The sequence below is a fragment of the Corallococcus sp. CA049B genome, assembly GCF_003611685.1.
Classification (GTDB): Bacteria; Myxococcota; Myxococcia; order Myxococcales; family Myxococcaceae; genus Corallococcus; species Corallococcus coralloides.
In genome coordinates this window covers 1-57671 of sequence record NZ_RAWC01000001.1, presented here as the reverse complement: position 1 = coordinate 57671, position 57671 = coordinate 1, and the positions used below count along the sequence as shown (strand labels likewise).

Annotated in this window: 40 protein-coding genes and 2 pseudogenes (1 of these 42 running past the window's edge); 21 read left to right on the top strand and 21 right to left on the bottom strand. The window is 70.5% G+C overall.

What is annotated here, in order from left to right:
* Positions 1-1466 carry the 3' portion of an ATP-binding protein gene (locus tag D7W82_RS00205; protein WP_233587201.1) on the top strand. It extends 769 nt beyond the left edge of the window, so the window shows 1466 of its 2235 coding nt (coding positions 770-2235); the start codon falls outside the window, past its left edge; its stop codon occupies positions 1464-1466.
* Here D7W82_RS00205 and D7W82_RS00200 read toward each other — a convergent pair.
* On the bottom strand, positions 1463-2911 hold the full coding sequence (locus D7W82_RS00200) for a POT family MFS transporter (RefSeq protein WP_120616356.1): 1449 nt from the start codon (positions 2909-2911) through the stop codon (positions 1463-1465). The two genes, D7W82_RS00205 and D7W82_RS00200, sit on opposite strands and share 4 nt — an antisense overlap.
* 22 nt (positions 2912-2933) lie before the next feature.
* On the bottom strand, positions 2934-5807 hold the full coding sequence (uvrA, locus tag D7W82_RS00195) for an excinuclease ABC subunit UvrA (protein ID WP_120616355.1): 2874 nt from the start codon (positions 5805-5807) through the stop codon (positions 2934-2936).
* 420 nt (positions 5808-6227) lie between these two features.
* Here uvrA and D7W82_RS00190 point away from each other — a divergent pair, with 420 nt between their 5' ends.
* Together D7W82_RS00190 and D7W82_RS00185 are read left to right on the top strand one after the other, a co-directional pair.
* Complete coding sequence (locus D7W82_RS00190) at positions 6228-9170, top strand: choice-of-anchor D domain-containing protein (RefSeq protein WP_120616354.1); 2943 nt, start codon at positions 6228-6230, stop codon at positions 9168-9170.
* Positions 9171-9254: 84 nt separating this feature from the next.
* Positions 9255-10178, top strand: a complete 924-nt coding sequence (locus D7W82_RS00185) for a metallophosphoesterase (protein ID WP_120616353.1) — start codon at positions 9255-9257, stop codon at positions 10176-10178.
* Here D7W82_RS00185 and D7W82_RS00180 read toward each other — a convergent pair.
* The 6 genes and pseudogenes from D7W82_RS00180 to D7W82_RS00160 all read right to left on the bottom strand — a co-directional run bounded on the left by D7W82_RS00180 (position 10168) and on the right by D7W82_RS00160 (position 13830).
* On the bottom strand, positions 10168-11331 hold the full coding sequence (locus D7W82_RS00180; RefSeq protein WP_233587200.1) for a hybrid sensor histidine kinase/response regulator: 1164 nt from the start codon (positions 11329-11331) through the stop codon (positions 10168-10170). The two genes, D7W82_RS00185 and D7W82_RS00180, sit on opposite strands and share 11 nt — an antisense overlap.
* Positions 11315-11572, bottom strand: coding sequence for a chemotaxis protein CheB (locus D7W82_RS42115; protein WP_255417076.1), 258 nt, complete (start codon positions 11570-11572; stop codon positions 11315-11317). The genes D7W82_RS00180 and D7W82_RS42115 overlap by 17 nt, the downstream gene beginning before the upstream one ends.
* Positions 11573-11687: 115 nt before the next feature.
* A pseudogene (locus D7W82_RS42110) lies at positions 11688-12434 on the bottom strand (chemotaxis protein CheB); the annotation flags it as partial.
* Positions 12392-12751, bottom strand: a pseudogene (locus D7W82_RS42105) (CheR family methyltransferase); the annotation flags it as partial. The pseudogenes D7W82_RS42110 and D7W82_RS42105, both read right to left, overlap by 43 nt.
* Positions 12752-12759: 8 nt before the next feature.
* Complete coding sequence (locus D7W82_RS00165) at positions 12760-13269, bottom strand: response regulator (RefSeq protein WP_233587199.1); 510 nt, start codon at positions 13267-13269, stop codon at positions 12760-12762.
* A gap of 165 nt (positions 13270-13434) precedes the next feature.
* Positions 13435-13830, bottom strand: a complete 396-nt coding sequence (locus tag D7W82_RS00160) for a CHASE3 domain-containing protein (RefSeq protein WP_120616352.1) — start codon at positions 13828-13830, stop codon at positions 13435-13437.
* Positions 13831-15334: 1504 nt separating this feature from the next.
* Between D7W82_RS00160 and D7W82_RS00155 the strand changes: the two genes are divergently transcribed.
* Complete coding sequence (locus tag D7W82_RS00155) at positions 15335-16705, top strand: FadR/GntR family transcriptional regulator (protein ID WP_233587198.1); 1371 nt, start codon at positions 15335-15337, stop codon at positions 16703-16705.
* Positions 16706-16788: 83 nt separating this feature from the next.
* On the opposite strand, the gene D7W82_RS00150 is transcribed toward D7W82_RS00155, so the two are convergent.
* Complete coding sequence (locus D7W82_RS00150; protein WP_120616351.1) at positions 16789-17682, bottom strand: phosphatase PAP2 family protein; 894 nt, start codon at positions 17680-17682, stop codon at positions 16789-16791.
* 56 nt (positions 17683-17738) lie between these two features.
* Positions 17739-18647 (bottom strand): LysR family transcriptional regulator, encoded by a 909-nt coding sequence (locus tag D7W82_RS00145; protein ID WP_158617544.1) that lies wholly within the window; start codon positions 18645-18647, stop codon positions 17739-17741.
* Between the two features lie 447 nt (positions 18648-19094).
* Here D7W82_RS00145 and D7W82_RS00140 point away from each other — a divergent pair, with 447 nt between their 5' ends.
* The 6 genes from D7W82_RS00140 (at position 19095) to D7W82_RS00115 (ending at position 30450) form a co-directional block, all read left to right on the top strand.
* The gene (locus tag D7W82_RS00140) at positions 19095-19991 is read left to right on the top strand and encodes an alpha/beta fold hydrolase (protein ID WP_158617543.1); all 897 of its coding nucleotides are present in this window, start codon (positions 19095-19097) and stop codon (positions 19989-19991) included.
* Between the two features lie 773 nt (positions 19992-20764).
* Positions 20765-24010, top strand: a complete 3246-nt coding sequence (locus tag D7W82_RS00135) for a PD-(D/E)XK nuclease family protein (RefSeq protein WP_120616349.1) — start codon at positions 20765-20767, stop codon at positions 24008-24010.
* Positions 24007-27675 (top strand): UvrD-helicase domain-containing protein, encoded by a 3669-nt coding sequence (locus D7W82_RS00130; protein WP_120616348.1) that lies wholly within the window; start codon positions 24007-24009, stop codon positions 27673-27675. Before D7W82_RS00135 ends, D7W82_RS00130 begins: the two co-directional genes overlap by 4 nt.
* 12 nt (positions 27676-27687) lie before the next feature.
* Positions 27688-28998 carry an adenylosuccinate synthase gene (locus D7W82_RS00125; RefSeq protein WP_120616347.1) on the top strand — a complete coding sequence of 437 codons (1311 nt, stop codon included), beginning with the start codon at positions 27688-27690 and terminating at the stop codon, positions 28996-28998.
* 56 nt (positions 28999-29054) lie between these two features.
* Positions 29055-29945: a lipopolysaccharide assembly protein LapB gene (locus D7W82_RS00120; RefSeq protein WP_120616346.1), complete on the top strand. Its 891-nt coding sequence runs from the start codon at positions 29055-29057 to the stop codon at positions 29943-29945.
* A 64-nt stretch (positions 29946-30009) separates the two neighbouring features.
* Positions 30010-30450 carry a PH domain-containing protein gene (locus tag D7W82_RS00115; protein ID WP_120616345.1) on the top strand — a complete coding sequence of 147 codons (441 nt, stop codon included), beginning with the start codon at positions 30010-30012 and terminating at the stop codon, positions 30448-30450.
* A 14-nt stretch (positions 30451-30464) separates the two neighbouring features.
* On the opposite strand, the gene D7W82_RS00110 is transcribed toward D7W82_RS00115, so the two are convergent.
* Positions 30465-31301 carry an FHA domain-containing protein gene (locus tag D7W82_RS00110; RefSeq protein ID WP_120616417.1) on the bottom strand — a complete coding sequence of 279 codons (837 nt, stop codon included), beginning with the start codon at positions 31299-31301 and terminating at the stop codon, positions 30465-30467.
* A 128-nt stretch (positions 31302-31429) separates the two neighbouring features.
* On the bottom strand, positions 31430-32065 hold the full coding sequence (locus D7W82_RS00105) for an outer membrane beta-barrel protein (protein ID WP_014398210.1): 636 nt from the start codon (positions 32063-32065) through the stop codon (positions 31430-31432).
* Positions 32066-32251: 186 nt separating this feature from the next.
* Here D7W82_RS00105 and D7W82_RS00100 point away from each other — a divergent pair, with 186 nt between their 5' ends.
* Positions 32252-33457 (top strand): carbohydrate-binding family 9-like protein, encoded by a 1206-nt coding sequence (locus tag D7W82_RS00100; protein ID WP_120616344.1) that lies wholly within the window; start codon positions 32252-32254, stop codon positions 33455-33457.
* A gap of 9 nt (positions 33458-33466) precedes the next feature.
* Here D7W82_RS00100 and D7W82_RS00095 read toward each other — a convergent pair whose 3' ends face one another.
* Together D7W82_RS00095 and D7W82_RS00090 are read right to left on the bottom strand one after the other, a co-directional pair.
* On the bottom strand, positions 33467-33727 hold the full coding sequence (locus D7W82_RS00095; protein ID WP_014398208.1) for a hypothetical protein: 261 nt from the start codon (positions 33725-33727) through the stop codon (positions 33467-33469).
* Positions 33727-36186 (bottom strand): DNA internalization-related competence protein ComEC/Rec2, encoded by a 2460-nt coding sequence (locus D7W82_RS00090; protein WP_120616343.1) that lies wholly within the window; start codon positions 36184-36186, stop codon positions 33727-33729. Before D7W82_RS00090 ends, D7W82_RS00095 begins: the two co-directional genes overlap by 1 nt.
* Before the next feature lie 191 nt (positions 36187-36377).
* On the opposite strand from D7W82_RS00090, the gene D7W82_RS00085 reads away from it, so the two are divergent.
* Positions 36378-36872, top strand: coding sequence for a CarD family transcriptional regulator (locus D7W82_RS00085; protein ID WP_014398206.1), 495 nt, complete (start codon positions 36378-36380; stop codon positions 36870-36872).
* Positions 36873-37494: 622 nt separating this feature from the next.
* On the opposite strand, the gene D7W82_RS00080 is transcribed toward D7W82_RS00085, so the two are convergent.
* Positions 37495-39006 carry an FHA domain-containing protein gene (locus D7W82_RS00080; RefSeq protein WP_120616342.1) on the bottom strand — a complete coding sequence of 504 codons (1512 nt, stop codon included), beginning with the start codon at positions 39004-39006 and terminating at the stop codon, positions 37495-37497.
* A gap of 128 nt (positions 39007-39134) precedes the next feature.
* Here D7W82_RS00080 and cysS point away from each other — a divergent pair, with 128 nt between their 5' ends.
* From cysS to D7W82_RS00045, 7 genes are all read left to right on the top strand, one after another.
* Positions 39135-40604 (top strand): cysteine--tRNA ligase, encoded by a 1470-nt coding sequence (gene cysS, locus D7W82_RS00075; RefSeq protein ID WP_120616341.1) that lies wholly within the window; start codon positions 39135-39137, stop codon positions 40602-40604.
* Positions 40605-40649: 45 nt separating this feature from the next.
* Positions 40650-42326 (top strand): M28 family metallopeptidase, encoded by a 1677-nt coding sequence (locus D7W82_RS00070; RefSeq protein ID WP_120616340.1) that lies wholly within the window; start codon positions 40650-40652, stop codon positions 42324-42326.
* A gap of 79 nt (positions 42327-42405) precedes the next feature.
* Positions 42406-44571 (top strand): excinuclease ABC subunit UvrB, encoded by a 2166-nt coding sequence (uvrB, locus tag D7W82_RS00065; protein ID WP_199727650.1) that lies wholly within the window; start codon positions 42406-42408, stop codon positions 44569-44571.
* A gap of 11 nt (positions 44572-44582) precedes the next feature.
* Complete coding sequence (gene uvrC, locus D7W82_RS00060; RefSeq protein ID WP_120616338.1) at positions 44583-46523, top strand: excinuclease ABC subunit UvrC; 1941 nt, start codon at positions 44583-44585, stop codon at positions 46521-46523.
* A gap of 138 nt (positions 46524-46661) precedes the next feature.
* Positions 46662-47180 (top strand): DUF507 family protein, encoded by a 519-nt coding sequence (locus D7W82_RS00055; protein WP_014398200.1) that lies wholly within the window; start codon positions 46662-46664, stop codon positions 47178-47180.
* A gap of 60 nt (positions 47181-47240) precedes the next feature.
* Positions 47241-48653, top strand: a complete 1413-nt coding sequence (locus tag D7W82_RS00050; protein ID WP_120616337.1) for a hypothetical protein — start codon at positions 47241-47243, stop codon at positions 48651-48653.
* Positions 48654-48868: 215 nt separating this feature from the next.
* Positions 48869-49219, top strand: coding sequence for a hypothetical protein (locus D7W82_RS00045; protein ID WP_120616336.1), 351 nt, complete (start codon positions 48869-48871; stop codon positions 49217-49219).
* Between the two features lie 176 nt (positions 49220-49395).
* Here D7W82_RS00045 and D7W82_RS00040 read toward each other — a convergent pair whose 3' ends face one another.
* The 3 genes from D7W82_RS00040 to D7W82_RS00030 are packed head-to-tail and all read right to left on the bottom strand — an operon-like array spanning position 49396 to position 52933.
* On the bottom strand, positions 49396-50376 hold the full coding sequence (locus D7W82_RS00040; protein ID WP_120616335.1) for a DUF3108 domain-containing protein: 981 nt from the start codon (positions 50374-50376) through the stop codon (positions 49396-49398).
* Between the two features lie 25 nt (positions 50377-50401).
* Positions 50402-52087 carry a DUF4091 domain-containing protein gene (locus D7W82_RS00035; RefSeq protein ID WP_120616334.1) on the bottom strand — a complete coding sequence of 562 codons (1686 nt, stop codon included), beginning with the start codon at positions 52085-52087 and terminating at the stop codon, positions 50402-50404.
* 36 nt (positions 52088-52123) lie between these two features.
* Positions 52124-52933, bottom strand: coding sequence for a DUF3108 domain-containing protein (locus D7W82_RS00030; RefSeq protein WP_120616333.1), 810 nt, complete (start codon positions 52931-52933; stop codon positions 52124-52126).
* Between the two features lie 292 nt (positions 52934-53225).
* Between D7W82_RS00030 and D7W82_RS00025 the strand changes: the two genes are divergently transcribed.
* Positions 53226-53444 carry a hypothetical protein gene (locus D7W82_RS00025; protein ID WP_120616332.1) on the top strand — a complete coding sequence of 73 codons (219 nt, stop codon included), beginning with the start codon at positions 53226-53228 and terminating at the stop codon, positions 53442-53444.
* Positions 53445-53452: 8 nt separating this feature from the next.
* Here D7W82_RS00025 and D7W82_RS00020 read toward each other — a convergent pair whose 3' ends face one another.
* Both D7W82_RS00020 and D7W82_RS00015 read right to left on the bottom strand, forming a co-directional pair.
* Positions 53453-54121 carry a YggS family pyridoxal phosphate-dependent enzyme gene (locus tag D7W82_RS00020; RefSeq protein WP_120616331.1) on the bottom strand — a complete coding sequence of 223 codons (669 nt, stop codon included), beginning with the start codon at positions 54119-54121 and terminating at the stop codon, positions 53453-53455.
* Positions 54118-54711 carry a nucleoside triphosphate pyrophosphatase gene (locus D7W82_RS00015; protein ID WP_120616330.1) on the bottom strand — a complete coding sequence of 198 codons (594 nt, stop codon included), beginning with the start codon at positions 54709-54711 and terminating at the stop codon, positions 54118-54120. The genes D7W82_RS00020 and D7W82_RS00015 overlap by 4 nt, the downstream gene beginning before the upstream one ends.
* Before the next feature lie 64 nt (positions 54712-54775).
* On the opposite strand from D7W82_RS00015, the gene D7W82_RS00010 reads away from it, so the two are divergent.
* On the top strand, positions 54776-55876 hold the full coding sequence (locus D7W82_RS00010; protein ID WP_120616329.1) for a sensor domain-containing diguanylate cyclase: 1101 nt from the start codon (positions 54776-54778) through the stop codon (positions 55874-55876).
* On the opposite strand, the gene D7W82_RS00005 is transcribed toward D7W82_RS00010, so the two are convergent.
* Positions 55877-57454 carry a peptidylprolyl isomerase gene (locus D7W82_RS00005; protein ID WP_120616328.1) on the bottom strand — a complete coding sequence of 526 codons (1578 nt, stop codon included), beginning with the start codon at positions 57452-57454 and terminating at the stop codon, positions 55877-55879.
* Positions 57455-57671 lie beyond the last annotated feature (217 nt).

Below are 57671 nucleotides of genomic sequence, written 5' to 3'. Positions count from 1 at the left end.
AGCATCACTGGCTCACGCGCAAGGGCGAGCGCCGCCTCATCTCCTGGTCCAGCAACGTCCTGCGAGGTGAGTCCGGAGCGATTGAGTACGTCATCGGCACCGGCATCGACATCACCGAGCACCGCCGGACCGAGCAGGAGCGGGATCAGACCTTCCAGCGTGAGCAGCAGGCGCGCGCCCGCGCGGAGGAGCAGGAGGGGCGCTCCGCGCTCCTGGCGGAGGCGTCCGGGCTGCTCACCGGCTCGCTCGCCCCGGAGGACGCGCTGCGCAGCGTGGCCGCGCTGACCGTCCAGCGGTTCGCCGACTGGTGCGCGGTGGACCTGCTGGACGGGGGGTATCCCTTCCAGCGCATCACCGAGGCCCGCTCCCAGGCGCTGCGCGCCACCGTGCCCGCGCGGATGCACTGCGCGCTGCCCGACCTGGATGCCGAGCACGGCCCGGGGAGGGTGCTCCGCGTGGGCGAGCCGGAGTTCTGCCCGGAGGGGTGCGCGTCCATGTCACTGGGGTGCGTGCGGGACGGGCAGGGCCTGTCCGAGGTCGTCGAGTTCCAGTCCTGGATCTCGGTGCCGCTGCTCGCGCGGGAGCACGCGCTCGGCGCGCTCACGCTCGCTCGCATGGAAGGAGGGGGCCGGTATGGCCCGGCGGACTTCGCGCTCGCGCAGGAGCTGGCCCGCCGCGCGGCGATGGCCCTGGACAACGCCCGCCTCTATCAGCAGGCCCAGCTGGCGATCGGCCTCCGGGATGAGTTCCTCTCCATTGCCTCCCATGAGCTGAAGACGCCGGTCACGTCCCTCCAGTTGTCGGTGCAGGGCTTGACGCGCCTGGCCCGGGCAGGCGCGCTCGGAACCGCGCGGGTGGACGCGGTGACCCACTCGCTGGAGGTCATCGAGCGTCAGGCGAAGCGGATGGCGAAGCTCGTCAACACCCTGCTGGACGTCTCACGCATCCAGGCTGGAAGGCTCGAGCTGGAGTTCGAGGAGGTGGACCTGGCCGCGCTGGTCCGGGACGTCGCGGCGCGCTTCGCCCCGGAGCTGGCCACGTCGGGGACGCGGCTCCGGGTCCACGCCGACACGGCGATGCCGGGCGTGTGGGACCGGTCGCGGTTGGATCAGATCGTCACCAACCTGCTCTCCAACGCCATCAAGTACGGCGAAGGACGGCCCATTGAAGTCCGGGTGGAGGGGGACGCCGTGATGGCCCGCCTGGAGGTGCGGGATCAGGGCATTGGCATCCCGGCGGAGCGGCACGCGCGCATCTTCCGCGCCTTCGAGCGCGCGGTGTCGTCGCGCCACTACGGGGGGCTGGGCCTGGGGCTCCACATCGTGAACCAGCTGGTGGAGCGGCTGGGGGGAACGGTCCGGGTGGAAAGCGCGGCGGGGCAGGGGGCCACCTTCACGGTGGAGCTGCCCCGCCGGGGGCCGCATGCGTCTTTCCCGGCGGATACGTCCGTGCAGCTGGGGCCTTAAGCCGGCTTCGGCGCCACCGAGGGGTTGCGGCCGTCCATGGGGGCCTGCGCGTCCGTCTGGTAGTAGTCGCGCACGACGTACCTGCGGGCCACCAGCGCCATGCCCACGGCGGCCGCGGACGCCAGGGCCGCGTAGAAGAAGAACTGGGCGGAGCCCGTGAAGACGTTGAGCGCCGCGGCGATGGCCACCGCCACGTTCGCCAGCGTGTTCGTCACCAGCCACACGCTCTGCACGGTGCCCTTCATCTCGCGGGGCGCCTGCGTGTACGCGAACTCCAGGCCCGTGGTGGACATGAGGATCTCCCCCAGCGTCAGCACGATGTACGGCAGCAGCTGCCAGGCGATGTTCAGCGTCGTGCCGCCCTCCATCACCACCTGGAAGACGCCGGCGATGACGAACGACACCGCGCCGAACACCAGCCCCATGGGCATGCGCCTGAGCGGCGTCAGCTCCCAGCCCAGGCGCTGGAAGGCCGGGTAGATGATGACGGTGAGGAACGGGATCAGCACCATCACCAGCGCCGGGTTGATGAACTGCATCTGGCTGGGCTGGAACACGACGCTGCCCACGTGCGGATCCATGGCGCGCGCCTGCACCACCCAGGTGGACGCCTTCTGGTCGAACAACATCCAGAAGAAGGGGACGAAGGGCAGCATCAGCCCGGCCACCCGGAACACGGCCTTCACGCCCTCCACCGCCTCGGGCGGGTGCGCGGCCTTGGCCTTGTCCAGCCAGTGGGCGCCCTTCGGCGCGTCACCCTTGAGCGCGCTGAACACCACCTTGAGGAACGAATGCGGGTTGGGGCCCGTGGGCGGCACCATCACGTAGTGCTTGCGGCCGGCCCAGAAGATGACCGTCGCCAGGAACATCAGGATGCCCGGCACGCCGAAGGCCACCGCCGGTCCGAACTTCGTCATCAACAGCGGCACGAACAGCGACGCGAAGAACGAACCGAAGTTGATGGTCCAGTAGAAGATGGCGTAGACCTTCTTCACCAGGTGGCGGTTCTTCTCCGTGAACTGGTCACCCACCATCGCGGAGACGCACGGCTTGATGCCGCCCGAGCCAATCGCGATGAGCGTCAGGCCCGTGTAGAAGCCCGCCGCGTTGTCCTCGAAGAGCGCCAGACACGCGTGCCCGCCGCAGTACACGAGGCTCAGCACGAAGATGGTCTGGAACTTCCCGAAGAAGCGGTCCGCCAGGTAACCGCCAATGAGCGGGAAGAAGTACACCCCCGCCATGAACAGGTGGAACAGGCTCTTCGCCTGCGCCTCCCGCAGCCCTGTCTCCGGCACCTGCGTGCGCAAGAGGTAGTCGATGAAGAACACCGTGAGGATGTTCCGCATCCCGTAGAAGCTGAAGCGCTCACAGGCCTCGTTCCCGATGATGTAGGGAATCTGGGGCGGGAAGCGCTGGGAGGTGGGGGCGGTCGAGGTCTCGGCCATGCCCCCACCCTACCGGGGCCCCTCAGGCCGCGTCCACGCGCTTGCCAATGCGGGCCCGGCGCGCCTTGCCCAGCACGTGCTTGAGGTAACGCCCGGTGTGGCTGGCCTCCACCTTGGCCACGTCCTCCGGCGTGCCGGTGGCCAGAATCTGCCCGCCGCCCGAGCCGCCCTCCGGCCCCAGGTCGATGAGCCAGTCCGCGCTCTTGATGACGTCCAGGTTGTGCTCGATGACGAGCACGCTGTTGCCCGCCTCCACCAGCCGGTTGAGCACGGACAAGAGCTTGCGGATGTCCTCGAAGTGCAGGCCCGTCGTCGGCTCGTCCAGGATGTAGAGCGTGCGCCCGGTGGCCACCCGGGCCAGCTCACGGGCGAGCTTGATGCGCTGCGCCTCGCCGCCGGACAGGGTGGGGGAGGGCTGGCCCAGCCGCAGGTAGCCCAGGCCCACGTCGGTGAGCGTGGTGAGCACGCGCATGATGTCCTTGTGCGCGCCGAAGTGGTCCACCGCTTCGCGCACGCTCAAATCCAGCGTCTCCGCGATGTTCTTGCCCTTGTAGCGCACGCGCAGCGTGGCCTCGTTGAAGCGCTTGCCGTTGCAGACCTCGCAGGGGACGTACACGTCCGCCAGGAAGTGCATCTCCACCAGCTTCACGCCGTCGCCCTCGCACGCCTCGCAGCGGCCGCCCTTGATGTTGAAGCTGAAGCGGCCCGGGCCGTAGCCGAAGGTGCGCGCCTCCGGCGTCATCGCGAAGACTTCCCGGATGGCGTCGAAGACCTTGGTGTACGTGGCCGGGTTGCTGCGCGGCGTGCGGCCAATGGGCCGCTGGTCGATGTCGATGACCTTGTCCAGGTGCTCCAGGCCCTTGATGGACTTGTGCTTGCCCATGGGCTCGCGGCTCTCGTAGAGCGCGCGCGCCAGGGCCGGGTACAGGATCTCGTTGATCAGCGTGGACTTGCCCGCGCCGGACACGCCCGTCACCGCCGTGAAGATGCCCAGCGGGATGTCCGCGTCCACGTTCTTCAGGTTGTTCTCCGTCGCGCCCACGATGGAGATTTGGTGCTTGGGGTTCACCGGGCGGCGCGACTCGGGGATCTCAATCTCCTGGCGGCCGGACAGGTACGCGCCGGTGAGGCTCTGGGTGTCCGCCATCACCTGCTTGGGCGTGCCCTGGGACACCACCTGCCCGCCCAGCTCGCCCGCGCCAGGGCCGAAGTCCACCAGGTAGTCCGCCTCCTCCATCGTCTCCTCGTCGTGCTCCACGACGATGACGGAGTTGCCCAAATCCCGCAGGCGCTTGAGCGTGGTGAGCAGCTTGCCGTTGTCACGCTGATGCAGCCCGATGGAGGGCTCATCCAGGATGTAGATGACGCCCGTCAATTCGCTGCCCATCTGCGACGCCAGCCGGATGCGCTGGCTCTCACCGCCGGACAGCGTGGACGCGGTGCGGTCCAGCGTGAGGTAGCCCAGGCCCACGTCCACCAGGAAGGACAGGCGGCTGCGGATCTCCTTGAGCAGCTCCTGGGCGATCTTCTCCTCCTGCGCGGAGAGGCCCATCTGCGTCAGGAACGCCCGCGCCTCCGTGATGGTCATCCGGCTCAGGTCCACCAGCGTGCGCTGGTGCACCTTCACCGCGCGGCTCTCCGGGCGCAGGCGCTCGCCCTTGCAGGACGGGCAGGGCTTGTCGCTGAAGTACTTCTGCAGCTCCGCCTTGCGCGCCTCGGACGTCGTGGTCTTGAAGTTGCGCATGGTGCGGGCGAGCAGGCCCTCCCACTCCATGTCGTACTGGCCGTTGTCGCCCCACTGCACGGTGAAGGACTTGCCCTTCGCGCCGTTCATCAGGACGTCCTTCTCCCGCTTGGTCAGCTTCGCGTACGGGACGTCCAGATCGATCTTGAACGCGGACGCCAGGCTCTCCACGAAGTCCGCTGTCCAGCCCTCGCCGCGGTTCATGCCGCTGGCCCACGGTTCAATCGCGCCGTCACGGATGCTGCGCGTCTGGTCCGGCACCAGCAGGTCCGCGTCCATCTCCGGCCGGGTGCCCAGGCCGTTGCAGTCCGTGCACATGCCCAGCGGGTTGTTGAAGGAGAACGACGCCGGCGTCAGGTCCCCGAAGGACAGGCCGCACGCGGGGCACGCGTTCAACTCGCTCATCACGCGGTCGGACGCGAGCGTTCCCTTCTCATCCGTGATGATGAGCGTGCCCTTGCCCTCGCGCAGCGCGGTCTCCACGGAGTCCGTCAGGCGCGTGCGCAGGTCCGGCTTCAACACCAGCCGGTCGATGATGAGCGCGATGTCGTGCTTGGACTTCTTGTCCAGCTCGATGCGCTCCTCCAACTCGCGCACCTTCCCGTCCACGCGCGCGCGGGAGAAGCCGCGCTTCTGCGCCTCGGTGAGCAGGTCCTTGTGCTCGCCCTTGCGGTTGGTGACGATGGGCGCCAGCACCTGGAGCTTGGTGCCCGCGGGCAGCTTCATGATCTCATCGACGATCTGCTGCGCGCTCTGCTTGCCCACCTTGCGGCCGCAGTTGGGGCAGTGCTGCACACCGATGGAGGCGTAGAGCACGCGCAGGTAGTCGTGCACCTCCGTGACGGTGCCCACCGTGGAGCGCGGGTTGTTGCTGGCCGCCTTCTGCTCGATGGAGATGGTGGGCGACAGGCCTCGCAGCGTGTCGTAGCGGGGCTTCTCCATCTGCCCCAGGAACTGGCGCGCGTAGGAGGACAGGCTCTCCACGTAGCGGCGCTGGCCTTCCGCGTAGAGCGTGTCGAACGCGAGCGAGCTCTTGCCGGAGCCCGACACGCCGGTGAACACCACGAGCTTCTTCTTCGGGATGTCCAGGGAGACGGTCTTGAGGTTGTGCTCCCTGGCACCGCGGATGGAGATGACGTCGGGCTCGGACATGGGGGCGCGCTTTATCACTGAAAGGGTGTTCCGGTGCACGCAAAGGCGCACGTCCGGAGAAGTTCAGCGGAAACACCCCGAAACGCCGCCTGCATCCCCACAGCCAGACGGGCACCCCGGCCGTCCTGCGCGCGCCACTCGTCCCCGCTGGAAGTCGCACGGCCCCCGAGGGTGAGGGGTCGGTGTGGCATCGACCGTTTGTGAAGCTTTTGCAGTCGCTTCCACGAAACGTGGAATCTCCTGCTTTACCCGTTAAATGCCGTTCCCCTGCGTGGGCGCCCGTTTGCCGTGTTGGCGGCGTGACGGCACCTCGTTGGGACGCCCAGGCACCAGGGTTGCACCTTTCCACGCTGACCGGAGCCACGTGCAGTCCTGTGTGGGGGGACTCCGGTGCCGCGTGTAGGAAGGACGGGACTCTGTATGCGTGGACTCCGATGGCTGGTGTTGGCGTTGGTGGTGGCGGCGGCGGCGGCGTGTGAGCGACCCACTTCACAGCAGGCACGTACAGGCTTCGCTGCACGGCCGGAGCTCCTGGAGTTCGGCGCGGCGGCGGTGGGGCGCACCAAGACGATGACGCTGCGGCTGGCGAACCAGGGGCGCGCGTCCTACCGCGTGGAGGGGGCGCGCTCGTCGCTGCCCAACGTCCACGTCCCCGCGTTCGAACCCTTCACGCTGACGGCCGGCGCGGAGCACGAGATTGAAGTGCGCTTCGCTCCCGACGTGGAGGGCGCGGTGCAGGGGCAGCTGGAGCTCTTCACGGACGCGTCCGGCGGCGCGGCGACGCAGGTGCCCGTCAGCGGGCGCGGCGTGAAGGCGCTGGTGGAGGTGCCGGAGTCGACGCTCGACTTCGGCAACGTGAACCTGGGGCTGGTGGAGATGCGCGAGGTGACGGTGCGCAACCCCTCCGACGTGGAGAGCCCGCTGGTGCTGTCGGTGGAGGGCGCGGACGCGGATCAGTTCTCCGCCGGGGCGGGGCTGCCGTCCACGCTGGCGCCGCACGAGACGCGCAAGGTGCCGGTGGCCTTCAGCCCCGTGCGGCTGGGCAACGCGGAGGCGGCGCTGCACGTGGCCATCTGCGACGGCTGCGAGCCCGCGGTGGTGACGCTGACGGGGATGGGCGTGGCCGGCGCGCTGGAGGTGACGCCGCTGCGCGTGGACTTCGGCCGGGTGGCGGTGGGCGCCACCGCCGAGGAGCGCATCACCGTGCGCAACCTGGGCTCCGAGCCGCTCAGCTACAAGGGCGCGTCGCTGCTGGAGGACCCCTCCGGCGTGTTCAAGGTGGTGAGCGCTCCCGCGCTCCCCAACGACGTGCTGGCGCCGGGCGCGGTGGTGGAGCTGCGCGTGGCCTTCACGCCCACGGCGGCCGGCCGGGTGCGAGACGGCCGCGTGGAGGTGTCCGTGCGCAAGCCGAAGACCACTTCGCCCGGCCCCAAGGTGACGCTGACGGGCGAGGGCGGCGCGTCCTGCGTGGAGGTGACGCCCGCGCACCTGGACTTCGGGCCGGTGGCCTTCGGCATGACGGCCACGCGTGAAGTCACCGTGAACAACCGCTGCCGCGAGGAGACCACCGTCACCGGGCTCCACCTCACCACGCAGGCCGGGGGCTACTTCACGCTCGCGCAGCCGCCGTCGAGCCATCCGGTGGCGCCGGGGGGCACGCTGAAGGTGGGCATCACCTTCAGCCCGCGCGCGGGCGTAGGCAGCGCGAGCAGCGGGCAGCTGGCCGTCACCTCCACCCAGCGCGCCTCCACCTCCACGGACGGCGTGACGCTGGCGGGCGAGGGCAGGGCCTTCGCGCCGTGCGAGTACGCGCTGCCGTCGGTGCTGGACTTCGGCCAGGTGCCGGTGGGCTCGGAGGTGGCGCTGGGGGTGACGCTGCGCAACACCGGCTCGGAGGCGTGCTTCCTGTCGGCGCTCCAGTTGGCGAGCGGCTCGGACCCGGCCTTCCGCGCGTCGACGCTGCCCAACAGCGTGCTGGAGCCCGGCAAGAAGATGACGCTCGTCGTGCGCTTCCAGCCGCCGTCCGAAGGGGAGTTCCAGGGGCTCGCCGAAGGGTGGGTGAGCCACCCCACGCGCGGCCACCCGCTGGTGAACCTGGTGGGGCGGGGCGTGCAGGGGTGCTTCTCCGTGCAGCCCACCACGGTGGACTTCGGCGTCAACCGGCTGGTGTGCGGCCCGCGCACCCGCGAGTTCATGGCCTACAACGACTGCCCGGGGGACGTGAAGGTGTCGGGCATGAAGCTGGAGCAGCCGGGGCAGGAGTTCGCGGTGTCCGGCGCGCTGCCGGCCACGATTCCCGCGGGCGGGCGCGTGAAGCTCACCGCGAAGTACTCGCCCGTGGAGGAGGGCGAGGACGCGGCGACGGTGCGCTTCACGCTGAAGGACGGCGGCGTCTACAACGCGGGGCTCGTGGGGCGGGGCCTGGCGAAGACGGACCAGACGGACCGCTTCGTCCAGCAGGCGGAGGCGCGCGTGGACGTGCTCTTCGTCGTGGACAACTCGGGCTCCATGATGGAGGAGCAGCAGAGCCTGGGTGAGAACTTCGCGGCCTTCCTGTCCGCGGCCACCGCCGCGCAGGTGGACTACCGCATCGGCGTCACCACCACCGGCCTGGACCCGTCCCCGGGCGGCTGGTCCGAGTGCCCCGGCGGCGCGCTGGGCGGTGAGAACGGGCGCCTGTTCCCCGTGGACGGCTCCAGCCCGCGCATCATCACGCCGGAGACGCCCAACGCGTCCGGCGTCTTCGCCAACAACACGCACGTGGGGGTGTGCCACTGGAACGAGCAGGGCCTGGACGCGACGTACCGCGCGCTGTCGGATCCGCTGCTCTACAACCTGGACGACCCGCGCACGCCCCAGCCCGGCGACGGCAACGGCGGCTTCCTGCGCGAGGAGGCGAAGCTGGCCATCATCGTGCTGTCGGACGAGGAGGACTTCAGCTCCCAGCCGGTGGCCTTCTACGAGACCTACCTGCTGGCCCTGAAGGGGAACGACCCGTCCAAGGTGAGCTTCAACGCCGTGGTGGGCCCGGAGGACCTGACCACCTGCACCACCTCCAGCAGCTCCGGCAGCCGGTACATGGAGCTGGCCCGGAAGCTCAACGGCGTGGTGGACAGCATCTGCACGCCCAACTGGGCCGCGTCGCTGGAGAAGCTGTCGGAGAGCGCCTTCGGGCCCAACCGCGCCTTCCCCCTGTCGGAGCTGCCGGAGGACCCCGGCGCCATCGCCGTCCGGGTGGACGGGCTGCCGGTGACGGAGGGCTGGTCCTATGACGCGCGAGCAAACGCCGTCGTCTTCGACCGGCTGCGCGCCCCGGCCCCGGGCTCGGTGGTGGAAGTCACCTATCCGCTGGGTTGCCCGTAGCCAGGGCGGCCATTCGTCCGTCACTGGAAAGTGACCGGGGCGGATGACTCGACAGGGCGGGGCGGGGGGCCTTGAGTAAAGGACATGTCGCAGGACTCCCTCCTCGTCGCCGCGCTGGGTGACATCCATGGACGCTTCCACCGGGTGGAGGCGTGGCTGGATGCGCTGGAGCAGGCGCGCGGCCGGAGGGTGGACCTGGTGCTGGCGGTGGGGGACGTGGAGGCCTTCCGCCACGCGGACGACCACCGGCGCAAGGCCGCCAAGCGCGCCATGCCCGCGGAGTTCGCCGAGTACGCGGACGGCATCCGCCGCGTGAAGCGGCCGCTGTACTTCATTGGCGGCAACAACGAGGACTTCGAGGCGCTGCACGACCTGCCCGACGGCGGCGAGCTGGCCCCGGACGTCCACTACCTGGGCCGCGCGGGCCTGCGCACCCTGGGCCCGTTGCGCGTGGCGTACCTGTCCGGCATCCACGCGCCGCGCTTCATCGACCAGCCGCTGAAGCGGCCCACGTCGCTGGATACGGCGAAGCAGGCGGGCTACTTCCGCGCGCCGGAGGTGGAGCAGGTGTCCGCGCTGCGGGACGTGGACCTGCTGCTGGTGCACGAGTGGCCCCGGGGCATCGTGCAGAAGGCCCGCGACGAACGGCTGGCCCCCTCGCGCCCGCTGCCCTCGCCGTGGATTGGCAACCCGGTGACGCGCAAGCTGGTGGACACGGTGCACCCGAAGTGGGTGCTCTGCGGCCACTCGCACAAGCCCTTCGCCGTGGCGCTGGACTCGCACGGGCGCACGCTGTCGCGCGTGGCCTGCCTGGACCAGGCGGCGCGGCCGGACACCGCCGTCTTCTGGCTGGAGTTCGAGGGCCGCGAGGCCCAGCGCGCCGGCTGGGGCGTCTCCGGCGTCGCCACCTGGCAGGCGGGACAGCGCTGGGGGCTGCACACGCTTCCGCCGCTGGACGAGTCGGACGGGCCGGGCAGCGTGCCCGCGGACAACGGCGCTACAGCTTGACGACGTCCACGCCCTTGCGCGGCAGCTCCACGCGGAACTCCGTGTAGGGCCCGGCGCCGGAGAGCACCTCCACGCCGCCCTGATGCGCGTGGATGATCTGCTGGACGATGTAGAGCCCCAGGCCCAGTCCCTCCCCTCGGCCCCGGCGCTGCTGGCCGCCCCGGAACGGGTCGAAGAGGAAGGGCAAGAGGTGGGCGGGGATGACGCCCACGTTGGTGATGGTGAAGCGCAGGGCGTCGTCGCGCGTGCCGTCCACGAGGATGCGCACCGGCTCCACGGCGTCGCCGTGCTGGAGCGCGTTGCCAATGAGGTTGGAGGCCACCTGCGCCAGCCGGTCCGCGTCCCAGTCCCCCACGAGGTCGCCGTCCTGCCGCACCTCGATGCGGTGGCGCGGCCACGCCGCCTGGTGCTCCTGCACCATGCGCTGCACCAGCTGCCCGAAGTCCGTCTCGCCCCGGCGCAGGGGAATCCCGCCGGCCAGCCGCGCGCGCGCCAGGTCCAGCACGTCTTCAATCATCCGGCCCATGCGCTTGCCGGCGGCCATCATCCGCGTGGCCGTCCTCTTCACGGCCTCGTCGTCCGAGCGGCGCTGGAGCAGGTCCGCCGCGGTGAGGATGGCGGAGAGGGGATTTCTCAGGTCGTGGCCCAGCACCGCGGTGAACATCTCGTTGAGGCGCAGGGTCTCCGCGAGCGTGTCCAGTTGCTGCGCCAGTTGCTGCTTCTGGCGGTGCATCTGGAAGAAGACCTCCGCCTTGCCGCGCAGCGCGTGGGCCTCCAGCGGCTTGAAGAGGAAGTCCACCGCGCCGGCCTCGAAGCCCTTGAAGGTGCGCCAGGGGGCGCCCCCGCCCGCGGTGACGAAGATGATGGGCACGTCGCGGGTGCGCTCGGAGCCGCGCATCAGCTCCGCCAGCTCGAAGCCGTCCATCTCCGGCATCTGCACATCCAAGAGCGCGAGCGCGAACTCGTGTTGCAACAGCAACTCCAGTGCCTCCGCGCCAGAGCGGGCGCAGTGCACCTCCACGTCGTCACGCCGCAGCACGGCGGAGAGCGCCAGGAGGTTCTCCTCCAGGTCATCGACGAGCAGGCACTTCACCCGGGAAGCCACGGGCAGGGGCTCCTTGCTGGGGACGGACAGGTCAGATAGCACCGCCATCTCCCCATGCCCGGAAGACGGCGGGCATCTGTTCAAGAGGCAGCACGAAATCCACCGGCCCGGCCGCGAGCGCCGCCTGGGGCATCGCGGGCGAGCGAGCGGTGTTGGGGGCCTGCACCCTCGTGACGCCACCCCGCCGTCTCACCGCCTGGAGCCCCAGTGCCCCGTCCGCGTTGGCGCCGGAAAGGATGACGCCGCCCAGGGGCGCGCCGTAGACGGCCGCGGCGGATTCGAAGAGCACGTCGATGGCGGGGCGGGAGAAGTGGACGGGGGGCGTCCGCGGACAGCGCGAGCAGCGGCCCCTTCGCGTCCCGGTCCACGAGCAGGTGGTGGTTGGGGGGCGCGAAATAGAGGGTCCCCGGCTGGATGGGCTGCTTGTCCCCGGCCTCGTGGACCGGCAGCGTGCACCGGGCGGTGAAGGCCTCCGGCAGCAGGCTGGGGAGCCTTCGCGGCAGGTGCAGGACGACGAGGACCGCGGGCCGGAAGTTCGTGGGCAGCGCGGGCCGCAGGTGGGTCAGGGCATCCACCCCTCCTGTGGACGCACCAATGACGATGGCGTCGACGCGGCCAGCGGGCGGAGCAGTGCGCGGAGTGGGCATGGCGGCGGGTCCTCCCTGGCGCTTCTGGTAGAGCCGGTCCTCGGGGACGACGGGGGTGAACGAGGCCTCACGTGAGGAGAAGCGCAGCGACTCGCGCGCCCCCAGGCCCAGGAACCCCTTGTGACAGAGCGACTCCGCGAACAATCCCAGCGCGCGCTCCTGCGGCTCGCGGTTGAAGTAGATGAGCACATCGCGGCACGACAGGAGCTGCACCTCCGCGAAGACGCTGTCGGTGGCCAGGCTGTGGTCCGAGAAGACGATGTGCCCCTTGAGCGGCCGGTCGAGCACCGCGCCGCCGTACGCGGCGGTGGAGGAGTCCGACAGCGACGTGCGCGCGCCGGACAGCCGGTGGTCCTGGGTGAAGGACGCGATGCGGTCCACCGCGTACACGCAGCCCTCCGCGCGCTGGGGTTGATGTCCGTGGCGTAGATGCGCGTGCGCTCCAGGAGCCCCTCCTCGCGCAGCAGGATGGCGAGCGACCAGGCCTCTTCCCCCGTGCTGCATCCGGCGACCCACACCTTGAGCGACGGATGGGTGCGCAGCACCGGCACCACGTGCTCGCGCAGGTGGCGGAAGCAGGACGGGTCGCGGAACAGCTCGCTCACCTGCACGGAGAGGTAGTCCAGCAGCGAGGGTTCGTGCTGCATTCGGCCCTGGAGCTGGGACAGGGTGGCGCAGTCGAAGTGCCCGGCGGCCTGGGCCAGCCGGCGTTTGCGTGAGGACTCCGCGTAGCCGCGGAAGTCATGGTGGTACTTCGGGTAGAGCGCCTCGAGCAGCAGCCGCAGCTCGATGTCGAACTCCTTCGTCGCCACGTCGAGCATGCGCGGACTCACCCCTTGGGCATCCAGACGCGCAGGAGCGACAGCAGCTTCTCCACGTCGAGCGGCCTGGCGATGGAGTCGTTGGTGCCGGCCTGGAGGCACTTCTCCTGATCATCGCGCATGGCCTTCGCGGTGAGCGCGATGATGGGCAGCTTGCGCCAGGCGTCGTGCTTGCGGATTTCGCGCGTGGCGGTGAGTCCGTCCATCTCCGGCATCATGATGTCCATCCGCACCAGGTCCACCGCGAGCCGCTGCTGGGCCAGGCTCTTCGTCAAGAGGGCCAGGGCCTCCTTGCCGTTGCGGGCGATCTCCACCTTCGCGCCCCGGGGCTCCAGCACGCTGGAGAGGGCGAAGATGTTCCGCACGTCGTCCTCCACCACGAGGATGCGGCGGCCCTCCAGCGTGGACTCGCGGTCGCGCGCGGCCTGGAGCAGGCGCTGGTGCTCCGGAGGCAGGCGCGACTCGACCTGGTGCAGGAACAGCGTCACCTCGTCCAACAGCCGCTCCGGGGAGCGCACGCCCGTGATGATGATGGAGCGTGAGAAGCGGCGCAGCTGCTGCTCCTCATCGGGGCTGAGCGAGTGGCCGGTGTAGACGATGGGCGGTCCTGGCCGCTCAGGTCCGGCAGGTGCAGGTCCATCACCATGCAGTCGAAGGTGTGCTCGCGAAGCCGCTGGAGCGCGTCATGCGCGGTGGCGGCGCACTCCACCTCCACGACCTCCGTCTCCATCAGCGCTGTCGGCGATGAGTCCGCGAAGCTCCGAGAGCTTCTCCGGCAGCGTCTTCTTCGCGAGGGAATAGGGGCTGAGGTAGCTCTCCGCTCCCGTGAGGAGGAAGCCGCGCTGTCCCGTCTCCGCGTCCTTCCCGGTGGACAGCACCTCCTCCAGCTTCGCCGCGACGGTGAGCGTATGCGTCACCATCTCGCCCGTGGCCGCGCGCGTCTTGAGGGTGCGGTAGGAGAGCAGGGCGATGGCGAGCACGGCCAACGCGGCCACGGCGAAGCCGGTGAACGTGGACGGGGGCAGCGCTGGCCCGAAGCGCTCGACACGCGGAGCGTCCTTCACGCGGGGAGGGCGCATGGACGCGGCCCTGTGGCGCACGGAAGGAAACAGACAGGATGAAGCGCACGGAAGGAGCCCGTCCGACGAAGGTGAACGGATTGCCTACCATGTCAGGAGGGTACGCCTCGGGACCCGAGGGGCCGAAGTGTCGCCTTGCGCGCGCCCGGACAAGGGACGCGGTCCAGGAGGGCGCCAGCAGTTCGTCCACCCACGCCGAAACCCGAAGTTACCCAATCGGACAAGCACCTCGCGGAGCGGCCGTGGCCCGCGACGTCATGCATGCGCGAAGCCCAAGGTAGGGCACGTACAGATGAGCCCGTCCGCGCCCGGCTTCCGCGAAACCTGTCCGACAGTCGGACAGGTTCGCGGCGCATGAAGCCCGAAGCCGCGCACCGCACGGAGCGCGGCCGTGGACGGCAACCAGCACGCATGCGCGGGGGCCAAGGCCATTTCGAGCAGGGCTGGCCGCCCGGGCCCGGCTTCCGCAAAACCTGTCCGACAGTCAGACAGCTTCGTATGGCACGAAGTGCCAGGACGTGCATCTCGCGGAGCGCAGTGGTGGACGGCAATCGATTCGCGGAGCGCAGTGGTGGACGGCAATCGATGCGCATGGACATGCGCTGGTGCCAAGGCCGGTTCTCGAGCAGAGGCGTCCGCCCGGGCCCGGTTTCCGCAAAACCTGTCCGACAGTCGGACAGGATTCCCCGCCTGCGGCCCGAGGGCGTCCTGGCCTGGCACCTGAGCGACGTCGTGCGCGCGGCGCCACCCAATCAGGGGCACGAAGAGGGCCACCAGCCCGGGACCGGTCGTCTCAAAACCTGTCCGACCGTTGGACAGGTTTCGCACCGCATGCAGCCGATGACGCGCGCCTCGAGGAATGCAGCGGTGAGCCGCAACGTCGTCCGCGCGGACACCCAATCATGTTTACGAGCAGAAGCGCCCCCGGCCCTGTCTCCGCAAACCTGTCCAGGGGGCGGACACCGGCTCACGCCGCAGGAAGCCGAGGATGCGCGCCGCGCGGAGCTCAACGTCGTGAGCGTGCGGACACCAAGGTGGAGCTACGAGCAGAAGCGCCCTCCCGGGCCGGTCGCTTCAAAACCTGTCCGACAGTCGGACAGGTTCGTACCGAAGGAAGCCGAGGACGAACCCTTCGCGGAACAGAGCGGCGAGCCGCGACGTCGTGCGGACGCGGATACCAAGGCGGGGCCGCGAGCAGAGCCACCCGTCCCGGACCCGATTCCCTCCAAACCTGTCCGACAGTCCGGCAGGTTCCTCTCCGCCTGGGCCCGAGGTCGCGCGGGTCCGGTAGGAGCGAGACGACGTGCGTCCTCGGATCCCAAAGTGGGGCAGCGGGAGAGGAGCCCGCCCGGGACCGGTCGCCTCAAAACCTGTCCGACAGTCGGACAGGTTTTTCGCCGCCTGGGGCCGGAGGGCGACCTCCTGGCTGGCAATGAGAATGGTGGGCTCGCACGTCCATGTCAGACCCCTGTGGTTGGATGGCGATGCTGGGACAAGGGAGGGGATGGGGATGGGACGGGTAGGACTCGTGGCTTATGTGGAAGCGCAAATCGAGCGCGACATCGCGCTGGGGCGACTGCACCCGAGCGGGCAATTCGGCCCCGAAGCGAAGCTGGCGCAGCGCTATAGGGTGAGTCGGGGCACCATCCGCGAGGCGCTGCGACGGCTGGCGGCACGGGGCCTGGTGGTGCAACACCCTGGCCGCAAGACGCGCGCGGTGGCGCTGGATGAGTCGCTGACGCTGGAGAACCTGGGCCTGGCGCTGCATGACGTGCGCTCCCCGAATGCCCGGTGGCTTCTGGAGGGCTCCTTCAGCCTCAAGCGGCAGGTGCTGGTGGAGCTTCTGGTCGACTGCTGCGCGAAGGCCTCGGACCTCGACCTGGACCGGCTGGGAACCATGTGCTTCCAGCTCTGGAACGCGGCGCGCTGGGAGCCGGGGGCAGCCTGCGCCCAGTTGGAATTCGAGTTGCTGCGGCTGGCGGCGCGGGTGGCGGACCGTCCCGGGCACGTGCTCCTCGTTCAGTCCCTGCAGCGGGCCTTCCTGGGAGGCGCCGTCGAACTGCTGCCGCTCCTGGGCGGTGAGGCGCTGCGCCAGTGGGTCTGTTGCGTGATGGAGGCCCTGCCGGAGCGTAATGTGCGGGCGCTTCAGCACGAACTGCCGGAACTGATGAAGGTTTGCGATGAGCTTGTGCTGAATGCCTTCGCACCTGCTCCTCAGGTGCCAGCGTCCCCCGAGGCTCACATCCCCAAAGAGGGTCTCCTCGGTGTGCCCGTGGCAGCCACCGGGCTGGAGGATGCGCCGGAGGTACGCCCTTGGGCCGAGGATCGCGGCACCGACAGCATCGCGTCAGCCACCATGCACGATGATTCGCTGGAGACACTCCACGGCAGGGCGAATCATGGCTTCGGCGCTCCCGTGCCAACCAACGCGTCGGACGAGACGCTGGAGATATGCCCAAGCGTTGATGGGACTGGCCTCTGCTGCCTCGCGCCCACCGCCGAGGACACCGAGCCGCTTGGGATTGCGCCTTGCCTTGATGCTCAGGCCTTCCGTGTGGAACGGGACAGCGAGCAGTCGCTGCCTTCAGCCGCCCCGGGACTTGACCCCTTGGGGGCCGGTGGAAAATGCGCAGGGCTGGACGTGATGGGCGCGGCCTGTGAAAGCCGGTCCGACAGTCAGTCACGTATTGGCGCTTTGCCTCCGGAGGAGGTCTTCAGCAGATCGAGGTTCCACCCACGGGTTTTCGCTGAATCCACCATGGGGCATTTCGCAATGTGGGCGAGGCGCTTCATGGCCCCCTGGGCGTCCCTGGTCCGCTGGCCCGTGTGCTTCTGGCGTTCCATGGCCCACTCCCCAGGCCCACCTGCTTCGTGATTGACCACGGCTCTTCATCCCCGCTGTCGCTCAGAGGCTCTGCACTGCCCAGGAGGCGTTCACGAACTTCTGGTGGGGCGTGGCTAGAAGGCGCCGGACAGGCCCACCATCTGGGTGCTGACCATCGGGTTGAGTGACACCGAGGACGCCCGCGTCGCGGCGGGCTGGGTGTCATCCACGCGGCCGTGCAGGAGCAGGGGCACGGCGACGCCGAACGCGGTGCCCAGCACGGCGCCGGTGAGCACGTCGGAGAGATAGTGCTTGTCGGCGCCCATGCGCAGAAGGCCCACGGAGGCGGCGAGCGGCAGGCCCACGCCCCAGACGATGGCCTGGTGCTTGTATCCGCGCATCGCGGCGACGGTGCCGGCGGACACGGCCAGGGAGAAGGCCAGGTTGGTGTGGCCACTGTAGAAGGACAGGTTGTTGTCGTTGGGGTGCGCGGTGAGGCCCCTTTCCTCCTCCGGGAGGACGTGGACGAAGGGGCGCTCGCGGCCCACGGCGAACTTCACCGCCTGGTTGGCGACGGAGGCGAGGACGGCGCTCTGCACCATGATGGTGGCGTCCTGGGCGAAGAACTCCGTGGAGGCGCCGCTGCTGCGCCCCACCGCGTACTGGGTGCCCATGAGGCCCAGCGGCAGGCCAGCGAACCCGATGATGTTGCTCCAGGTGTCCGCGCGCTTGCGGGACGCTTCCGTGCTGCCCGCGATGCCTCGGCCCCAGCGGTCCAGGCGGTTGAGCCGGTCGGTGCCGTCCGGAGCGCGGTCGCACCAGCGGCACTGCGCCGGGGCCAGGTTGTCCTTGAACACCGACTCGGTGGAGATCCACAGCACTCCCGCGGTGCCGGTGATGATGCCGTCGCGCGTCCAGTTGAAGCGCAGTGCGCGCGGCGCATCGGAGGCGTCCTGCGCGGCAGCGGGGGACAGCGGCGCCAGCAGGAGCAGGCAGAAGGTGGCGAGGGTCCGGTAGGAGGCAGGCATGGGGGGAGGAGCATAAGGGCGCTCCGCCCTTTTCCTGCAATCCGGGTGATGGGCGCTCAGCGCGCCCCGGTCTCGTCCTCTTCGACGAGCCGCGCCAGGAAGTCGCCCAGGGCCTTCACCTTGGGCGGGGTTCGCCGAGCCTGGGGCCACACCAGCCACAGCGCGCCGCGTTCCAGCGAGTGCTCGCGCAGGAAGGGGCGCAGCGTGCCGGCCTCCAGCTCCGGGCGGATCATCAACTCCACGAACTGGGCGATGCCGAAGCCCGCCCGGGCCGCGTGGGTGACGGCCTCGCTGTTGTTGAAGACGAAGGTCTCCGGGATGCGCGGCGCGGGGGCGCACGCGGGCTGACGCAGGGCCCAGGACTCCACGCGGCCGGTGGACACGAAGCGATAGCGGATGCAGTCGTGCTCCTGGAGCGCGTCGAGCGAGCGCGGCGTGCCGTGCGCCTGGAGGTAGGAGGGAGAGGCACAGAGGATGAAGCGCTTGGGACCCAGGCGGCGGCGCATGAGGCGCGAGTCGGTGAGCTCGCCGCAGCGCACCGCCGCGTCCAGCCCGTCCCCGACGATGTCGGCCACGTGGTCGTTGATGTCCAGGTCCAGCTCCAGGTGCGGGTACTCGCGGCGGAAGCGCTGAAGGTTGGGGATGATGAGCCGCAGGGCGAGCATCTCCGGGACGGAGACGCGCACGCGGCCTCGCGGGGTGTGCGCCGAGTGGGCGAGCTCCGACTCCGCGTCGCGAAGCTCGGTGAGGGCGCGCACGCAGCGCTCGTGGAAGCGGGCGCCCTGTTCGGTGAGGTGCATGCGCCGCGTGGTGCGCTGGAAGAGGCGCGTGCCCAGGCGCTCTTCCAGGCGGGCTACGCTCTTGCTCGCGGCAGAAGGGGTGATGGCCAGCGCGCGGGCCGCGGAGGCGAAGCTGCCGGTTTCCGCGACGCGGGCGAAGACGCCGATGGCGGAGAGGCTCTCCATGCGTTCCTCCGGGGATTGGTGATTCGAGACTCCCGTGTCCGGGGTGAAATGGCAGCCAGCGTCATTTCGCGCACGCCTTTTCCGCCGCATGAATGCCGGCGAAAGGAAACACGCGCCATGTCCACGCCACGGAAGGCTCCGCCATTTTCCGCTTCACCTTCGTCCGTCCGCGCTGTGCCGCTCGAGGACCCCGGCCATCGCGAGGCCGACCCTCAGGCTGATTTCGGGGACGCACGTACTCTCGCGCGGGAGCCCGTGGCCCGGCACCTCGTGTTGGCTGACGAGAGGCCAGGTTCCGGGCGCACTCGTATCGCCGTGCGGGAGCCCGTGGCTCAACACCGCGCGTTCGCTGACGGGGAGCCAGAGTCCGGAGGCACTCATTTCGCTGAGCGGGGGACAGGGGCTCAACGCCGCGTGTTGGCTGAGGTCGCTGTCTCCCGTCGCGGAATGCTGAGCGCGGGAGCCGCCATGGTGCTCGCGGGCTGCGCGAGCACCGCCGGCACCGGCCCGCGTGAGACGTCGGACGGAGCGGTCCAGAAGGAACCGGCTGCGTTCACCCAGCACCGGTTTACCTCCGCGGATGGCACGTCGCTGTCGTACTTCCGGCACGGGCAGGGGCCCGTGCTCGTCTGGATCTGCGGCACGCTCAGCACGTGGGACGATTGGCGGCACGTCGCGTCGCGGCTGTCCCCGCGCTTCACGAACTTCGTGCTGGAACGGCGCGGACGCGGCGCCAGCGCTGACGGGGCGGCGTATGCGCTGGAACGCGAGGTCGAGGACGTACTCGCGCTGATGCAGGAGGCAGGGCCCGGGGCCTGCTTGTTCGGACATTCGCTGGGTGGAATCCTCGCGCTGGAGGCGGCGGCGCAACGGCCACCTGCGCGCCTGGTGCTCTACGAGCCGCCGTTCCCCATCTCCCAGCGCATCGCGCGTGAAGCCGTGGAGTTCGTCCGCACGACCTGGAAGCGCGAGGGTCCCGACGCGGCGCTCGTGGCCGCGCAGCACAGGATCTTCCGGGTGCTCACGCCGGAGCAACTCGACGCCTTCCGCCAGACGCCGCAGTGGGTGAAGCAACTCGGCATGATGGAAACCTTCCTACGCGAAGTCAGCGCGGTGGCGGACCTCCCGATAGGTGTGGAGCGCTTCCGCGCCGTGGACACTGCCACCCTTGTGGTCCTGGGCGACCGGAGCCCCCAGGTGCTCCTCGCGGAACCTGCCCATGCCCTGACGAAAGTCCTCCCGCACGCGTCCCTCCGGGTGCTTCCGGGGCAGGGCCATGTGGCCCACGTCTCCGCACCCGCGCTGCTCGCACGGGAGTTGGAGGCCTTCCTCACCGCGCGCTGAATCGCCTGCGGAGCCTCACACCCTGACGTCCATGTCGGCTTGTCGGGCAGGGTCTTCCACGGTAGCGCGGCGCCAACCGCAGCGCTGAAGAAGCTGCCCGACTGTCCGACCAGTTTCGTAGCGCCTTGGTCCCAGCGGCAGTGTCCTGGAACCTGTCCGGCTGTCCGACCGGTTTCGTAGCGCCTTGGTACCAGCGGCGGTGTCCTGGAACCTGTCCAGCTGTCCGACAGGTTCTCGCTGCGCCATGGTTGCAGCCGTGGGGCTCCAGAACTTGTCCGACTGTCCGACAGGTTTTCGCGGTGCCGGGGTGCCCGCGGTGGCGTTCCAGAATCTGTCCGACTGTCCGACAGGTTTTCGCGGTGCCGGGGTGCCCGCGGTGGCGTTCCAGAATCTGTCCGACTGTCCGACAGGTTGTCGCGGTGCCATGACGCCTGCCTCGGTGGGCAAGCCTGGTCCGACTGTCGGACCGGTTTTCACGGCGCCATGACGCCAGCCACGGTCGTGTCCAGCCCGGCTCCGACTGTCCGACAGGCTTCCGCAGCCGCGCGGCGCCAACCGCAGCGCTCCAGAGCCGGTCCGACTGTCGGACAGGTTCTGAGCCCTGGGCGCCTCAGCCTGCCCGGAGCCGACGCGGGTCGGGCGGAAAGGCTCGCGTCCTGGGACTTCCCGGGTTCCGAGGGCGGCAGGCGAGCGGACAACGGGCCAGGGCGTGGGAATGGGCAGAAAGGAGCATGAAAACGGCGCCCCTGGCCGTTCTAGAGTCCTCGCCCCGCATGCCCCGCCCTGGCCGCACACTCCACGTCTTCCCAGATGCCGCGCGCCGCCAGGCTGCCCTGCGGTCGGAGCGGCGTGCGCGGGGCATCTCCGTGGGGAGCCACCTGCTCACGTGGGACGACTTCGTCCACGCGCTGGGTGGAGCGCGCGAGCTCAACCGGCGGCCCTGCCCCGCGATTGCGGCCCGCGCCGTGGTGGCCGGCCTGGGCTCCATGCTGGGTCCCACTCCGTTTGGAGACTACGTGCGCGAGCCCGCCTTCGCCCGTGCCGCCGCGGACGTGCTGCTGGACCTGAAGGCGGGCCGGCTCTCTCCGCGCGAACTCCAGGACGCCGCGGAGGTGCTGCCCCCGGAGCGCCGCACCCGCGCGCGGGTCCTCGCCCGGCTCTATCACCTGTACGAACAGCGGCTGGCGGAGCTGGGGCTCGCGGACCGCGAGGACGTGCTCCGGGGCGCGCGCGAGGCGCTGGCCCGGGGCGCGTGGCCCTCGGGGTGGGACGGGGTGACGGGGCTGGTGCTCCACGGCGTCTACGACGTGCGCCCGTCGAAGCTGGAGCTGCTGATGGGGCTCGCCGCGGCGTGCGAGGCCCGGCGCGTGCCGCTGCGCGTGGAGACGCCGGTGGGCGGCTCGCCGGTGGCCGACGCGGCGCTCGCGGCGCTGTTCCGCGCCTTCGAGAACCGGGGCGAGACCATGCCCCACGTGGACCTCTTCAAGGCGGACGTCACCTTCGAGGGCCGCCCCTTCACGGACCTCGGCCGGCACCTGTTCTCGCCCCGCGCCGCGCGCGACGTGCTGAAGGGCGCGGTGGACGGGCTGTCCGTGTGGAACGCGACGAACGCGCGCGAGGAGGCCCGCGTCGTGGCCCGCGACGTGCGCCGCCTCATCGACTCGGGCAGCGCGCCGGGCGACATCGCCATCGCGTACCGCGACCTGGGCCCGGAGGCGGGCTGGCTCGCGGAGGCCCTGGGCGATCTGGGCGTGCCGGTGCGCCTGCCGTGGGGGGAACCGCTCGCGCTCGCGGGGCCGGTGCGGCTGGCGCTGGAGCTGCCGGTGCTGATGGAGGACGGCTTCCCGGCCGAGCGCGTGGCGGAGCTCGTCTCCAGCCGCTACGTGCCTTCGCTGTCGCGCGGCGGGCCGGATGCGCCCGCGACCCTCTTCGCGCTCGCCGCCGCGCGCGACGACCGCCTGGGCGCCACGCGAGGCAAGGGCGCCTACGACGTGCGCCTGGAAGGGCTCGCGCGCCGGATGGCCGCGCAGGGCGGCAAGCGCAAGGAGGACGCAGGCAAGGTGCTGGCCGTGCGCGCGCTGCGCGACCGCGTGATGCGGCTCATCGACGAATGCCGCCACATCCCCCAGGAGGCCCCCGCCGCGGAGTCAATCGCCGCGTGGTGGAAGGTCGTGGAGCGGCTGGGCCTGCTGGACTCCGCGGGGCCCCTTGAGGCTCGCGAGGCCGGGACCCTGGGCGCGCGCATCGAGGACGCGAGGGCCCGGGACGACGCGGCGCTCGCGGCGTTCCGCCAGCGGATGGAAGCGCTGCTGCGCTCGCTGCGCGCCGTGGGCGGAGGCCCCCGCATCACCCGGCGCGTGCTGGGCCGCTGGTTGGCGGACGCGCTGCGCGACGTGCACCTGCCCGCGCGAGGCCCGTCCGCGGGCGCGGTGGAGGTGCTGGACCTGGCGGAGGTGCCGGGCCGCACCTTCCGGCACCTCTTCGTCGCCGGGCTCACCGAAGGCCGGCTCCCCGGGAGGGATCCGCCGTCGCCGCTCTTGGGAGACGCGGAGCGCGTGGCGCTCAACCAGCACCTGACCCGGGACGTGTTCCGGCTCACCGGTGGCGAGTTCGACGACCGGGCACCCTGGCGCCTCACGGAGGACCGTCTGCTCTTCGCCAGCGCGCTCGCGGCGGCGGAGGGCTCGTTGAGCCTGTCGTTCGCGGTGAAGGCCGCGGGGGGACAGGAGCAGGTGCCCTCCGCGTTCCTGGAGGAGGTGCGCCGGCTCACCGGCCACAAGTGGTCCACTCGCACGCTGCCCCCGGTGCTGCCGCTGGACGAAGTGCTCACGCCGTCCGAGCTGCGGCGCACCGTGGCGCTGGAGGCGCTGGCGGGCCTGACGTTCCCCTCGTTGCGTGTCACGGAGCCGGACCCCGCGGGAAAGCTGCTCAAGGACCGCTTCGGCACGGACGACTGGTTCCGCAGCGCTCGGGAGCTGGCCCACATGGAGGCCGCGCGCCTGCGCTTCTTCGGCCGCGAGGACGAACTGCCCGGAGAGTTCACCGGCGGCGTGCAGGGCCCCCTGCTGGAACAGAAGCTGCGCGACACGTTCCACTTCGGCCTGGAGCGCCCGCTGTCCGCGAGCGCCCTGTCGAAGTTCGGCAACTGCGGCTTCCAGGGCTTCATCGCGTACGGCCTGAAGGTGGCCGAGCCCGTGGTGGCCAACGAGGAGTTCGATGCCCGGGGCCGCGGCACCTTCTGGCACCGCGTGATGGAGGAGGTCTTCCAGGCGCTCAAGGAGAAGAAGCTCCTGGGGCAGGCGCCGGAGGACATCCCCGAGGAGGTGCTGGAGAAGGCGGTCAAGAAGGCCAGCCGGCACTTCGCGGAGCTGTACCACGTAGGCCACCACGAGCTGTGGAAGCTCGCGGGCGAGAAGGCCCAGGCCATGGCCCGGCGCATCCTCGCGGATCCGCGGCACGGCCTGCCTTTTGATCCGCTGGTGCCCGAAGGCTTCGAGCTGCGCTTCGGCCCCGCGGCCGAGGACAAGCGCTGGAGCGACGTGAAGCTGATGGTGGCGGAGGACGCCATCGTCTTCGAGGGACAGATCGACCGGCTGGACACGGCCGGCCCGGAAGTGGGCGTCATCGACTACAAGACGGGCCGCCTGGACAAGCGCACGCTGAAGGAGAACCTGCTGCGCTCGGACTTCCAGCTCCCGCTGTACCTCTACGCCGCGCGCGTAGCGGGCCACGTGGGCGCGAAGAACGCGGCGTGGTTCTCACTGCGCACGGGCGACGCCATCCACCTGTCCTCCGTGCTGCCGGCCGCGGAGCTGGAGGATTTGCTGTCCACCGACCCGGAGGTGCGCCAGCGCGTGGCGGAGGCCGCCGGCCTCAACCTGCCCAACGCGGTGGAGTCGCTGGTGCGCCAGCTGCGCAAGGGCGACTTCCCGGCGCGGCCCAATGACTGCGGCAAGTGCGGCTACCGCGCGGTGTGCCGCATCACCGAGCGCCGCATCTCGGACGAGGGGAGCGGATGAGCGACACCGCGCCCCACATGCTCGCGCTGGAAAAGAACCTGGCCCTGATGGCGGGCGCCGGCGCGGGCAAGACGTACAGCCTGGTGACGATGACGCTGCACCTGTTCGCGGGAGCGCGGCAGGCGGAGCCGCTGCGCCCGTCCCGGCTGTGCATGCTCACGTTCACGGACAAGGCCGCCGCCGAAATGCGCAAGCGCGTCCGCGAGCGCCTGGACGCGCTGGCCCAGGGAGACGTCCCGCTCGACGCGGAGAAGGACCTGCGCGCGTCGCTCGCGAGGCTGGAGCGCCCGTTCCCCACGCAGGACGCGTGGCGCAAGGTGCGCGAGGAGCTGGGCGCCGCGACGGTGGGCACGTTCCACTCGCTCTGCGGTCAGCTCCTGCGCCGCGCGCCGCCCGCGGTGGGCATCGACCCTGCCTTCGAGGTGCTGGACGAGCTGGAGGCCGCGGGCCTGCTGGAGGACGTCACCGAACGCGTGGTGCTGGACGCGCTGGAGGGCGGCGACGCGCGCGTGCGCGAGCTGTGCGCGGAGCTGGGCTTCTCAGGCTCCGGCTTCTCCGACGGGCTCGTGGCCGCGCTGATGGACGTCTACGGCACGCTGCGCGAAGAGGGCCTCAAGGCCGCGGCCGCGCGCGTGGGCGACGGCGTGGCGGACAAGGCGCAGCTCGAAGCCCTCATCGAGGATTGCCGCCGCCTCTGCCTGGACGCCCGCGCCCAGGACACCAAGGGCGAGTGGAGCCATCTGCTGAACGCGTGCGAGCCCGCGTTGAAGGGCATGACGCCGGACACGTTCATGCAGCCGGGCTACTTCCCGACGCTGCGCAACGTGCTGCTGTCGGAGCCGCGCAACCTGGCCAACCTGCGCAAGGGCGCGGGCGCATGCCTGAAGGAGCTGCTCTGGAAGGTGAAGGGCAAGAGCGACGGCTCCGTGCGGAGGCTGGAGGATGCCTACGCCGCGTGGCGCACGGCGCCTTTCGAAGCGACCTTCCGCGACCTGTTGACCCAGGTGGAGGAGCGGCACGACGCGGAGCTGACCCGGCGCAACGTGTTCGACTTCACCTCGTTGCTGGTGAAGGCGCGCGACCTCTTGCGCGACCATCCGGAGTTCCGGCAGCAGGTGCAGGAGCGGCTGGGCGCGCTGCTGGTGGACGAGTTCCAGGACACGAACCGGCTCCAATTGGAGCTGGTGCTGCTCCTGGCGGAGAAGCGCGAAGGCGGCCCGCGCGAGCTGGCGCCGGACGCGGACCTCGTGGCCTCGCTGCCGCTGGAGCCCGCGTTCCTGTGCGCGGTGGGTGACCGCAAGCAGTCCATCTACGAGTTCCGTGGCGCGGACGTGTCCGTGTTCAAGGTCCTCGCGGACAAGATCGAAGCCGAGGGCGGCATGCGCGGCTTCCTCCAGAACAACTACCGCTCGCTGCCCGGGGTCCTGTCCTTCTTCAACCGCGCGTTCGCCGGGCTGCTCGTGGCGATGGAGGAGACGCCCCGTCCCTTCGAGGTCGTCTACGTACCCGAGACGGACGACCTGTCGCCCACGCGCCCGGACCTGGCCGAAGGGCCCGTGGTGGAGCGGCTCACCCTGCCGGAGGCCGACACCGCCCCGGAGCTGCGCGAGTACGAAGCGGACGCGGTGGCCCGCAGGCTGCGGGTGATGCTCGCGCCGGGTGCGCCGCCGGCGGTGATGACGGAGGACAAGAAGGGCCTGCGTCCCGCGCGCGGCGGCGACGTGGCCATGCTCTTCCGGACCTTCACGCACCTGGAGGAGTACCGGCAGGCGTTGATCCGCCACGGCGTGCCGCACCGGGTGCTGCGAGGCCGCGGTTTCTACGGGGCCCAGGAGGTGCGCGACCTGGCCTCGTTGCTGGCGCTGCTCGCGGACGCGGACGACGCGCTGGCGTTCGCCGCGGTGCTGCGCTCGCCGCTGGTGGGCCTGTCGGACGCGTCGCTGTTCCGGCTCGCGGGGGACCTGCCGCTGTCGCTCGGCTCACCCCGGCTGGTGGATGAAGAGGTCCGCGCCGCCATGTCCGCGCGCGAGCAGTCGCGGCTCGCGCGCTTCCTGGAGCTCATCCCCGTGCTGCGGCGCGAGCGGGATCGCCTGGGCGTGCATGCCCTCCTGCAGGCCGCGCTGGACGCGACCGGCTATCGCGAAGCCCTCGCGGGCTCTCCGTACGCGGAGCAGGCGAGCGCGAACGTGGAGAAGCTCCTGTCGCTGGCGGCGCGCCGGGACGAGCGCGGCACGGGAGGCTGCGTGGCCTTCGCGCGCGAGCTGCGCCAGCTGGCGGACTCCGACCCCAACGAGGCCCAGGCGGACCTGCTGGACGAGGGCGACCCTCGCGCCGTGCAGCTGCTCACCATCCACCGCGCCAAGGGCCTGGAGTGGCCGGTGGTCATCGTGCCCGGCATGGGCGGACGGCGCCGCGCCACGTCCGCCCGGGCGTACTTCGAGCGCTCCTTCGGCCTGGCCCTGCGGCCGTGGATGCCGGACTCGCTGGACACCTTCACCTCCGAGCGCTTCGAGGCCGTGCGCGCCGAGCTGAAGGCCCGCGAGGACGCCGAATACCTGCGCCTGCTCTACGTGGCCCTCACGCGCGCCAAGGACCTGCTCGTGCTGTCCGGCGGCGAGGAGAAGCGCGCGGGCACCGACACCTGGTGGCACCGCGTGGACCGCCGGCTGGACGCGGATCCGGACCTGCGCGCGCTCGCCAACGACGTGGACGTGGAGCAGCTGCCACCGCCCGCGGATCCGGAGCCGCCCACGGAGGAGCAGCTCGAACAGGCGCGGATCCGCCTGGAGTCCGCGCTGGAGCGGATGTCCGACGAGGCCTCCGGGCCCGGCGCCGCCGTGTTCACCGACGCCCCGGCGGTCGCCAGCGTGCGCGCGGTCCAGGACTTCCTCACCTGCCCGCGCCGCTACCACCAGCTCCACCGGCTGGGGCTCGCCGCCGGATCCGAGCCATGGGAGTCCCCCGCGCGCGCCGCGCCCCTCTTCGTGGAAGCTGACGGCTGGCTGCCCGTGGAGCGTCCGGACCAGCTCGTCACGCGGCTGCTACGTGAAGTGGACCTGTCGCTCGCGGGACCGGACGTGGAGGCCTCCGAGCGGCGCGCGCACCTGGAGAACCTGCTGCGGAGCGCGGGCCGGGAGCCGGACGAGGACGACCCGGGCGATGTGCTCGCCAGCGTGGAGCGCTTCCTGGACACGATGTTCGCCCGCCAACTCGCGGCGGTGCCCGCGTCCACCATCCACCGGGGCCTGGACTTCGTGCTGGACCTGGACGACAGCGCCAGCGTGGAGGGCGCCGTGGATCTGCTCTGGGAGTCGCCGGATGGAGAGGCCGTGGCGGTGCTCCTGCGCCCGGGCGCTCGCCACCCCCTGGGCCCGGCCGCGTGCGCCCATGAGCTGACGGCCCTGGCCCTGGCGTCAGCGAGGATGGTGCGTGACGGGGTGCCGGTGCGGGTGGGCGTGGCCTTCCTGGGAGACGCCTCCCCGGAGCCGGAGTTCCTCCCGGCCGGATCCGCCGACGCCGGGGCGGTGCGCCGGCTCGCAGAGGGCGTCCGGGCGCTTGTCCAGGCCGAAATGTCGCGGGCATGGCCGGGGTGGGACAAAGCGGCCTGCCAGGCCCTTCACTGCGGCTTCGCGGAACACTGTCACCCGGCCCCTCCCGCGTGCTAAGCGGCGGGCACCATGCCGAACGTCGTCGTCATCGGAGCGCAGTGGGGAGATGAGGGGAAGGGCAAGGTCGTCGACCTTCTCACCGAGCACGCCCAGGTGGTCGTCCGTTTCCAGGGCGGCAACAACGCGGGCCACACGCTGGTGGTGGGTGGGCAGAAGACCGTCCTGCACCTGATTCCGTCCGGCATCCTTCACCCGGGCAAGACGTGTGTCATTGGCAACGGGGTGGTGGTGGATCCCGCCGTCCTCGTCCGGGAGATCGACGCGCTCAAGCCGCGCGGCTTCCTCAAGGATGACGCGCAGCTGCTCATCTCCGACAACGCCCACGTCATCTTCCCGTGGCACAAGCTGCTGGACAGCTTCCGCGAGAAGGCCCGCGGCGGCAGCGCCATCGGCACCACGGGGCGGGGCATCGGTCCGGCCTACGAGGACAAGGTCGCCCGCCGGGGCATCCGCGTGCGCGACCTGCTCCACCCGGAGCGCCTGCGCCGCCGCATCGACGAGCGCCTGCCCGGCGCGCTGGAGGAGCTGAAGGACCTCTGCGCCCATGCGGGCGTGGACGTGCCGACCCTGGAGACGCCGCAGATTTTGGCGGAGTTCTCCGCCCTGGGCGACCGGCTGCGCCCCTACGTGCACGACGTGTCCCTCTTCCTCTCCGAGCAGGTCCGCCGCGGCGCCCGCATCCTCTTCGAGGGCGCGCAGGGCACGCTCTTGGACGTGGACCACGGCACCTATCCGTTCGTCACCAGCTCCAACTGCGTGGCGGGCAACGCCGCAGTGGGCTCGGGCCTGGGCCCCACGGCCATCGACAAGGTGATGGGAATCAGCAAGGCGTACACCACGCGCGTCGGCGGAGGCCCGTTCCCCACGGAGCTCAGCGACGAGCTGGGAGACCGGCTGCGCAAGGTGGGCGACGAGTTCGGCGCCACCACGGGCCGCCCGCGCCGCTGCGGCTGGCTGGACGGCGTGGTGCTGCGCTACGCGGTGCGCGTCAACGGCCTGTGGGGCCTGGCGCTCACCAAGCTGGACGTGCTCAGCGGCATCAAGACGCTCAGCATCTGCAACGCGTACGAGCTGGACGGCCAGCGCGTCACCGAGCTGCCCGGTGACTACGAGGATCTGGCGCGCGTGAAGCCCATCTACGAGTCGCTGCCCGGCTGGGACGAGAAGATCGCCGGCGTGCGCACCTTCGACGAGCTGCCGGAAGCCGCCAAGCGCTACGTGCGCCGCGTGGAAGAGGTCAGCGGCGTGCCCGTGGTGTGCGTCTCCGTGGGCGCCGACCGCGGAGAGACGGTGCTCCTGCAGAACCCCTTCCGCAGCTAGGAAGGACGCAGGCCGCAGTGGTCCTGGCCCGCCGGGGGCCAGGACGGGAGAGGGACATGGTTCGCACGCGCAGGTTCCAGCTCGGGGTCTCGGCGGTGGTGTGGCTCGGCACGTTGGCGGTGCCGGCCTGGGCCCAGCCTCAGGCCTCCGAGGCGAAGCCCGCCGCCCAGGCCGCGCGCGCACCGGGCCCGGCCACCGACACACCGCCTGGCGCGGTGGAGCCGCAGCCCCCGCGCACGTCGCAGGCCGTGCTGGCGGCCACGCGGATCCGCGACGGGGACGCGCTGATGCGCGAGCGCCGCTACCGCGAGGCGGCCTTCGCCTTCCTCGACGCGGAGCACGCGGCCCCGGATCACGTGGAGGCGCGCTTCAAGCTGGGCAACGCGCTGGCGGTGCTCGGCTACTACGCGCGCGCCATCGACGAGTGGGAGGCCGCGTCGCGCCTCACCCAGGACGCCGCCATCCGGCAGAGCGCGCAGGACAACATCACCCGGGCGCGCGTGAAGCAGGGCGAACTCGGAGCGTCGCCGCAGGCCGTGGGGCAGCCGCCCGGCTCGGGTCCCGTGGCGGACACGACGCGGGCCCAGGCGCGCCGCGCCTACGAGCAGGGCGTCCAGCACATCAGCCAGCGCGCCTACGGGCCCGCGCTCCAGACGCTGACGCAGGCCCTGCAGCAGGAGCCGCTCCTGACCGTGGCGTACATCGCGCGGGGCAGCGCCAACATCGGGCTGCGGCGCTACGCGGAGGCCGCGGCGGACTACCAGTTCGCGCTGAAGCTGGAGCCGGACGCGGCCTCGCCGCTGTACGGACTCGCGGAGGCGTACCGCGCGCTGGGCCGCAACCTGGAGGCCCGCGACCTCTACGCGCGCTACGCGCGCTCCACCGCCGCCGACGTGCGCCCCGAGCTGAAAGAGGAGTCCCGGCAGAAGGCCGAGCGCCTGCGCTGACCGTCTGCCAGGAGAGCAGACGGGCATGGTCCGAGGGACTGTCCGGCCCACTATTTTATAGGGCATGGACGGACGCGATCGGACGGTGGAGGGGAAGCAGCCGCACCAAATCTTTCGCCCGCGCAGGGTGCTCGCCGCCGTGATGGCGGCGGCAGGCCTGTTATGGCTGGGCATCTTCGCCTGGCTGTTCCACTTCGACGGCGTGCCGCTGCAGACGTTCCTGTCCGCGGCCTTCTTCGTCGTCTTCTTCGGGGTGTCCGTCACCTACTACGGCCGCACGCGCATCGAAGTGGACTCGCGGGGCATCACCTGCCGGGGCATGGTGCGCACCCGGCGCTTCTCCTTCGCGGACATCCGCAAGCTGGACGTCCTCCCCGGGCCGGTGACGGTCTACGCCATCCGGGGCAGCCAGGGCTTCGTGCACTTCACCAGCTTCTTCCGTCACCACCGGCACCTGGCCCGGCTCCTGGTGGAGCGCGCGGGCCTCTCGCCCCTGCCGGCGTAGGGCGTGCGCTTCTTTCAGCCTGTCGCCGCCACCAGGGAGGTGACGAGCAGCGCACCCAGGGCCAGCGCGACGGCCCCGGCGATGATCCACCCCTCCAGGCGCCGTGGCCCTCCTCCGGGAGGCCGCGGCGTCGCCGCATCCGCGGGCTCATCCACGGTGGCCACGGGCCGGGGCGCGGGGCGCGCCTCCCCTGATGCCTCATCGAACGCCGCCTGGAAGCGGAGCAGCGAGCGCCCCAGCTCCACGACGTCCCCATCCATCAGCGGCGCGGGGGCCTCCAGCCGCACGCCGTTGAGGAACACGCCGTTGGGCGTGCCCAGGTCCTCCAGCAAGAAGCCCGGGTCCTCACGGCGGATCCGCGCGTGCATCCGCGACACGGCCCGGTCGCGCAGCCGCAGGGTCGCGCCGTCGCCCCGGCCGATGTCCGTGTACGCCTCCGCGAGCGCGTGGCAGCGGCCCACGTCCAGTCCGGTGAGGCAGGTGAGGGTGGCGGCGCGGGAGGGCAGGACGCCCGCATCCGTGAGCAGGCCCTTGAGCACCGCGACGGTGCCCACGCCGCGCCCGGGGGCGCTCGGCTCGGCGAGCACGCGCAGGCACATGCCGTCCGGGAGGCCCAGCACCTCGCCGGGCACCACCAGGCGGGACACGCCGGGCAGCACGCGCACCGCGTTCACGGTGAAGCTGCGCACCGCCTCCACCATGAGCCGCCCGGAGTCGATGCGCAGGGTCAACAGGCCTGGAGGAAGGCCCTCCAGGTGGACATGGTCGTCGGGGCCTCCTCCCAGGAGGTGGTGGCCCTCGGTCAGCTCGAACGGGGTGGGGGTGCCCAGGTGCTCGAATTCGAAGCGCATGCGGACGCCCGGCAGCAAGCCTCACGCCTGCCACCGGACGTCGCGTTTTCGCGAGGTTGCCCCCAGGCCCCATCCAGCCCCGGCCCCCCATGTCCGGAGGCCGGGACGGCGGCGGCCATCGCTTCTGTCTAGAAGGTGGCGCCCAGGTTGATGGTGCCCACGTAGCGGCCACCGCTGCTGAACGTCTCGTCGCCGCCCAGGTCCACGTCGGACGGCGGCACGGTGAGCGCGAACTCCTGGTCGAACAGGAAGTTGTAGTTCACGCGCGCGTCCGCGGTGAAGCTGCCGATGTGCAGGCGCAGGCCCGCGCCCACCGGCACGTTGCCCACCGTGTCGTCCTGGAAGCCCAGGGCGGCGGAGCGCACGTTGTAGCGGCTCAGGCCCAGGCCGCCCATGACGTACGGCTGGAGCGGCGTGGCCGTCAGGCCCAGCGTCACCGCCGCCTGCGCGCCGTTGCGCACGATGTCCGGTCCGCTGGTGTCCGTCGCCAGCACGCGGCTGTCGTTGAAGTTGCTGATGGCGCCCGTGTAGCCCAGCTCCAGGCCCAGCACGTTCGTCGGCTTGATGGCCACCGTCACGCCGTAGGCCAGACCTGGATCAATCTGGTCGCGCAGGCCGCTGGTGTAGCCCTCCACACCACCGCCCACGAGGAACGTCAGGCCGCGCATGTCCGCCGACCTGCGCAGCTCCGTCGAAGCCGCCTGTGCGGAACCCGCCGCCAACACCGTCACCACCGCCGCGCCAGCCAACAATCCCTTGCTCATGTGGTCCCCTCCCTGTGTTGGACCGAAAAGTGGGGTGTCCCCTGGTCCATGCCAACCGGGGCCCGGGGGCCCGCTGGCTCGGCCGCCCTCCCTTGCGGACGGGTTGCCCAGGCACGGGAAGCGCTCTTCCGACCCTGAGGAAGAACGCTTCCCGGAAGACGGGGAGGGGTAGACTCCGCGCCTTCGATGCGCCTCCGCTCCCTTGCCCTCGTCCCGTTGCTGTCCTCCGTCCTGTTCGTGGGGGGTGCCTGCCGCGATGAACAGGCGGGCCCCGCCCACCGCACGCCCAAGCTCCCCGCGCCCACGACGTTGCGGACGCTCGACGCGGCCCCGGAGGGGCTCACCTTCCGCAGCGGCGCCACCTTCGCCGGAGGCGCCATCGTCTACCTGGGCGCGCGCGTGACGCCGGAGCAGGCCACGCCCGGGCAGCCGGTGCGCATCTCTCACTACTTCCAGGCCGTGCGCCCGCCGCCCCAGGGCTTCCACTTCTTCGCGCACGTGGTGGATCCGGAGAGCGGCCAGATGCTGGCCAACGCGGATCACGAGTTCCAGGACGGCGCCGCGCCGCTGGAGACCTGGCCCGTGGGCCGGGTGCTGGAGGACGTGCACACCGTCGCCATGCCCGCCACGCCCGCACGGCTCGTGCTGGGCTTCTGGAAGGACGACGAGCGGCTCGCGGTGGATGATCCGCGCATGCAGCTGGGGGGCAACCGCATGCGCGGTCCGCTCCTGGGCGGTGAGCCTCCCGCGCTGCCGGAGTACGCCGTCACGCGCGTGAAGAAGGCGCCGGTGGTCGACGGCGCGCTGGACGACGAGGCCTGGAAGGGCGCGAAGCCGGTGACGCTCATGGGCAGCTTCGACGGCCGGCCCGTGCGGCTGCGCACGCAGGCGCGCCTCGTCTACGACGACGCGAACCTGTACGTGGCCTTCGACGTGGAGGACCCGGACATCTGGGGCACGATGCGCGACCGCGACGACTCCATCTACGAGCAGGAGGTCGTGGAGGTGTTCCTCGACGCCAACGCGGACGGGCGCACGTACAACGAGCTGCAGGTGTCCCCCCACAACGTCATCTTCGACGCGTACTTCCCCGCGCGGCGTCAGGGCATGGACCGCTCCTGGGACTCAGGCATGAAGACGGCGGTGAAGGTGCGCGGCACGCTGGACGACGCGTCCGACCGCGACGAGGGCTGGACGGTGGAGATGGCCATCCCGTTCAACCGGCTCGCGGAGGTGCCGCACATTCCGCCCCAGCCGGGTGAGCGCTGGCGCTTCAACCTCTACCGGTTGGAGCACCACGACCGCCGGCAGGTGGAAGGCCAGTCCTTCTCGCCCCTCTTCATCGGCGACTTCCACGCGCTGCCGCGCTTCGGGTGGCTCGTCTTCCAGTAGGCAGGCGCCTCAAGCGTGGGGCGAGATGTCCCACGGCGCGTCCGCCACGGAGCGCTCCGCCGGGTCGCCCAGGAAGCGCACGAAGCCCCGGGCCTCCAGCGTGTCGACGAGCTCCTCGGCCTCCAGTTCGGAGAACCGGTTCTCCCTCATGTCGAGCAACAGGTCGCGCATGAGGGACTTGCCGCGCAGGTAGCCCACGGGCTCGCCCGGGCCCAGGCGGGCCTTGAGCTGGGTGGTGAGCTGCCGGAGGTCGAGGTCGTCGGAGATCATCACCGCTCAAGCTGGGCCTGCCCCCCACTCCCGGCAACGGGGGGCGGCGAGGAATCCACGCGCGGCAGGAAGGACACCAGCCGGACGTCCTCACCGTCGCTCTCCAGGGTGATGGCCCCGTCCCGGTCGGTGCGCCAGCACTCGGTGCCCAGGGCCCGGTAGCGCGCCTCCACCTCCGGATGGGGGAACCCGTAGCGGTTTCGCCGGCCCACGCAGAACACCGCGTGACGCGGCCGGGTGCGCTCCAGGAGCGGCGCGGTGGACGACGTGCGCGAGCCATGGTGCGGCACCTTCAACACCGTCACCGGGCCCAGGGCCTCCTCGAGCGCGGCCTCGCCTTCCTCCTCCACGTCGCCCGCTAGCAGCACGGTGACGTCGCCATGGCGCACGCGCAGCACCACGCTCCGGTCATTCGCGCCCTCCATCAGCTCCCGGTCCACGGGTGGCCCCAGCACCTCCAGCGTCGCCTCGCCCAGGACGAACGCGGGATGCCCCACCTCCACCTCCTCCACCGTGGCGCCCTTCGCCGCGGAGATGATCCGCCGGGACAGCGGCCCCTCCGCGCTCCCCGCGGACAGCCACAGGCGTTCGGTGGGCACCTGGGCCAGCGTCGACACGAGCCCGAGCGCATGGTCCGGATGCGGATGGGAGAGCACCGCGAGGTCCAGCCGCGACACGCCCTGGGCCTTGAGAAAGGGCAGGACGAACCGCTCCCCGGTATCCGCGCCCTCTGGAACGCCGCCCGCATCCACCAACGCGTGGCAGCCCTGGGAGCGCAGCACCACCGCGTCCCCCTGGCCCACGGAGAGGAAGGTGATCCGCAGCGCGGGCTCCGGAGCGAGCATGGGCAGCAGCAGCGCGCCCAGCACGGCCCCCGGCACGAGCAGGCCCAGCCATCGCCAGCGCCCCGAACCCAGTGCCCAGGCGCCCAGCCCCACCGCGTACGCCCCGCCGAGCCACGGCCCCAGGCCCGGCACCTCCACCGCCGCGAAGGGCACGGCCGCGAACCCCCGCGTCAGCACGAGGAGGAGCTCCGACGCCCAGGCGCCCGCCCACAGCACCGGCGTCGCCAGGACCGGCGCCACGACGAAGAGGGCCGCGCCGCCCGCCGCGAGCCCGGTGAGCAGGCCGCACAGGGGCAGGGCGACGATGTTGGACACGAGCCCCGCCAGGCTCACCCGGCCGAACGCCGCCGCCACCACGGGCAGCCCCACGAGCGTCGCCGCGCCGCTCGCGCACAGCGTCTGCGCCACGGTCTCCCGCGCCTGGCCGGCCCACCGCTTCATCCATCGGGGCTCGGAAGGGGCCGGCCGCTCCAGGGGCAGGGCCTCGCGCAGCGCGGGCGACAGCAGCACCAGCCCCAGCACCGCGAGGAATGAAAGCCGGAGCGACAGGTCCACGACACTGGAAGGCGTCCAGACCACGAGCACCAGCGCCGCCAGCGACAGGCCATTCAGCCCATCCGCGCGCCGCCACAGCGACAGCCCCAGCAGCACCGCCGAGGCCATCACCGCCGAGCGCACCGCGGGCGCCTGGTTGCCCGTGAAGACCACGTAGGCCCAGACGAAGGGCACCGCCGCCGGAGCCGCCCACCGCCGCGCCTCCAGCGTCCGCCAGCGTCCACCCAGCCGCACCAGCCCCCGCCTGAGCAGCGCGAGCGTCATCAGCGCGAGCGCCGCCACGTGCAGCCCGCTGACGCTGAGCACGTGCGCGAGCCCCGCCCGTGAGAACGCGTCCTCCCAGGAGGCGTCCAGGTCCGCGCGCTGCCCGGCGGCCAGCGTGAGGAACAGCGCCGCCGCGTCCGCCGAGGGCGCGACCCCATGCACCGCCGTCGTCAGCCGCCCGCGCACATCCTCCAGCGCGAGCCGCCACAAGGGGGCAGGGGAGAGCGTCAGCACGCGCCCCGGAACGAAGCCGCCCGTGAAGGCCACGCCCTGCCGCCGCCGCGCTGAGGAGAAGTCCCGCTCGCCCGGATTCGAAGGAGGCGCATCCGGCACGAGCCGCGCTTCCACCCGCACGCGCTGCCCGGGGTGCAATTCCAGACGCTCACCCCGTCCGGAGAGGCTGGCGCGGAAACGGGCGGCGGTTGGAGCCTCTGGCAGCAACCCCGCGCGGGCCACCGCGAGCCGCAGTCTCACGGCGCCATCGAAGCGCTCCACGCGCTCCAGCTCGCCTTCGAGGACCGCGCTGCCGCCCTCCTTGAGGGAGGGCGGGACGTCGACCCGCGCCTCCAGGGAGGAAAGCCCCGCGCCCGTCAGGACCAGCGCGCCGAGCACCGCCAGGTGGGCTCCAGGCAACGGGCCGAGCGCCAGGCCCAGCCCTCCCAGGCAAAGCGCGCAGAGGAGAAATACCCCGGCGAAGCTCTCTGTTCCGGTTGGCCAAAGGGCGCCGAGCAAGAGGCTCAGCGCTGGAAAGAACAACGGACGCGTACCCAGGTCGCGCCACGCATAACGAACCAACACCCACCCCCACCCACCGCCCCGTCCGTCTCGCGGCGCTCACACACCGAGCGACACCGCACACAAAACCGGACACCGTAGTGCGGCTGTCATCGGGTGGTCAAGGCGATTTCGTTGCCCGTGGATGTGGTTTGTGGTAGTAGTGGCTGGCGTGAAGGCCGGGGTCGAAGCTTTCTCCAAGGAGGCAGTTAGTGCAGACCAGCTTCAAGACTGGTGACAAGGCGGTTTATCCGGGCCAGGGCGTCGGTGAGGTGATGGGCATCGAGCACACCGAGGTCGCCGGGCAGCGCCAGTCGTTCTACGTGCTGCGCATCTTGGAGAACGGGATGCGGATCATGATCCCGATCAACAAGGTCGGGTCGGTCGGCCTCCGGGAGATCATCAGCGAGGAGGACGTCAAGCAGGTCTATTCCATCCTCCGCGAGAAGGACATCTCCGTCGACTCCACCACGTGGAACCGCCGGTACCGCGAGTACATGGAGAAGATCAAGACGGGCTCCGTCTTCGAAATCGCCGAGGTGCTCCGCGACCTGTACCTGCTCAAGGGCGACAAGGACCTGTCGTTCGGCGAGCGCAAGATGCTGGACACGGCGCGCTCGTTGCTGATCAAGGAGCTGTCGCTGGCCAAGGACTGCTCCGAGGAAGAGGTCGAGTCCGACCTGAAGAAGATCTTCAACCTCGCCTGAGTCCCCGCGTGACGCGAAGGCCCCCGTGGCCATCGCGTTCGCACCCCGCGCCCTGGGTTCCCTCGATGGAATCCGGGGCGTCGTGTTTCTGGAGCCCGGAGCTCATGGGCCTCCCCGTCGGCGGAGCACGGCACGAACCTGTCCGACAGTCGGACCGGGTTGGCCAGCCACGGACTGCCCCCCTCCCCAGCTGAGCCGCGGGAACTTGTCCGACAGTCGGACAGGCTCATGGAAAGAGGCTGAGCGCCTCCGTCCCAGCTGGGCCGCGGGAACTTGTCCGACAGTCGGACAGGCTCATGGAAAGAGGCTGAGCGCCTCCGTCCCAGCTGCGCCGCGGGAACTTGTCCGACAGTCGGACAGGCTCATGGAAAGAGGCTGAGCGCCTCCGTCCCAGCTGGGCCGCGGAAACCTGTCCGACAGTCGGACAGGCCCATGGAAAGTGGCCGAGCGCCTTCGCTTGGACTGGGCCGCGGAAACCTGTCCGACAATCGGGCCAGCTTGGATGGGCGTGACCGGGAGCCCCTCCCGTCGCTGAGCCGCGGAAGCCTGTCCGACAGTCGGACAGGTTTTGGAAGACCGCGTCAGGAGGGGGCCGCCTCGGCGAACCCGAAGCCATGCGGATTCAGGGCGCCTGCGCTTCGAGCGCCGCCAGCTGTGTGCGGGCCTCTGCGTTGTCGGCGTCGTACTGGAGGGCCGTGGTGAAGGCCGCGCGGGCGTCCGCGATGCGCTGGGCGCGGACGGCATCCTGCCCCGTGCGCACGTAGAGCCCGGCGAGCTGGCGGCGGAGGCTGACCCCCTGGCGGCTCCAGCCCTGGGACAGCTCATGGTCCGCCCGAACGGCGGCGCTGAGCTCATCGAGCGCCCGGGGACGGTCCTGCTGCGCCAGGGCGGTCCGGGCCGCGGCCTCGGCGGTCTGGAAGCGGGTGAGCTGCTGCACCAGCGGCGTGAGGTTCGCACGCTTCGCCTGCGCCAACGCCCCGGTGACATCACCGGATTCGTAGCGAGAGAGGATGTCCGCGCGCTGGCGCTCGTCCGGATCCCCTGACGGCTCGGTCGCGGGAAGCGCCTTCCGTCCGGACGCGGCAACGACCGAAGCGCCCGGATGCGGGTCGCCCGCCTTCGCGGCCCCCGTATTCTTCGCGACCGCCAGGGCGCTCGGAGCCGCGTCCTTCGTCGTTGCCCCGGTGCTAGGAGTCACCTGGCCCGACTGAACCCTTCGCGCGATGTCCGAAGCGCTGAGGACCTTCGCCGCTCCCGGACTCTCGTGAGTCGCCCCCTTCGCGGGCGCTTCCTCACCGGCGCTGGTGGCCTCCTTCACGGGGACCGCCGCCTCGGTCTCCTGGACCTCCTTCGCGGGCTCCACCGGAGTCCCGGGGGCCTTCGCTGGCGCACCTTCCGCCGCAGCCCGCGCGGGAGTCCGGTCCCCCATGCGCATGGCCACCACGCTGATCAACGCCGCGGCCGCGGAGCCCACGACCGCCGCGGCCACCGCCACGGCGACCCCGTTCAGCCGCCGCTTCGCCGTGCGAGGCCGCAGCGTATCCAGCGCCGTCCGGCTCAGCGTCGGCCCGGCCCCCGAGCCGCGCAGCCGCAAGGTCGCGTTGCCCAGGCTCAGCTCGTCTCCGGGCTGGAGCTCCACCTCGCCCTTGATGCGCTGGCGGTTGACGAACGTGCCGTTCTGGCTGCCCAGGTCGCGCACCATGAAGACATTGCCCCGCCGGGTCAGCTGCGCATGGCGCCGGCTGATGGACGCATGCTGGAGCCGCAGGTCCGACGTGGAGGACCGCCCCAGCGTGATGGAGCCCTGGCGCAGGGGCACGAGCTGCCCGGCGCCCGGTCCACGCTCCACGTAGACGAACGCGGGCGTCAGGCCCGGATCCGAGTACTCCTTCGCCCAGTCGTACCGGGGCGACAGCTCGCGGTCGGACCGGGTGCGCTCGCCCGGGCCTCGCCGCTTCGCCTTCCGGGGGCCCGCCGGATACTGGGGCACGCGCTGCGGGCGCGGATCATCCGCCTGCAGGGGCGCCACCTCGTCGTCGTCGAACGGGAGATCCTCCGACGGATCGTCCGAAGACGCCTGCTGCCCTGGAGGGCGGGGAGGGCGCGGCGGACGCTTCGGATTCGGCGGAGCCATGCGGCGATTCTCCCTATCCGACGCTTCCAACGCCAAGTGCTGGCCTGTGTGGGACCCGGGATCCTAGAGTGTGTATCGCGTTGCGCAAGTGCCGCGCCCGCCCTGTTCCCAAAGGAAGACCCTCCACCGTGGCCCCCCCATCCATCCGGCTCTTCAACACGATGTCCATGCAGAAGGAGCCGCTGGAGCCGCTCGTGCCCGGCGAAGTGAAGGTCTACGTCTGTGGGCCCACGGTCTACAGCTACATTCATATCGGGAACGCGCGCACCTTCACGTCGTTCGACGTGGTGGTCCGCTACCTGCGCTACCGGGGCTTCAAGGTGACGTACGTGCGCAACTACACGGACGTCGACGACAAGATCATCAAGGCCGCGCACGAGACGGGCGAAGCGCCCGTGGACCTGGCCTCGCGCTTCGTGGAGGCCTTCCGCGAGGACGCCCGCGCGCTGCACCTGCGCGAACCGGACGTGTCCCCGCGCGTGAGCGAGACCATCCCGGAGATCGTCGCCATCATCCAGACGCTCGTGGACAAGGGCTACGCCTACGAAGCGAAGGGCGACGTGTACTTCGCCGTCGACAAGGACGACGACTACGCGAAGCTGTCCAAGCGCAACCTGGACGACCTGTGCCAGGGCGAGCGCGTGCAGCCCGGCGACCTCAAGCGCCAGCCCCTGGACTTCGCGCTGTGGAAGGCGGCGAAGCCCGGTGAGCCGTCGTGGGACAGTCCGTGGGGCAAGGGCCGCCCGGGCTGGCACATCGAGTGCTCCGCGATGAGCGAGAAGTTCCTGGGCCGCACGTTCGACATCCACGGCGGGGCGTTGGACCTCATCTTCCCCCACCACGAGAACGAGATCGCCCAGAGCGAGTCCGCCACCGGCCAGACGATGGCGAAGTACTGGATGCACTGCGGCTTCCTGGACCTGGAAGGCGCGAAGATGTCCAAGTCGCTGGGCAACGTGGTGCGCCTGCGCGACGCGCTCGCCAAGGTGGACGCGGAGGCCCTGCGCTTCTTCTTCCTCTCCACGCACTACCGCCACCCGCTCAACTTCGGGGAGAAGGCGCTCCAGGACGCGGAAGGGCGCATGGAGTACTTCTACGAAACGCTGCGCAAGGTGGACGAGCGCGTGGCGGGCAAGGACTTCGGCAAGGGCCCCCTGCACGGCGAGCCCGCGCGCTTCCTCACGGAGTTCGAGTCCGCCATGGACGACGACTTCAACACCGCGGGCGCGCTGGGCGCGCTGTCCGGGCTCTTCGGCTTCATGAACGAGCTCACCGACAAGCCGCCCGTGAAGGACAAGCCGTTGGTGGGCCGCACGCTCCAGGCGCTGCGCGAGCATGTGCGCGAGACGTCCCGCGTCCTGGGCCTCTTCGAGGACGACCCGGGCGCGTGGCTCCTGCGCCGCCGCGACCGCGCGGTGCGTGAGCGGGGCATCGACGTGGCGGAGGTGGAGCGGCTGCTCGCCGAGCGGACCGCCGCGCGCGCCGCGAAGGACTTCGCGAAGGCGGACCAGGTGCGAGGCGCCCTCAAGACCCTGGGCGTGGACATCATGGACACGCCTGCCGGCACCTCCTGGAAGGTGGCGGCACCGGCCTCCTGAAAACCCGCTGGGGGGCGCCCGTGCGGCCATGCTACGCACGAGCCCATGAGGCTCCTCCCAGCGCTGTTCGTCTCGCTGTGCTCGGCGTCCGTTCTCGCGGCGGGCACGCCCACCGTCACGCCGCAGGAGAAGGCGGCCGAACAGGCCATCACCGCGGACCTCCTGCGCGCGCACGTGCGCTTCCTCGCGAGCGACCTGCTGGAGGGCCGGGGCCCCGGCACCCGCGGCGACGCGCTGGCGCAGGAGTACATCGCCACGCAGCTCGAGGGCCTGGGCCTCAAGCCGGGGGCCGAGGACGGCAGCTACCTCCAGCGCTTCGACCTGATGGGCATCCACAGCCGCCCGGGTGCCATGACCTTCCAGGCGAAGGCGGGCCGCGTGGAGCTCCAGCCGCGCGAGGACTTCATCGCCGTGTCCGGCGTGCAGGCGCCGGAGGCGAAGCTGGACGCATCCGAGCTGGTGTTCGTGGGCTACGGCATCGTCGCGCCGGAGTTCCAGTGGGACGACTTCAAGGGCGCGGACCTGAAGGGCAAGACGCTGGTCATCCTCAACAATGATCCGGAGGACGACCCGCGCCTCTTCGGCGGCAAGGCGCGCCTCTGGTACGGCCGCTGGGACTACAAATACGAGCAGGCGGCGAAGACGGGCGCGGCGGGCGCCATCATCATCCACACCACGCCCAGCGCGGGCTATCCGTGGCAGGTGGTGCGCACGTCGTGGACCGGCGAGCAGTTCGAACTGCCCGCGGGCGACGCGCCCCGCCTCCAGGTGAAGGCCTGGACGACCGAGGACGCCACGAAGCAGGTGATGAAGCTCGCGGGGCAGGACCTGGACGCGCTGCGCGCCGCCGCCCAGAAGCGCGACTTCCGCCCGGTGCCGCTGGGCGTGACGCTGTCCCTGCGCCTGTCCAATGAGGTTCGCCGCCGGCCCACCGCGAACGTGCTGGGCCTGCTGCCCGGCAGCGACCCCTCGCTGGCGAAGGAAGTGGTGCTCTACAGCGCGCACCATGATCACCTGGGCAAGAAGGACGACGGCAAGCCCGGCGAGGACGTCATCTACAACGGCGCGCTGGACAACGCGGCGGGCGTGGCCTCGATGCTGTCCGTGGCCCGCGCCTTCACCGCGCTGCCCACGCGGCCGCGCCGCTCCATCCTCTTCGCCGCGGTGGCCGCGGAGGAGTACGGCCTGTTGGGCTCCGCGTACCTCGCGGCGCATCCTCCCGTGCCCCCGGGCCGCATCGCCGCGAACATCAACGTGGACGGCGGCAACGTGCTGGGCCGCACGCGCGACATCACCGTCATCGGCCTGGGCAAGTCCTCCCTGGACACCTTCGTCACCGCGATGGCGAAGACGCAAGGGCGCACGGTGAAGGCGGATCAGCTCTCCGACCGCGGGTTCTTCTACCGCTCGGATCAATTCAACTTCGCGCGGCAGGGCATTCCCGCCGCCTACTTCGGCAGCGGCATGGACTTCATTGGCCGGCCGGAGGGCTGGGGCAAGCAGCAGCGCGGCCAGTGGGAGGCGAGGCACTACCATCAGCCCTCCGACGAGGTCCGCCCGGAGTGGGACCTGTCCGGCGCCGTGGAGGACACCCGGCTGTTCTTCCTGGTGGGCGCCCAGGTGGCGAAGTCCCCGGAGCTGCCCGTGTGGAACAAGGGCGACGAATTCGAGGCCGCTCGCCTGAAGTCCCTGGAGGCACTGAAGGCCCCGGCCGCGAAGTAGGAGGGGGCCCCGTCCTTTGTTGGACGGACGTGCACGAAGGTTCAGTACACAGGCAGCGGGGATGTTAGATCTGTCCTCCATGCCGGACTTCGAACTCGTCAGTGAGCACAAGCCGCAGGGCGACCAGCCAAGGGCCATTGGGGAGCTGACCGAGGGCCTGCTTCGCGGCGATCGCTACCAGACCCTCCTGGGCGTCACCGGCTCGGGAAAGACGTTCACGATGGCGAACCTCATCGCCAACGTGAAGCGCCCCGCGCTGGTCATCGCGCACAACAAGACGCTGGCGGCGCAGCTGTACGGCGAGTTCAAGGCGCTCTTCCCGAACAACGCCGTCGAGTACTTCGTCTCGTACTACGACTACTACCAGCCCGAGGCCTACGTCCCGTCGACGGACACCTTCATCGAGAAGGACTCGTCCATCAACGACAACATCGAACGGATGCGCCACTCGGCGACGCACAGCCTGCGCACCCGCAACGACGTCATCATCGTGGCCAGCGTGTCCTGCATCTACGGCCTGGGCGCGGCGCGCAGCTACGTGGACCTGGCCATCCGCGCCGCCGTGGGCGAGGACATGGGCCGCGACGGCTTCATGCGCAAGCTGGTGGAGGCCCAGTACGAGCGCAACGATCTGGACTTCCACCGCGGCACCTTCCGCGCCCGCGGCGACACCGTGGAGGTGTTCCCCGCCTACGAGGAGGAGCGCGCCGTGCGCGTCAGCTTCTTCGGCGACGAGGTGGAGCGCATCACCGAGTTCGACCCGCTGCGCGGCCAGACGCTGGGCCAGCTGGAGAAGATCGTCATCTTCCCCGCCAGCCACTACGTCGCGGGCGCGGACGCGCGCCAGAACGCCATGCGCACCATCCGCGAGGAGCTGGCCGAGCAGCTCCAGAAGTTCAAGGCGGAGGGCAAGCTGCTGGAGGCGCAGCGGCTGGAGCAGCGCACCATGTTCGACCTGGAGATGATCGAACAGGTCGGCTACTGCAACGGCATCGAGAACTACTCGCGCCACTTCACCGGGCGCGCGCCGGGTGAAGCGGCCCCGTGCCTCATCGACTACTTCCCGCGCGACCTGCTGGTCCTCATCGACGAGAGCCACCAGACGGTGTCCCAGATTGGCGCCATGTACCGGGGCGACCGCGCCCGCAAGGAGACGCTGGTCAACTTCGGCTTCCGCATGCCCAGCGCGCTGGACAACCGGCCGCTGAAGTTCGTCGAATTCGAGGAGATGGTCCCCCAGGCCGTCTTCGTCTCCGCGACCCCCGCCGAGTACGAACTCCAGAAGTCCAAGGGCGTGGTGGTGGAGCAGATCATCCGCCCCACCGGCCTCACCGACCCGGAGGTGGAGACGCGCCCCGCCGGCAACCAGGTGGATGACCTCTTGGAAGAGGTCCGCGTGCGCGTGTCGCGCAACGAGCGCGTGCTGGTGACGACGCTCACCAAGCGCATGGCGGAGGACCTCACCGAGTACTACAGCGACGTGGGCGTGAAGGTCCGCTACCTGCACTCGGACATCGACGCCATCCAGCGCATGGCCATCATCCGCGACCTGCGCCGGGGCGAGTTCGACGTGCTCGTGGGCATCAACCTGCTGCGTGAGGGCCTGGACATCCCGGAGGTGTCGCTCGTGGCCATCCTGGACGCGGACAAGGAAGGCTTTTTGCGCAGCCACGTGTCGCTCATCCAGACCATTGGCCGCGCGGCGCGCAACGTGAACGGGCGCGTCATCATGTATTCGGATCAGATGACCGACTCCATGAAGCGCGCCATGGAGGAGACGGCCCGCCGCCGCGACATCCAGCGCGCGTACAACCTGGAGCACGGCATCACGCCGCGGTCGGTGAAGAGCAACATCACCGACTTCACGGAGAACATCCCGGACTACGACGCGGGCGCGGGCGCGCTGCCCATGGCGGCCGAAGGGGAGAACGACCTCCTGGAGCCCAAGGAGATCCAGCGCCTCATCAAGGAGTTCACCGCCGACATGCTCAAGGCCGCGGACGAGATGCAGTTCGAGAAGGCCGCCGAGTTCCGCGACCGCGTCCAGCTGCTCAAGGACATGGACCTGGGGCTCAAGCCGGCCTCGCGTTCGCTCTTGCGCGCGCCGCCCAAGGCGATGGACCCGCCCGGCACCACGCCGAAGAAGGGGCGCGGACGCGGGCGTCCCTCCGCGTCGGGTGGCGGTTCATCAGGCGCGTCTGGGGCGGCGAAGCCCTCGGCCCGTTCGCGGTCACGCAAGAGCTAGCGAGGCCCGCCATGGACATCCGGCTGCAGGAGAAGCTGGACGCGCTGCCCACCGAGCCCGGCGTGTACCTGATGAAGGACAAGCGCGGGACCATCATCTACGTGGGCAAGGCCATCAACCTGCGCAGCCGCGTGCGCAGCTACTTCAACCGCTCCGGAGACACCCGCGTCTTCGTGTCCCTGCTGGACACGATGCTGGGTGACCTGGAGACGGTGCTCGTCCACAACGAGAAGGAGGCCCTCCTTCTTGAAAACGAGCTGATCAAGAAGCACAAGCCGCGCTTCAACGTCCTGCTCAAGGACGACAAGCAGTTCATCTCCCTGCGCCTGGACCGCACCCAGCCGTTCCCCCGGCTGGAGGTGGTGCGCAAGTACGAGAAGGACGGCGCGCGCTACTTCGGCCCGTACTCCAGCGCGGGCGCCATCCGCGAAACGCTGCGGCTCATCAACCGCTTCTTCCGCCTGCGCACCTGCACGGACCACGTGCTCGCCAACCGCAAGCGGCCGTGCCTGCTGTATCAGATCGGACGGTGCCCGGCCCCGTGCGTCCATCCGGTGCCCCCGGAGGACTACCGCAAGAGCGTGGACGAGGTGGCCATGTTCCTGGAGGGCAAGGCGGGGCAGCTCATCGAAGGGCTGCGCGCGCGGATGAAGCGCGCGTCCATGGAGCTGAAGTTCGAGGAGGCCGCGCGGGTGCGTGACCAGCTGCTCGCCATCGAGCGCAGCCTGGAGCGCCAGAAGGTGGCCACCACGGACTTCAAGGATCAGGACGTGTTCGCCCTGTTCCGGGAGGGCGACCGCATCCTGTTCTACGTGCTGCACGTGCGTCAGGGCCGGCTCAACGGCGGCCAGGCCTTCCCCTTCGGCAGCCAGGAGTTCCCGGACGACGAGCTGCTCGCCTCGTTCGTGAACCTCTACTACGACCAGGGCGGCTTCGTGCCCGAGGAGGTCCTGCTGCCCCTGGAGCCCGGCGACGGCACCGACGGCCTGGAGGCCCTGCTCACGGAGCGCAAGGGCGAGCGCGTGCGCGTCTTCGTCCCCAAGCGCGGGGAGAAGCATGAGCTGGTGAACATGGCGGTGAAGAACGCGGAGCAGGCGTTCGTGGAGAGAAAGCGCACCAAGGACGAAACCGACACGGTCCTGTCACGGCTCCAGTCCAAGCTGGGCCTGCGCAACTTCCCGCGCCGCATGGAGTGCTACGACATCTCCCACTTCCAGAGCTCCTCCATCGTGGCGTCGCAGGTGGCCGTGACGGACGGGGAGACGGACAAGTCGCGCTACCGCAAATACAAGATCAAGTCGGTGGAGAAGCAGGACGACTTCGCCAGCATGTACGAGGTCATCACCCGCCGGCTCAAGCGCGGGCTGGAGGATGGGGACCTGCCGGACCTGCTCGTCATCGACGGTGGCAAGGGTCAGCTCGCCAGCGCCCACGCGGCCATGAAGGACCTGGGCGTGGAGGGCGTGGACGTGGTGGGCCTGGCCAAGAGCCGCGATCAGGAGGTCTTCGACCGCGACGCGGAGAGCGCCAGGAGCCCCGAGCGCGTCTTCGTCCTGGGCCGCAAGGATCCCGTCGTCCTGCCGCAGAACTCAGCGGAAATGTTCATGCTCACGCGCATGCGGGACGAAGCGCACCGCTTCGCCATCACCTTCCAGGGCAAATCCATGCGCAAGAGCTCCTTGCGTTCCGCGCTGGAGGACATTCCCGGCGTGGGAGAGGGCCGGCGGAAGATGTTGCTGCGCCACTTCGGTTCTCTCAAGCGGGTGGGCGAGGCCAGCATCGAGGAGCTGACCGAGGTCGTGGGCCCGGCGATGGCCGAGCGCGTCCACGCGGGTCTGCATGGCGACCCCGAGGACGACACCGAGGACCCCGTGCGCGAGGCGTCCCTGGATGACGCCTCCGAACCCGTGCACGAAAAAGCGGATGGAGGGTCGCCACCCGGTGCGGCATGATTAAGTTCCGCTTCGGACGCCGGGGGGACTGGCCGCTGGAACCCGCGACGTTCCTAGGGTTTTTCATTGCGACCATGCTCGGCGCTGATTTATAGCGGTTGAAGATCCGAGCACGTTTGAAGAGGACGAGGGACCGACATGAGGCTGTATCCGAAGGTGATCCCGATCATCTCGCGCGAGGCCATTCAGCAGCTCATGCAGGACGGGGACATCGAGGTGGAGCCGATGCGCGTGGCCGACGCCGAGATGGATCTCTCCGCCATCATGCGCGAGTACCTCGCCAACGAAGAGCGTGTGAACCAGGCGACGCGCGAGGCCCTGGAGCGTCGGGGATATGACTACTCCAAGTTCAACCAGGTGAAGCGCGAGATGGCGGACGTGCGCGGCTTCAAGATGGGGGACGAGGGCATCGAGTACGTCATCAACCAGATGATTGAGTTCCTCCTCATCAGCCGGAACGTCGAGGAGGTCTACTCCCCCGACAACGTGCTGCGTCAGAAGATGTTCCAGGGCATGAAGAAGCACCTGGACGTCGACGACGAGATCGACCGGGAGGCCCGCTCGCGGCTGAAGCACCTGCAGGAAGGCACGAGCGCCTTCGACATCGAGTACAACAAGACCGTCGAGCAGATCCGCCGCGCCCGCGGTCTGATTTAGTCCGGGGCGTGCCACGGCCCGCTCCGCTGCCTACCTTCAAGTTCAAGGGAGGCAGCGTCGATGGCGGGTCCAATCACGAGCATCTTGCTGTCCGGTGTCCTGGCGGCGGCGCCAGGGGGCGATGGGGTCACGTTCGAGGGCCGGGAGGCCAGCGCGAGGACCGAGCAGCCGGACGGTTACTTCTTCCAGGGTACGCTTCCATTCGGTGACCTGACCGAGCGCGGCACGGGGCAGGCGTCGCTCTCCGTGCAGGACCGGGTCGGCGTGGCGAACGCGACCTTCGGCGACAAGGCGCGGCTCACCGCGAGCCTGCGCGTGGGTGGCACCGAGTACCGCGTGGAGCTGACGCAAGCGGGCTTCCCGCCCGTTCAGGCGATGTCGCGGGCGCCCGCCGGGCCGCTCCCTGCACCGCCGCCGCATCTCATCGAGGGCGGGGTGCTGATGGGCACGCCCATCTACGGTGAGACAGGCATTGGCTGGCGCGCCACGACGCGTGCGCACGCGGCGATGGCCGTCTGGGGCATTGGCAGCGTGTGGCGCAACGGGACGCTGCTGACGGACTCCGCGCTGGTGCACGCGGCGGCGTTGGACGCGGGCACGTACTCGGATGACGACACGAAGCGGCTGTTGCGCGAAGCGCGGCCGGGGGACACGGAGCTGGTGGTGGTGGTGTGGAACCTGCCGCCGCGGGCGGAGCCGCGCGGGTTCATCCAGTTCCTCTACGACAACGTGTCCATCGACGTGGAGGGGACGCAGGTGCCGTCGTTGGCGGTGGTTCCCACGACGGGTGAGTTGCCCTCGGCGCTCGGGACGCTGACGCCGGTGCTGCCCACGGCGTTCCCGGCGGCGGTGGCACCCATGTCCGCGCCGCACTTCGCGCAGGGCACGGGAGGCAGCGGTACGGCGGGGACGGCGGGCGTCGTGACCACGACGGGCACGACTCCCACCGCGGTGAGCGCGGGGAGCGGCACGGTGGGGACGCCGGCCAACCTGCCTCCGGCGGCCGCGCTGCCCGCGCAGGGGCCTTCGACCTTCAGCGGTACGTTCGCGCCCTCGGCGCCGGCCAATCCGCCCCCGGTGGTGTCGGGCGTGTCGCCGGGCTCCCCGGCCACGGTGGGGCAGGGGACGTTCGCCACGCCGCCGACGGTGGCGGGCGTGTCCGTGGGGGGCTTCACCGCGCCGCAGCTGTCCGCGCCGGACTTCAACAACTTCGTGGGCACCACCCAGGTGAGCCCGGGCATTCTCGCCACGGTGCCGCCGCTGTCGCAGTCCTCCAGCACGCCGGCGCCGCCCCTCGTGGGCACGCCCGCGCCGCTCAACACCGGCGCGCCAACGCCGCTCGTGGGGACGCCCGCGCCACTCAACTCCTCGCCGGGCACCGCGTTGCCAGCCACCCCGGCCCCGGCCAACGCCGCGCCCGCCGCGGCTCCTGCCCCGGCTCCGGCAGGCGGTGCCGCGGGGCCGGTGCGCTGAGGAAGCGCCGCGCCGCCGCCCGCTCCCCTGACCGCGCTGGGGAGCGGCGCCAGGCCCGGTCATGGAGGCGGTCCACCTGCCCGGCCGGCGCGATTCAAACCTGTCCGACAGTCGGACAGGTTTCCGAGGCGCGCCTCTGACGGGGCCGCCCTTCGCACCGGCGGGCAGGGGGTGGGAAAATTGACCGGGCGCTACGGGCCTGTAGCGTCCTGGGCATGTCCCCTCCCGTCGCAGCCCTCGCCACTCCCGCGATGTTGCGCCGTTCCGACCCCGTCCGCGGGGCGGTGGAGCGGCTGGCCCGGACGCTGCCTGCTCGCGAGGACGCCACCGTCCTCCTGGACTTCGTGGAGGACGACCTCCGCGAAGGCCTGGATGCCCTGGGCGATGTGCAGGCGCACTTCTACGATCTGCTCCTGGCCCTCCACCGCGAGACGCTGACGCCGGTCGCCCTGATGAACGCGGGCGAGAACCTGCACGCGCTCCAGCGCCTGGAGGACCTGCACGAGGTGGTGACCCAGCTGCGCCGCCGCCTGGCGCAGGCCGCGGGGATGATCCGCCACGGCTGAGGCCGGGCCCGCCCGCCTCCCAGCTCCAGCACCCGGCACGGCGTGTCGAACACGCGCCGCGAGTCCTTCCGCGAGCCATTGGACCGGTTCTGGCTCAGGCCAGTCCCAATTCATGGGCAATGAAAAGCCCGCGCTCCCAGGGGGAGGCGGGCCAGGGGCGGGGGCTCAACCCCGCGTCACCACTTGAGGTCTTCCTTGCCCTGCGCCTCCATGGGCTTTTCACCGGGGCGCTTCACGCCGGACAGCGTCAGCCGCACCGCGCCCAGGTCGATGGCGCCCACAGCGGCCAGCGGGAGGCGGCGGTCGTCGTCGGTAATCCAGACGTGCACGTCGCGCGTCTGCGAGGGCCGGTCCAGGCGCACGGCGGTGCCGGCCAGGTGCCAGGCGTCGAACTCACCCAGGGGCAGCGACACGTGCTCGCGATCCACCACGGTGGCCGTCATGCGCCACATGCGGCGGATGCCGTACACGTCGAAGCACACCGGCAGGTCCTTCTTCAGGGGCAGCTGGCGGATAAGGTAGATGGCGCCCGCGACGTCCAGGCCGTCCTTGTCGAAGGCGTAGTTGAAGTGGCCCTTGGGGCGATCCCCAATCTGGTAGTCCACCTTGACGCTCTTGTCCTGCGCGCCGAAGTCCACGTTCACCTTGCGGCGCTGCTCGTTCTCCACGGCCTCCTCGGTGTAGCGCGAGGGGCGCAGCGTCTTGGGGTGCAGGTAGCTGGTCGCGCTGCCGCGCACCCGGCGCACCTTGGAGAACAGCGTGTTCGTCTGCGCCTCCACCAGCACCGGCAGCGAGCCGTTGGCGGGGCGCTGCACGCGCATGGTGAGCTTGCCCGCCTTCGCGCCCATGGCGTCCATGTCGAACTCGAGCAGCTCCCCCGGCTTGAAGGCCAGCGGCGAGCGCAGCACGGGCAGGCCCTGCTCGCATGGCTTCACCGCGACGACGGGCTCGTCGGGGGCCGCGGTGGAGGACGCGTCGCCGGTGTTCTCCTCGCTCGCCGCGGGCTTCGCCGGGTCGGCGGAGTCCGCCGGCGCCGGGAGCGTGAGCGGACGCAGGATGTTCGACGGACGGGGCGGGGCCTCCTGGGCCTGACCCGGGATGGCGCCAAGGGCGCTGAAGGCGAGGCAGGCCGCGACGAGGGTGCGCATGGGCTTCATTCTGCTTCCTCCCAGGGGGGAGTGACTACGGGGTTCCCCCGGAAGTCCGACGTCCGGAGCGCTTCGCTTGTTCAGCCGATTTCCGCTTCACGATGCGCTCGGTCACTTCCTTGCGCACCGCTTCCCATTCCGCCGGGTCGCGCGAGATTTCGTACCCGGACTTCGCCAGCCGCTTCGCCGCCGCCTTCGCGAAGGCGCCGTCGCCCAGCGAGGTGAGCAGGCGCAGGTATTCGTAGTCCTCCAGGCCGTCACGGATGTGTTTCAGCCGCAGGGACACCACGGGTTGGTGCTCCGTGCCCCCCAGCTTCGCGGGCGTGCCCGGGTAGAAGAGGGTGCCGTCGCCGTTGCCGCCGAACTCGAAGAGGTCCGCCCAGACGTCCTTCTTCGTGTTGTAGGCGAAGACGGTGTCGAAATAGAGCTCGCCGTCCACGCCGCTTTCGAAGGCCAGCGGGCCCATGGCGCGGTTGAGCGGGGCGGGGTGGTCCACCATGTACGAGGCCCAGTCGCTGTACGCCTTGTCCAGCGCCTTGTCCGGCGGCGGGCCGCCCGTGCAGCCGTGGGCCATACAGCTCTGGTACCACCACACCTTCGCGCGCGCCGGCAGCCGCGTGCGCGCGGTCGCGGCGTTGGCCACGTGGTGGCACGTCTGCGGGCCCTCGCGCGGGTAGAAGCAGTTGATGATGGGCGTGAGGATGTCCACGGAGCCCAAGAGCGCCGGGTTCAACGCCGTGGTGACGAGCACCGGGATGTCCGCCCCCGCGTCGCGCACGCGCTTGGACTGCGCCTTCACCAGCGGGAAGTCCGCGGGCTTGGGCTCATCCTTGGCGTAGAAGAAGAGCTGCGCCTTCCAGCCCTTGTCCTCGAAGTGCTTCTGGAAGGCGCGGTAGTACGCGGACTTCTCCGCGTCCGTGGAGGCCTTGCGGTTGTCTCGCACGTCCACCGTGGTGAAGCGCGCGCCGGAGGGCAGCACGCTGCCGTCCAGGAAGGGCGCCATCTCCGCGTCATACGCGGTCCAGTCCAGCACCGCGCGGCCGTCCTGGAACTTCACCGGCGGCGGGTCCATGCCCATGCCGTGCGCGCTCACGCGGTGCTCCAGGAGCGCCTTGCCGTACTCGCGCAGGAGCGCCTTCGCCTCCGGCGACTCCGCCGGGATGCCGTGCCCCTTCGAGATGCTGTACAGCGAGATGCCGAAGCTGTTGGGCAGCGACGACGTCGCGGGGAGCTCGAAGGGCTGCACCTCCACGCTGAAGGGAACGGCCGGCAGCGCCTTGCCATCCACCGCCGCGCTCAGGCTCCCCGTATAGGTGCCCGGGGCCTGCTTCGCCGGAACGCAGACCTCCACGTAGACGACCGTCGGATGTCTGGGATTGGCGGGCGCGGACAGGGGCACCAGCGCGTCGGGCCACGGGCCCGTCCTACCCTCTCCATTGGAGGGCGTCTTCACGTCCAGGTAGGCCTCGCGCCACGCGTCCACGGTGAGCGGCGCGCCCGGCCCCTTGAGGGCCAGGGGCTTCATCGTCACGCGCGTCACGCCCTGGGGGAGCACCAGCTGCGTGCCCTCGCATTCACCCCGGGCCGCGCTGAGGCGGGCCTCCTTCGCGCCCTTCGGCGTCGCGTCCGGCCGCACCTTCACCAGCGGGGACACGACCTGCACGCCGCCCGGCGCGGCGGAAAGCGCCGCGGCCACTGCCCATGCCCAACCCACGCCCATGCCCCCTGCCTTCCCCTGGTTGGCGGACGACGCTTTTCAGTCGACCGAGTTGTCCGCCCGGGCCACCGCCGCCACCACGCGGCCCGGTTTGTAATCCGTGAGCTCCGCCACGACGGTGCCCAGCGCGAAGTCCGCTTCGAGTCGCACCGGCACGTGATGCGCATCCGCGCTGAGGTACGCCACCATGTCGCGCTTGGATTCCAGCTTGCCGCCGAAGTCGGTGCGCACGCGCACCTTGAACGTGTCCCGAGCACCCGCGGGCGTCGTCACCGTCTCGCGGCCCTCCACCGTGGCGCTCATGGTGAATTGCTTGCTGCCGGTGAACACCGGATATGAATAGGAGCGGCCCACCACCAGCTCCTGGCCGCGCAGCGCGAAGGTCGCGCCCGCCACGTCCATGGTGCCCTCGGGCAGCGTGTGCTCCGACTCGCGCGGCGCGTCGCTCTCCTTCTGCTTGATGACCTTCGCGCCCGCTCCGTCCGCCGACATCTGGATGCGCTGGCGGCGGCGCTTGCGGTTCTCCTCCGAGTGCAGGTCGCTCCCCGCCACCCGCTGGGCCCCCGCGTTCCAGTACGACACGAAGCGGCTCTTGATGGGGTAGACGCCCACCAGGTCATCCGACTTCGCCGTGGACACGATGGGCCACACGCTCTGGCCCCATTGCGTCATGGGCGCGCCCACCGTCACCGTCGCCGTGCCGGCCGTCAGCCCCAGGTAGCGCACCCGGTACTGGGCCTGCTCACCCGGGCCGAACGCCGCGCCGGTGGGCTCCTGGGCATGCGCCAGCGTGGACCCCATGAGTCCCACCACCGCCGCCGTGAACCCCCACCTGGACAGACTGCGCATCGGGTGTGCTCCCTTGCTTGCAAGTTAGGTGGCCGGCCCGCCCAAGCCAACCGTGCTGCGCAACCGCCCCCGCCACCGGACATTTCCAGGACGGACGGCCGTGGGACAGCATTCAAAGCCGTCCGTCCGCCCTCCAGACGCGCCTGTGAAAGACTGACAGGGGACGGAAATGGCGGCCCGCAGGGGTACACGCCCGCAAGGGCCCCTGACAAATGGCGGACAGTCCCGCGAGCCCGCCTGGATGCCCAGCAGGGCACCCCCGGGCGCCATGCCCGGTGCTAGCGTCCGGGCCATGGCCAACGACTTCCAGTTCGACGACGACGACTTCGCCAAGGAATCAGGCGCCCGCGGCAGCCGCGTGTTGAAGGAGTTCGACTGCCCCGGCTGCAACGCCAACAACCCCGTGGACGAGACGTTCACCGACGGGGACGAGGTGCGCTGCAACTACTGCGGTTGTGAGTACAAGGCGCTCATCAACCAGGAGGGGCGGGTGCGGTTCCGGGAGCTGTGAGCGGAACCTCAGGCGCGCTCGCCGAAGATGGCGGTGCCCACGCGCACGACGGTGGCGCCCTCCAGGATGGCCTGCTCGAAGTCGTGCGTGGTGCCCATGGACAGGGCCGTCAGCGCATGCGACCGCGCCAGCTCGCGCAGCCGGGCGAAGCCCTCGCGCATCCGCGCCACGTCGTCCGTGGGCGGCGGCAGCGCCATCAGCCCCACCACCTGGAGGTTCGGCAGCTCGCGCACCTGCGCCAGGAAGCCGCCCAGCGCGTCCGGCGTGAGGCCGTGCTTGGTGTCCTCGCCGCCCAGGTTGAGCTCCACGTAGCAGGGCAGGGGAGCCGTCCCCTCGCGCCGCTTGGACAGCTCCCTGGCGACGTCCAGCCGCTCCAGCGCGTGGAAGGCGTGCGCGACGCGGGCCACGTACTTCACCTTGTTCGTCTGCAGCGACCCGATGGCGTGCCAGCGCAGGCCGTCCAGGTCCTGGAGCTCCTCGGCCTTGTCCCGCAGCTCCTGGGCGTAGTTCTCCCCGAAGTCGCGCTGCCCCGCGGCATACGCCTCGCGGATGAGCGCCGCGGGCTTGAGCTTGGACACGGCCACCAGCGTCACCGACGACTCCGGCCGCCCTGCGCTCGCGCAGGCCTTCGCCACGCGCTCGCGCACCCGCGCCAGGTTGTCCGCCACGCTGCTCATCGCTGACCTTCCGTCCAGGGAAGCGGCATGCCCACGCGCTTCAGCAGCGCCAGCGTCTCACCCAGCGGCAGGCCCACGACGTTCGAGTGGCTGCCCTCGATGCCCTGCACCAGGAAGCCGCCCTTGCCCTGGATGGCGTAGGCGCCCGCCTTGTCCAGGGGCTCGCCGGTGTCCGCGTACCAGGCAATCTCATCTGGCGAGAGCGCGCGAAAGGTCACCTGCGTGCGCACCACCTGGGCCCCCTGGGCGCGGCCCGCCACCGCGATGCCGGTGAAGACCTCATGCACCCGGCCGGACAGCCGGGCGATCATCCGCCGCGCCTCCTCCGCGTCCCGGGGCTTGCCCAGCAGCTCCGACCCCAGGGCCACGGTCGTGTCCGCGGCCAGCACCCATGCGTCCGGGTGTCGGGTGGCGACCGTGCGGGCCTTCTCCTCGGCCAGCCGGAGCACGTACTTCGACGCAATTTCTCCGGCCATCGGCGTTTCATCGATATCCGCCGCCGCCACGGTGAAGCGAAGGCCCAGCTGGGCCAATAAATCCTTGCGCCGGGGCGATGCGGAGGCGAGAACGAAGCGAGCGGTTGGATCCATGGGCGGGTGCGAAATGTTTCGCGCCCGCGGGCCTTAGCAGACTTGCGCTCCAGAGGGCACCTCGATGAACCCCGCGGACCTCCTGTCGGCCATGAAGCGGACAGTGGAGCAACTGGCCGCCTACAACGAGATGGCCAAGGCGCTGACCTCCACGCTGGAGCTGCGCGAAGTGCTCGCGCTGGTGATGCAGAAGGTCAGTGCGCTGCTCAAGCCGCGCAACTGGTCGCTCATCCTCCAGGACGAGCGCAGCGGAAAGCTCTACTTCGAAATCGCCGTGGGGGAGGGCGCCGAAGCGCTCAAGGCCCTCCAGCTCAACCCGGGGGAAGGCATCGCCGGGGCGGTGTTCTCCTCCGGCGTCGCGCGGCTCGTCCACGACGTGGCCGGCGACTCCAGCTTCGCGCCCCGCTTCGACGAGGCCTCCGCCTTCCACACCCGCTCGCTGCTCGCCGTGCCCCTGGTGGCGCGCGAGCGCGTGCTGGGCGTGATTGAGCTGGTCAACGGCCCCACGGAGCCGGGCTTCACGCATGACGACCTCACGGCCCTGTCCGCCATCGCGGACTACGCGGCCATCGCCATCGAGAACGCGCGCAACTTCCGCCGCGTCCAGGAGCTCACCATCACGGACGAGCACACCGGCTGCTTCAACGCGCGGCACCTGCGCGCGCAGCTGGAGCAGGAGGTGAAGCGCTCGGCGCGCTTCCGCCACCCGCTGTCGCTCGTGTTCCTGGACCTGGACCACTTCAAGTCCATCAACGACCGGCACGGGCACCTGGTGGGCAGCGCCACGCTCAAGGAGGTGGGGGACCTGCTCATCAGCCTGGGCCGCCACAACCTGGACGCCGTCTTCCGCTACGGCGGCGACGAGTTCGCGGTGATGTTGATTGAGACGGACACGGAAGGGGCCCAGGTCATCGCCCAGCGCATCTGCGAGGCGTTCCGCGCCCAGCGCTTCCTGCGCGAGCAGGGGCTGGACGTGGCGCTCACCGCGAGCGTCGGGGTGGCCTCCTTCCCGGGGCACGCCACCACCGCCACGGACCTCATCCGCGCGGCGGACTTCGCCATGTACGCGGCCAAGGGCCGGGGCCGGGACCGCATCGCGGTCGCCGAGGCCCCTTCGACGGAGGGGACCCCGCTGGAGGTCCCCTACGCCCGCTCCGGCGGGTGACTACCCCGCGGAGCCCAGCACCGAGTCGATGGCCTCGGTGTTGGTGACGACGTTGCCGCTCTTCTTCAGCGACTTGAGGAAGGACTCCGTCAGCTCGATCTGCTTGGCCTGACGGGCCTGGGTGCGCAGCTCCTCCTTGCGCTTGTCGAAGCCCGCGGTGTCCGGCTTCTCGCGCTCCACCACCTGCGCGACGATGTTCGCCTCGCCCACGGTGAAGACCTCGCCCAGCACCACCGGGCCGTTGGCCTCGAAGGTGGCCTTCACCAGGCCCGGCGCCGGCCCCAGGTGCGGCACGGAGTCACCCTGCGCGGTGAAGCTGTCCGTCTCCACGGCCTCCGGCTTCGTCTCCGCCTCGAAGCGCAAGAGCGCGGGCTGCTGGCCGGCGGGCACCGGGAACTGCTCCTTCAGGGACTTGCCGGCCTTCGCCGCCGCCAGCGCCTTCTCGGCCTCCGCCTTGGCCAGGCCCTTGGCCTCTTCCTGCTTGAAGAGGGTGGTGGCGATTTCAGTCTTCACGTCCTCCAGCTTCCTGGCCTGGGCGTCCTTCTTCTCCTCCACCTTCACCAGGTGCACGCCCAGCGCGGACTCCACCGGCTGCGTCACCTGCCCGGCCTTCAGCGTGAACGCCGCGTCGGCCAGCGCCGGGTCCCACGTGGTGCGCTCCACCCAGCCCAGCTCGCCGCCCTTCGCCTTGGTGGCGGTGTCGTCGCTGGTCTCCTTCGCCAGCGTGGCGAAGTCCTTGCCGCCCTCAATCTGCTTGCGGAGGTCCTCCGCCTTCGCCTTCGCCTGGGCCTTCTGCTCGGGCGTGGCGTCCGGGGCCACATTCACGAGGATCTGGCGGGCGCGGATCCGCTCCGGCACGTTGTAGACGAAGCTGTTCGCCGCGTAATAGTCGGCGATCTCCTTCTCGTGCGTCTTCTGGAACTCCGCGAGCTTCGCGGGCGTGGGCGCGGGGACCTTGTCCGCGAACATGGTGGGCAGGAAGCGGGCGAACACCAGCTTCGCCTGGTTGCCTTCCTTCTCGTAGCGGGCGCGGACCTCGTCGTCCGACACCACGGCGCCCGTGCGCACCACGTCCAGCATCTTCTGGGCGGCCATCTGGCGGCGCAGCTCCTCCTCGTACTCCTGCGGCGTGCGGCGGTAGAAGTCGCGCAGCACCTGCTGGTAGCGGGCGAAGTCGAACGCGCCTTCCTTGGTGTGGAAGTCGGTGTTCTCGTGGATGACCTTGCGCAGCTCCTCGTCCGACGGGGTGATGCCGTGGCGCTCCGCGGACTGGGCGAGCAGCTCCGCGTTCACCAGCCGGTCGAGCACCTGCTTGTCCAGGCCGAACTGGCGGGCCATCGACTCCGGGATGGGGCTGCCCTGCGAGCGCAGGAAGTTCATCTGCCGCGACCAGGCCATGCTGAAGTCGCGTACAGGGATCTCCTTGCCGTTCACCGTGGCCACCGCGCTGGCGGTGGGCGCCTGGCTGCCCGTGTCCGCGAACCCGTTGCTGCCAGGGCCGAACTGGAGCGTGAACACCACGGCGATGCCGATGATGAACAGGAGGGAGAAGGCCTTCCGGGGATTCAAACCGTCCATTGTGGTCACTTCACGGTCGGAAGCGCCCGCGAATCACCTTGCGGAAGGTCTCGCGGCGCCGTGTTGTTGGTAGCCCGGCCGGTGGGGATGCATGAGTGTCAACACCCCCTCATCCGGGCCTTGACTGCCTAGGACAACAGACCGGAAAATGCAAGCGATTCAGCCAGCTTAGCCCGACCCTCTCCCCCTTCAACCCTGTCTCTTATACCAATCTTAC

Excerpts from the sequence above, each read along its gene's own strand:
- D7W82_RS00005 (WP_120616328.1), bottom strand. The coding sequence starts at position 57,454 with ATGGACGGTTTGAATCCCCGGAAGGCCTTCTCCCTCCTGTTCATCATC.
- D7W82_RS00190 (WP_120616354.1), top strand. The coding sequence starts at position 6,228 with ATGCGTGGACTCCGATGGCTGGTGTTGGCGTTGGTGGTGGCGGCGGCG.
- D7W82_RS00070 (WP_120616340.1), top strand. The coding sequence starts at position 40,650 with ATGAGGCTCCTCCCAGCGCTGTTCGTCTCGCTGTGCTCGGCGTCCGTT.
- D7W82_RS00140 (WP_158617543.1), top strand. The coding sequence starts at position 19,095 with ATGCTGAGCGCGGGAGCCGCCATGGTGCTCGCGGGCTGCGCGAGCACC.
- D7W82_RS00020 (WP_120616331.1), bottom strand. The coding sequence starts at position 54,121 with ATGAGCAGCGTGGCGGACAACCTGGCGCGGGTGCGCGAGCGCGTGGCG.
- uvrA (WP_120616355.1), bottom strand. The coding sequence starts at position 5,807 with ATGTCCGAGCCCGACGTCATCTCCATCCGCGGTGCCAGGGAGCACAAC.
- D7W82_RS00050 (WP_120616337.1), top strand. The coding sequence starts at position 47,241 with ATGGCGGGTCCAATCACGAGCATCTTGCTGTCCGGTGTCCTGGCGGCG.
- D7W82_RS00200 (WP_120616356.1), bottom strand. The coding sequence starts at position 2,911 with ATGGCCGAGACCTCGACCGCCCCCACCTCCCAGCGCTTCCCGCCCCAG.
- D7W82_RS00150 (WP_120616351.1), bottom strand. The coding sequence starts at position 17,682 with ATGCCTGCCTCCTACCGGACCCTCGCCACCTTCTGCCTGCTCCTGCTG.
- D7W82_RS00135 (WP_120616349.1), top strand. The coding sequence starts at position 20,765 with ATGCCCCGCCCTGGCCGCACACTCCACGTCTTCCCAGATGCCGCGCGC.
- D7W82_RS00110 (WP_120616417.1), bottom strand. The coding sequence starts at position 31,301 with ATGCGCTTCGAATTCGAGCACCTGGGCACCCCCACCCCGTTCGAGCTG.
- D7W82_RS00180 (WP_233587200.1), bottom strand. The coding sequence starts at position 11,331 with ATGGCGGTGCTATCTGACCTGTCCGTCCCCAGCAAGGAGCCCCTGCCC.
- D7W82_RS00155 (WP_233587198.1), top strand. The coding sequence starts at position 15,335 with ATGGGGATGGGACGGGTAGGACTCGTGGCTTATGTGGAAGCGCAAATC.
- D7W82_RS00040 (WP_120616335.1), bottom strand. The coding sequence starts at position 50,376 with ATGAAGCCCATGCGCACCCTCGTCGCGGCCTGCCTCGCCTTCAGCGCC.
- D7W82_RS00035 (WP_120616334.1), bottom strand. The coding sequence starts at position 52,087 with ATGGGCGTGGGTTGGGCATGGGCAGTGGCCGCGGCGCTTTCCGCCGCG.
- D7W82_RS00115 (WP_120616345.1), top strand. The coding sequence starts at position 30,010 with ATGGACGGACGCGATCGGACGGTGGAGGGGAAGCAGCCGCACCAAATC.
- uvrC (WP_120616338.1), top strand. The coding sequence starts at position 44,583 with ATGGACATCCGGCTGCAGGAGAAGCTGGACGCGCTGCCCACCGAGCCC.
- D7W82_RS00105 (WP_014398210.1), bottom strand. The coding sequence starts at position 32,065 with ATGAGCAAGGGATTGTTGGCTGGCGCGGCGGTGGTGACGGTGTTGGCG.
- D7W82_RS00095 (WP_014398208.1), bottom strand. The coding sequence starts at position 33,727 with ATGATCTCCGACGACCTCGACCTCCGGCAGCTCACCACCCAGCTCAAG.
- D7W82_RS00030 (WP_120616333.1), bottom strand. The coding sequence starts at position 52,933 with ATGCGCAGTCTGTCCAGGTGGGGGTTCACGGCGGCGGTGGTGGGACTC.
- D7W82_RS00010 (WP_120616329.1), top strand. The coding sequence starts at position 54,776 with ATGAACCCCGCGGACCTCCTGTCGGCCATGAAGCGGACAGTGGAGCAA.
- D7W82_RS00025 (WP_120616332.1), top strand. The coding sequence starts at position 53,226 with ATGGCCAACGACTTCCAGTTCGACGACGACGACTTCGCCAAGGAATCA.
- D7W82_RS00145 (WP_158617544.1), bottom strand. The coding sequence starts at position 18,647 with ATGGAGAGCCTCTCCGCCATCGGCGTCTTCGCCCGCGTCGCGGAAACC.
- D7W82_RS00015 (WP_120616330.1), bottom strand. The coding sequence starts at position 54,711 with ATGGATCCAACCGCTCGCTTCGTTCTCGCCTCCGCATCGCCCCGGCGC.
- D7W82_RS00185 (WP_120616353.1), top strand. The coding sequence starts at position 9,255 with ATGTCGCAGGACTCCCTCCTCGTCGCCGCGCTGGGTGACATCCATGGA.
- D7W82_RS00160 (WP_120616352.1), bottom strand. The coding sequence starts at position 13,830 with ATGCGCCCTCCCCGCGTGAAGGACGCTCCGCGTGTCGAGCGCTTCGGG.
- D7W82_RS00100 (WP_120616344.1), top strand. The coding sequence starts at position 32,252 with ATGCGCCTCCGCTCCCTTGCCCTCGTCCCGTTGCTGTCCTCCGTCCTG.
- D7W82_RS00045 (WP_120616336.1), top strand. The coding sequence starts at position 48,869 with ATGTCCCCTCCCGTCGCAGCCCTCGCCACTCCCGCGATGTTGCGCCGT.
- D7W82_RS00125 (WP_120616347.1), top strand. The coding sequence starts at position 27,688 with ATGCCGAACGTCGTCGTCATCGGAGCGCAGTGGGGAGATGAGGGGAAG.
- D7W82_RS00120 (WP_120616346.1), top strand. The coding sequence starts at position 29,055 with ATGGTTCGCACGCGCAGGTTCCAGCTCGGGGTCTCGGCGGTGGTGTGG.
- D7W82_RS00130 (WP_120616348.1), top strand. The coding sequence starts at position 24,007 with ATGAGCGACACCGCGCCCCACATGCTCGCGCTGGAAAAGAACCTGGCC.
- D7W82_RS00055 (WP_014398200.1), top strand. The coding sequence starts at position 46,662 with ATGAGGCTGTATCCGAAGGTGATCCCGATCATCTCGCGCGAGGCCATT.
- D7W82_RS00080 (WP_120616342.1), bottom strand. The coding sequence starts at position 39,006 with ATGGCTCCGCCGAATCCGAAGCGTCCGCCGCGCCCTCCCCGCCCTCCA.
- uvrB (WP_199727650.1), top strand. The coding sequence starts at position 42,406 with ATGCCGGACTTCGAACTCGTCAGTGAGCACAAGCCGCAGGGCGACCAG.